At 51.9% G+C, this 57,671-nt stretch carries 45 protein-coding genes (2 of these 45 cut by a window edge); 41 read left to right on the forward strand and 4 right to left on the reverse strand.

Features of this window, described 5'->3' with window-relative positions:
• From carB to HMPREF2609_RS03400, 9 genes are all read left to right on the forward strand, one after another.
• On the forward strand, positions 1-1,671 hold the 3' portion of the coding sequence (gene carB / locus HMPREF2609_RS03360; RefSeq protein ID WP_048754027.1) for a carbamoyl-phosphate synthase large subunit. 1,674 nt of this gene lie to the left of the window's left edge; the window shows 1,671 of its 3,345 coding nt (coding positions 1,675-3,345); the start codon falls outside the window, past its left edge; it ends in the stop codon at positions 1,669-1,671.
• Positions 1,668-2,525: an orotidine-5'-phosphate decarboxylase gene (pyrF, locus tag HMPREF2609_RS03365; protein ID WP_048754028.1), complete on the forward strand. Its 858-nt coding sequence runs from the start codon at positions 1,668-1,670 to the stop codon at positions 2,523-2,525. Before carB ends, pyrF begins: the two co-directional genes overlap by 4 nt.
• Before the next feature lie 184 nt (positions 2,526-2,709).
• Positions 2,710-3,057, forward strand: coding sequence for an integration host factor, actinobacterial type (gene mihF, locus HMPREF2609_RS03370; RefSeq protein WP_037230933.1), 348 nt, complete (start codon positions 2,710-2,712; stop codon positions 3,055-3,057).
• A gap of 53 nt (positions 3,058-3,110) precedes the next feature.
• Positions 3,111-3,683, forward strand: coding sequence for a guanylate kinase (gene gmk / locus HMPREF2609_RS03375; RefSeq protein WP_070535047.1), 573 nt, complete (start codon positions 3,111-3,113; stop codon positions 3,681-3,683).
• A gap of 154 nt (positions 3,684-3,837) precedes the next feature.
• Positions 3,838-4,290, forward strand: coding sequence for a DNA-directed RNA polymerase subunit omega (rpoZ, locus tag HMPREF2609_RS03380; protein WP_048754030.1), 453 nt, complete (start codon positions 3,838-3,840; stop codon positions 4,288-4,290).
• An 18-nt stretch (positions 4,291-4,308) separates the two neighbouring features.
• The gene (locus HMPREF2609_RS03385; protein WP_070535049.1) at positions 4,309-5,637 is read left to right on the forward strand and encodes a bifunctional phosphopantothenoylcysteine decarboxylase/phosphopantothenate synthase; all 1,329 of its coding nucleotides are present in this window, start codon (positions 4,309-4,311) and stop codon (positions 5,635-5,637) included.
• Positions 5,638-5,785: 148 nt separating this feature from the next.
• Entirely contained in the window at positions 5,786-6,991 is a 1,206-nt protein-coding gene (gene metK / locus HMPREF2609_RS03390) for a methionine adenosyltransferase (protein WP_048754032.1), read from the forward strand.
• 17 nt (positions 6,992-7,008) lie between these two features.
• Entirely contained in the window at positions 7,009-9,453 is a 2,445-nt protein-coding gene (locus HMPREF2609_RS03395) for a primosomal protein N' (protein ID WP_246825555.1), read from the forward strand.
• Between the two features lie 78 nt (positions 9,454-9,531).
• Entirely contained in the window at positions 9,532-11,190 is a 1,659-nt protein-coding gene (locus HMPREF2609_RS03400) for an SIR2 family protein (RefSeq protein ID WP_048754034.1), read from the forward strand.
• A gap of 12 nt (positions 11,191-11,202) precedes the next feature.
• Here the strand turns inward: HMPREF2609_RS03400 and HMPREF2609_RS03405 are convergent, their stop codons facing one another.
• Positions 11,203-12,351 carry a glycosyltransferase family 4 protein gene (locus HMPREF2609_RS03405; protein WP_070535051.1) on the reverse strand — a complete coding sequence of 383 codons (1,149 nt, stop codon included), beginning with the start codon at positions 12,349-12,351 and terminating at the stop codon, positions 11,203-11,205.
• Between the two features lie 16 nt (positions 12,352-12,367).
• Positions 12,368-13,339, reverse strand: coding sequence for an alpha/beta fold hydrolase (locus tag HMPREF2609_RS03410; protein ID WP_070535053.1), 972 nt, complete (start codon positions 13,337-13,339; stop codon positions 12,368-12,370).
• Positions 13,340-13,702: 363 nt separating this feature from the next.
• Between HMPREF2609_RS03410 and leuS the strand changes: the two genes are divergently transcribed.
• The 9 genes from leuS (at position 13,703) to hemW (ending at position 26,053) form a co-directional block, all read left to right on the forward strand.
• Positions 13,703-16,198 (forward strand): leucine--tRNA ligase, encoded by a 2,496-nt coding sequence (leuS, locus tag HMPREF2609_RS03415; RefSeq protein WP_070535055.1) that lies wholly within the window; start codon positions 13,703-13,705, stop codon positions 16,196-16,198.
• Between the two features lie 137 nt (positions 16,199-16,335).
• On the forward strand, positions 16,336-17,283 hold the full coding sequence (locus HMPREF2609_RS03420) for a DegV family protein (RefSeq protein ID WP_070535057.1): 948 nt from the start codon (positions 16,336-16,338) through the stop codon (positions 17,281-17,283).
• A gap of 175 nt (positions 17,284-17,458) precedes the next feature.
• On the forward strand, positions 17,459-18,700 hold the full coding sequence (locus tag HMPREF2609_RS10530) for a ComEA family DNA-binding protein (protein WP_083296685.1): 1,242 nt from the start codon (positions 17,459-17,461) through the stop codon (positions 18,698-18,700).
• Between the two features lie 38 nt (positions 18,701-18,738).
• On the forward strand, positions 18,739-20,466 hold the full coding sequence (locus tag HMPREF2609_RS03430) for a ComEC/Rec2 family competence protein (protein ID WP_246825556.1): 1,728 nt from the start codon (positions 18,739-18,741) through the stop codon (positions 20,464-20,466).
• Positions 20,463-21,491, forward strand: a complete 1,029-nt coding sequence (holA, locus tag HMPREF2609_RS03435) for a DNA polymerase III subunit delta (protein WP_070535059.1) — start codon at positions 20,463-20,465, stop codon at positions 21,489-21,491. Before HMPREF2609_RS03430 ends, holA begins: the two co-directional genes overlap by 4 nt.
• A gap of 66 nt (positions 21,492-21,557) precedes the next feature.
• The gene (locus HMPREF2609_RS03440; RefSeq protein WP_037231502.1) at positions 21,558-22,154 is read left to right on the forward strand and encodes a type II toxin-antitoxin system PemK/MazF family toxin; all 597 of its coding nucleotides are present in this window, start codon (positions 21,558-21,560) and stop codon (positions 22,152-22,154) included.
• A gap of 215 nt (positions 22,155-22,369) precedes the next feature.
• Entirely contained in the window at positions 22,370-22,633 is a 264-nt protein-coding gene (rpsT, locus tag HMPREF2609_RS03445; protein ID WP_004004703.1) for a 30S ribosomal protein S20, read from the forward strand.
• 178 nt (positions 22,634-22,811) lie between these two features.
• Positions 22,812-24,671, forward strand: coding sequence for a translation elongation factor 4 (gene lepA / locus HMPREF2609_RS03450; RefSeq protein ID WP_070450296.1), 1,860 nt, complete (start codon positions 22,812-22,814; stop codon positions 24,669-24,671).
• A gap of 110 nt (positions 24,672-24,781) precedes the next feature.
• Positions 24,782-26,053 (forward strand): radical SAM family heme chaperone HemW, encoded by a 1,272-nt coding sequence (hemW, locus tag HMPREF2609_RS03455; RefSeq protein WP_070535061.1) that lies wholly within the window; start codon positions 24,782-24,784, stop codon positions 26,051-26,053.
• 313 nt (positions 26,054-26,366) lie between these two features.
• On the opposite strand, the gene HMPREF2609_RS03460 is transcribed toward hemW, so the two are convergent.
• Positions 26,367-26,774, reverse strand: coding sequence for a DUF4870 domain-containing protein (locus HMPREF2609_RS03460; RefSeq protein WP_115333646.1), 408 nt, complete (start codon positions 26,772-26,774; stop codon positions 26,367-26,369).
• Between the two features lie 226 nt (positions 26,775-27,000).
• Positions 27,001-27,852 (reverse strand): DUF3097 family protein, encoded by an 852-nt coding sequence (locus tag HMPREF2609_RS03465; RefSeq protein ID WP_246825557.1) that lies wholly within the window; start codon positions 27,850-27,852, stop codon positions 27,001-27,003.
• Positions 27,853-28,082: 230 nt separating this feature from the next.
• Here HMPREF2609_RS03465 and hrcA point away from each other — a divergent pair, with 230 nt between their 5' ends.
• The 23 genes from hrcA to HMPREF2609_RS03580 all read left to right on the forward strand — a co-directional run.
• Positions 28,083-29,183 (forward strand): heat-inducible transcriptional repressor HrcA, encoded by a 1,101-nt coding sequence (gene hrcA / locus HMPREF2609_RS03470; RefSeq protein WP_048752138.1) that lies wholly within the window; start codon positions 28,083-28,085, stop codon positions 29,181-29,183.
• 97 nt (positions 29,184-29,280) lie between these two features.
• Positions 29,281-30,417, forward strand: a complete 1,137-nt coding sequence (dnaJ, locus tag HMPREF2609_RS03475; RefSeq protein WP_004004697.1) for a molecular chaperone DnaJ — start codon at positions 29,281-29,283, stop codon at positions 30,415-30,417.
• 84 nt (positions 30,418-30,501) lie between these two features.
• Positions 30,502-31,269 carry a 16S rRNA (uracil(1498)-N(3))-methyltransferase gene (locus HMPREF2609_RS03480; RefSeq protein ID WP_070535067.1) on the forward strand — a complete coding sequence of 256 codons (768 nt, stop codon included), beginning with the start codon at positions 30,502-30,504 and terminating at the stop codon, positions 31,267-31,269.
• 46 nt (positions 31,270-31,315) lie between these two features.
• Positions 31,316-32,431 carry a PhoH family protein gene (locus HMPREF2609_RS03485; RefSeq protein WP_048754039.1) on the forward strand — a complete coding sequence of 372 codons (1,116 nt, stop codon included), beginning with the start codon at positions 31,316-31,318 and terminating at the stop codon, positions 32,429-32,431.
• A complete protein-coding gene (gene ybeY / locus HMPREF2609_RS03490; RefSeq protein WP_053089319.1) occupies positions 32,431-32,955 on the forward strand; it encodes an rRNA maturation RNase YbeY in 525 nt (174 codons plus the stop codon). The genes HMPREF2609_RS03485 and ybeY overlap by 1 nt, the downstream gene beginning before the upstream one ends.
• A gap of 8 nt (positions 32,956-32,963) precedes the next feature.
• Positions 32,964-34,316 carry a hemolysin family protein gene (locus HMPREF2609_RS03495; RefSeq protein ID WP_048754040.1) on the forward strand — a complete coding sequence of 451 codons (1,353 nt, stop codon included), beginning with the start codon at positions 32,964-32,966 and terminating at the stop codon, positions 34,314-34,316.
• A gap of 53 nt (positions 34,317-34,369) precedes the next feature.
• Positions 34,370-35,488, forward strand: coding sequence for a GTPase Era (locus HMPREF2609_RS03500; RefSeq protein ID WP_048754041.1), 1,119 nt, complete (start codon positions 34,370-34,372; stop codon positions 35,486-35,488).
• 30 nt (positions 35,489-35,518) lie between these two features.
• A complete protein-coding gene (locus tag HMPREF2609_RS03505; protein ID WP_037230916.1) occupies positions 35,519-36,949 on the forward strand; it encodes an LCP family protein in 1,431 nt (476 codons plus the stop codon).
• 344 nt (positions 36,950-37,293) lie between these two features.
• Positions 37,294-39,051 carry a 2-isopropylmalate synthase gene (leuA, locus tag HMPREF2609_RS03510; protein ID WP_013399088.1) on the forward strand — a complete coding sequence of 586 codons (1,758 nt, stop codon included), beginning with the start codon at positions 37,294-37,296 and terminating at the stop codon, positions 39,049-39,051.
• Positions 39,052-39,187: 136 nt separating this feature from the next.
• Positions 39,188-40,021, forward strand: coding sequence for an undecaprenyl-diphosphate phosphatase (locus HMPREF2609_RS03515; protein WP_172884759.1), 834 nt, complete (start codon positions 39,188-39,190; stop codon positions 40,019-40,021).
• Positions 40,022-40,116: 95 nt separating this feature from the next.
• Complete coding sequence (mshC, locus tag HMPREF2609_RS03520; RefSeq protein ID WP_004004688.1) at positions 40,117-41,433, forward strand: cysteine--1-D-myo-inosityl 2-amino-2-deoxy-alpha-D-glucopyranoside ligase; 1,317 nt, start codon at positions 40,117-40,119, stop codon at positions 41,431-41,433.
• 123 nt (positions 41,434-41,556) lie between these two features.
• Positions 41,557-42,612, forward strand: coding sequence for a tRNA (adenine-N1)-methyltransferase (locus HMPREF2609_RS03525; protein WP_004004687.1), 1,056 nt, complete (start codon positions 41,557-41,559; stop codon positions 42,610-42,612).
• Between the two features lie 273 nt (positions 42,613-42,885).
• Positions 42,886-44,544 carry a proteasome ATPase gene (gene arc / locus HMPREF2609_RS03530; protein ID WP_139044871.1) on the forward strand — a complete coding sequence of 553 codons (1,659 nt, stop codon included), beginning with the start codon at positions 42,886-42,888 and terminating at the stop codon, positions 44,542-44,544.
• Positions 44,545-44,565: 21 nt separating this feature from the next.
• Positions 44,566-46,284, forward strand: coding sequence for a depupylase/deamidase Dop (gene dop, locus HMPREF2609_RS03535; protein WP_070535069.1), 1,719 nt, complete (start codon positions 44,566-44,568; stop codon positions 46,282-46,284).
• 8 nt (positions 46,285-46,292) lie between these two features.
• Positions 46,293-46,493 carry a ubiquitin-like protein Pup gene (locus HMPREF2609_RS03540; protein WP_004004684.1) on the forward strand — a complete coding sequence of 67 codons (201 nt, stop codon included), beginning with the start codon at positions 46,293-46,295 and terminating at the stop codon, positions 46,491-46,493.
• Positions 46,494-46,541: 48 nt separating this feature from the next.
• Complete coding sequence (gene pafA, locus HMPREF2609_RS03545; RefSeq protein ID WP_048754043.1) at positions 46,542-48,002, forward strand: Pup--protein ligase; 1,461 nt, start codon at positions 46,542-46,544, stop codon at positions 48,000-48,002.
• 204 nt (positions 48,003-48,206) lie between these two features.
• Complete coding sequence (locus HMPREF2609_RS03550) at positions 48,207-49,328, forward strand: FKBP-type peptidyl-prolyl cis-trans isomerase (RefSeq protein WP_048754044.1); 1,122 nt, start codon at positions 48,207-48,209, stop codon at positions 49,326-49,328.
• Positions 49,329-49,401: 73 nt separating this feature from the next.
• Entirely contained in the window at positions 49,402-49,797 is a 396-nt protein-coding gene (locus tag HMPREF2609_RS03555) for an FKBP-type peptidyl-prolyl cis-trans isomerase (RefSeq protein WP_004004681.1), read from the forward strand.
• A 97-nt stretch (positions 49,798-49,894) separates the two neighbouring features.
• Positions 49,895-51,991, forward strand: a complete 2,097-nt coding sequence (locus tag HMPREF2609_RS03560) for a WYL domain-containing transcriptional regulator (RefSeq protein WP_070535072.1) — start codon at positions 49,895-49,897, stop codon at positions 51,989-51,991.
• Between the two features lie 423 nt (positions 51,992-52,414).
• Positions 52,415-52,651, forward strand: coding sequence for a Sec-independent protein translocase subunit TatA (gene tatA, locus HMPREF2609_RS03565; protein WP_004004679.1), 237 nt, complete (start codon positions 52,415-52,417; stop codon positions 52,649-52,651).
• Positions 52,652-52,783: 132 nt separating this feature from the next.
• Entirely contained in the window at positions 52,784-53,668 is an 885-nt protein-coding gene (locus HMPREF2609_RS03570; protein WP_037230906.1) for a twin-arginine translocase subunit TatC, read from the forward strand.
• Between the two features lie 61 nt (positions 53,669-53,729).
• Positions 53,730-56,651, forward strand: coding sequence for a DEAD/DEAH box helicase (locus tag HMPREF2609_RS03575; protein WP_070535074.1), 2,922 nt, complete (start codon positions 53,730-53,732; stop codon positions 56,649-56,651).
• Positions 56,652-56,667: 16 nt separating this feature from the next.
• Positions 56,668-57,671, forward strand: the 5' portion of a protein-coding gene (locus tag HMPREF2609_RS03580) for an amidohydrolase (RefSeq protein ID WP_070535076.1). 100 nt of this gene lie beyond the right edge of the window; the window shows 1,004 of its 1,104 coding nt (coding positions 1-1,004); the start codon lies at positions 56,668-56,670; the stop codon falls past the right edge of the window.

The raw sequence follows: 57,671 nt of genomic DNA on the forward strand, positions 1-57,671 counted from the left end.
ATCATGATTTTAGGTTCGGGGCCGAACCGCATCGGCCAGGGTATCGAGTTCGATTATTCCTGTGTACACGCTTCGCTGGTGCTGCGTTCGCTGGGGTACGAGACGGTTATGGTGAACTGTAACCCGGAGACCGTTTCGACTGACTACGATATTTCGACTCGTCTGTATTTTGAGCCGCTGACGTTGGAAGACGTGCTCGAAATTGTTGAATCAGAGCGCCGCACGGGCGGCTTGTTGGGCGTTTTCGTGCAGTTGGGCGGACAGACTCCGCTAAAGCTCGCGAAAGCCCTCAAAGATGCTGGGGTCCCGATTTTGGGCACTACTCCCGAAGCTATTGACCTTGCTGAGGATCGCGGCGAGTTTGCGCGCGTGCTGGAGGAAGGTGGTCTGATTTCGCCGAAGAATGGTACCGCATATACCTTCGAGGGTGCCAAACGCGTTGCTGATGAGATTGGGTACCCGGTGTTGGTTCGTCCCTCCTATGTGCTGGGCGGGCGCGGTATGGAGATCGTCTATGACGAAGCAAATCTTGCACGCTACCTTGAAAATGCGACCGAGGTTTCTCCCTCTCAGCCAGCACTCATCGATAAGTTCCTGGAAGACGCTATTGAGATTGATGTGGATGCGCTCTTTGACGGCACCGAGCTCTACCTGGGCGGTGTCATGGAACATATTGAGGAAGCCGGCATTCACTCAGGTGATTCCTCCTGCACCTTGCCGCCAATTACCTTGGGTCCCGATGTGATCGCCAAGGTTAAAGAAGCAACCGAGGCTATTGCGCGTGGTACCGGAGTGCGGGGCCTGATTAATATTCAATTTGCTTACGTCTCCGAGAATCTGTTCGTGATTGAGGCGAACCCACGCGCGTCTCGCACCGTACCGTTTGTCTCGAAGGCAACCGGAGTGCAGCTGGCTAAGGCGGCCGTGATGATTGGTTTGGGGAAGACCATTGCTGAACTGAAGGCAGAGGGATACTTGCCTAAGAACATGGATGGTGCATCCCTGCCGCAGAATACTGCAATTGCAGTTAAGGCAGCGGTTCTCCCGTTTAGCCGCTTCCGCACTCCTGAGGGTGTGGTGGTTGATTCCCTACTTAGTCCTGAAATGCGCTCGACCGGTGAAGTCATGGGTCTTGATACCCTCTACGACACTGCCTTTGCGAAAGCCCAGGCAGGTGCTGGGTCACCGCTACCGACCGAGGGCAAGGTCTTCGTTTCGGTGGCTAACCATGATAAGCGCAATGTGATTATCTATGCCAAGATGCTTGAACAGCTGGGCTTCGAGATTGTCTCCACCGGCGGCACTGCAGATGTGCTTCGTCGCAATGGTGTGAATTCCACGGTTGCCTCCAAGTTTGCGGAAGCAAACGGTCAGCATTCGATCGTTGATATGGTGCGCAATGGCGAAATTGATCTGATTTTGAATACACCTGCCGGTGGTGCTGCTCGTAGCGATGGCTACGAAATCCGTGCGGCCGCGGTCAGTGTTGGTTGCCCTGTGATGACCACGATTTCGGAGTTCGCGGCTGCTGTTCAAGCTATTACCGCGCTGCGCGAGCGTAGCTGGGAGATCATAAATCTGCAAGAGCATGGTGAGTTCTTGCGAACCGCCAGTACCCGCGAGCAGGGGCAGGACAAGGGCGAACAGGTGCGTGAGGGGGAACTTTCGTGATCCCCTTCGGCGATCGTCTTGCGGCTGCGATGGACGAATATGGTCCGTTGTGTGTGGGTATTGATCCGCATCCGAGCCTGCTGCAGGCTTGGGGTTTGGAAGATTCTGCCGAATCTCTGCGTACTTTTGCGATGAATGTCTACGAAGGATGCGCCCCCTACGCCGCAGCGCTCAAACCCCAGGTTGCCCTGTTTGAGCGCCACGGTTCCGCAGGTCTTGCCGTGTTGGAAGAGCTCTTTGCTCGCGCCACCGAAGACCGGGTTCTAATCGTGGCGGATGCAAAACGCGGTGATATTGGCTCGACTATGAAAGCCTATGCGGATGCCTGGCTCGGTACCTCTTCACCACTCGGTACAGATTCGGTCACGTTAAGCCCGTACTTGGGGTTCGAATCGCTTCGCCCAGCGCTGGATGCGGCAACTGCGAACCAGCGTGGAACTTTCGTGCTAGCGCTGACCTCAAACCCTGAGGGTAAGAGTGTGCAACATGTGGGCAAAGCAGAAGATACCGGCGCGGTAGCGAAGCAGGTTATTGCCGCAGCCACTGCAGAGAACACTGCGCAAACTTGGGAACGCATGGGTTCATGCGGTCTAGTTGTGGGTGCCACCGTGGGGGAGGCCCTCAAGGAATTGGCGATAGACCTGAGCACTTTCAACGGTCCCATTCTTTCGCCGGGATATGGTGCCCAGGGGGCTAGCGCTGAGGACCTATACCGAATTTTTGCAGGTGTTGAATCTCAGGTTTTGGTGAATTCCAGCCGTGGCGTGCTCTCTGCAGGTCCGCAACTGGCTGACCTGGCGCGGGCGGCGCAGAGTGCACGTGACGATTTAGTGCGTGCACGTGGTACATCGTAACGTGTTGTGATCGCGTGGTGGCGTTGGCGTACAGAGTTTATCTGCTCTGTGCGCCATTGCACTATGTTGAGCCTGAAAGGCTTTACGTTACGAACCTCGGTTCATCGTTTTACAGTGCAACATGCTAAGTTAGAAAACGTAAGAACGCTGATTTATATACATATATCGCTTGATGGGAGACCCCATGCCGATTACGCCGCTAACCGATGAGGTGCGTGCATCAGCACGTGAAAAGGCGTTGCTTGCCCGTACTCGCCGCCAGGAAGTTAAGCAGGCACTTTCTACCCGTGAGCTGTCGGTACGTCAGGTACTCGATCTGGTCGATGATGACCAAGCTCTTGCAAAGATGCCTGTTGATCAAATGCTCCGTGCCCTTCCGGGAATTGGTGCTGTGCGTGCCGAGAAAATTATGGAAGAGTTGCAAATCGCGCCGACCCGCCGTTTGGGCGGTCTTGGTGTGCATCAACGCCGTAAAATGGTGGAGTATTTTAACCGCAATGTTCGGCATACACGCCGCCGTAGTGGTCGATAGTTCTTGCCGCCGAATAAAATAGCATTATTACATCACACCGTAGGAAGAACCCGATGACTGCTCAACCTAGACTTACCGTTCTGGCTGGTCCCACTGCCGTGGGTAAGGGAACCGTCTGCCAGTATATTCGTGAGCACTATCCGAACGTCTGGTTTTCCGTTTCGGCAACTACTCGTGACCCTCGTCCCGGCGAAGAAGAGGGGGTGCACTACTATTTTGTCTCGCATGAGGAATTCGATCAGATGATCGCTGACGGACAGATGCTTGAGTATGCGGTAGTGCACGGTAAGAATAAATACGGTACTCCGCGTGCTAAGGTTCAGGAAGCTCTAAATGCTGGTCGCCCAGTAATCCTTGAGATTGATCTTCAAGGGGCTCGGCAGATTCGGGAGTCTATGCCGGAGGCACAGCTGATTTTCTTGGCACCGCCCAGCTGGGATGAGCTTGTGTCTCGACTGGTGGGGCGCGGTACTGAATCAGAGCAGGAACAGCAGCGGCGTCTTGAGACCGCCAAAATCGAGCTTGAGGCTGAAAGCGAGTTCGACGTAACCGTGATCAATGATTCGGTAGAGCGCGCGGCGCAGGAGATTGCGCACATCGTGGGTGCTGAATCTGCTGAAGCATAGGGTACGTATTTTGACGGCGTGCCGGGTATTACTGTGCTTTCTCGTTAGGTTACGTGATTTTTACCGAGTTTAGCGGTAGAATATTGCTTTAGTTTTGGCTGAGTTCGTGTACATGAATGTCAGCAGTGTACAAAGACAACATATTGGAGTTTCTGTGGTAAACGAAATCAAAGAGCACGAAGACTACAACTTCGTTGATGGCGTAGCTCCCGAGGGGATTGTGAACCCCAGCGCGGATGCGCTGATTCAGAAGGCTGAGTCTAAGTACGGGCTGGTGATTTTCGGTGCTCGTCGTGCTCGCCAGATTAACGCTTATTACGCGAATCTGCAGGAGAGCGCGGGCGACCACGTTGGTCCTCTGGTTGAGTCTGAGGCTAATGACAAGGCTCTTTCGGTTGCAATGCGTGAAATTATGGCAGATCAGATTGTTGCCGATCACGTGCCGGATGGGCACTTCAACGAAGATGGTTACCTGGTTCCTGAGGAATTCACATCCTTGGGTCTGGGCGACGCCGATTTCGGTGCTATCGAGGAGGAGTACATTCCTGCCGGTACCGAAGAGGTTATTGCTCTTGAAGAGGTTGTTATTGACGACTCCGCTGAGTAAGGAACGTTTGTAAATACCATGCGCATTATCGTTGGTATTGGAGGGGGCATTGCCGCATATAAAGCGGTAATGCTCCTTCGTCTTTTCGCAAAAGATGGGCATGAAGTTATTGCCATGCCCACCGAAGCTGCCCTGGAGTTTGTGGGTAAAGCTACCTTCGAGGCCCTGAGCGGTAACCCGGTTTCCACGAGCGTTTTTGAGCGTGTGCCTGAGGTTAACCATGTTCGCCAGGCCGAGCTTGCGGATGCGATTGTTATAGCACCGGCAACCGCCGATCTGATGTCGCGGTTGGCGGCGGGACGATGCGATGATTTGCTTTCTGCTACAGTGCTGACTACCCATGCACCGGTGATTATGGCTCCCGCTATGCACACTCAGATGTGGGAACATCCGGCAACGCAAACGAATGTGCAGGCTTTGCGCGAACTTGGGTATCACGTAATTGAACCGGCGGTTGGGCGTCTAACGGGTCCCGATTCGGGTGTGGGCCGCATGCCGGAGCCGGAAGATATTTTTGAGGCGGCACAGCGCGTAATTGCCGAGTTCTCGAAGGGGGAGCAGCATCCTTCGCAGATTCCGGGGTATACGCCCACGCGCCTGGTAAATGCTGGCTCGGCGGAAGAGCCTAGCAGCTCATTTGCATTAGGTATTGAGCCTGAGCCTGGAATTTTGGCGGGGAAACGCATCGTGATTACGGCGGGAGGCACCCGTGAGGCCTTGGATCCGGTGCGTTTTTTGGGTAACCGCTCAACAGGTAAACAGGGTGTAACTTTAGCCCAGGCTGCGCGTGATCTGGGAGCATCGGTACATCTAATTGGTGCTAATCTTGAAGTCCCCGCGCCCAAGGGCGTACAGGTAACCCGAGTGGTGAGCGCCCGTGAACTACGCGATGCCGTGCTGGAAGCTCAGAACAACGCCGATATGCTTATTATGTCTGCAGCGGTTGCAGATTTTCGGCCTGCCGAATACGCCGAGTACAAGATTAAGAAGACCGCAGATTCTTCGGACGCTCCCACGATTCAGCTGGTACGCAACCCGGATATTCTGCGTGAAGTCGTGGAGCTTCGACAGAAGACAGGTGCCGGTGCGCACTTGATTGTGGGTTTTGCCGCAGAGACTGGGTCAGCTGAGCGAACCCCGCTTGAGCTTGGGCGCGAGAAGCTGGCGCGTAAGGGCTGCGATTTTCTGGCTCTCAACACGGTGGGCGTAAATCAGGGTTTCGGAACCGATGAGAATACGATTACGTTGCTCTCTTCGTTCACAGATCAGGAACCTGTTTTTTCAGGCTCTAAACAAGTCGTTTCCGATCAGATATTGCGCACTCTTGCACAGTATGTAAAGCCCTGAAGAAAACATAAATACGCCTAAGGTGCAGCCGATTGAGTTTATGGCTGCCTCCCTCCGAACCCGTGTAACGTTCTGTCATAATTGATACACGAGTTCACATCCTTGGGTACTGTATCCCGCGTGCCCCAAACCTAGTAGAGTAGAAACCGTGAGTAATAACCATCTACGCCTTTTCACCAGCGAGTCGGTGACTGAAGGGCATCCCGATAAAATTTGTGACCAGATTTCTGATGCGATTCTTGACGGCATTATCGCGCAGGATTCCACCGCGAACGTTGCTGTCGAAACAATGGTAACAACCGGACAGGTTCATGTTGCTGGCGAGGTGACAACCTCAAGCTATGTTGAGATTCCATCGATCGTTCGTGAAACTATTCTAGGTATTGGCTACGATTCATCGACCCGCGGTTTCGATGGTGAATTCTGCGGCGTATCGGTATCGATTGGTGAGCAGTCACCCGATATTAATGCTGGTGTGTATGAGTCTTTAGAGGCTCGCAGCGGTATCGCAGTTGATGATTATGACCGCCAGGGTGCGGGCGACCAGGGCATTATGTTCGGGTACGCTTCGAACGAGACGAACGTATTGATGCCCGCACCGATTTGGCTGGCGCATCGTCTCTCGGAACGTCTGACGAATGTTCGTAAAAACGGTACGCTGGTGAACCTGCGCCCGGACGGCAAAACTCAGGTCACTTTGGGGTATGACGCCGATAATAAGCCTGTTTCGGTTGATACCGTGGTGGTTTCTAGCCAGCACACCGCCGATTACGATTTAGCGGATTTGCGTGCGGATATTATCAAACACGTGATTACTCCGGTGCTGGATGCCGCCGAGTTTGATAGCTCGAACACGAAGTTTATTGTGAACCCTGCCGGTCGTTTTGTGCAGGGCGGTCCCGTAGGCGATGCCGGTTTGACCGGTCGCAAGATTATTGTTGATACCTATGGCGGTTCGGCTCGTCACGGCGGCGGCGCGTTCTCGGGCAAGGATCCCTCGAAGGTCGATCGTTCTGCGGCATACGCTATGCGTTGGGTCGCCAAGAATATTGTGGGCGCTGGTCTTGCCGACCGTGCCGAGGTTCAGGTCGCTTACGCTATTGGGCAGGCGGCACCTGTGGGCCTGTACGTCGAGACTTTCGGAACCGAAAAGGTTGATCCTCTCAAGATTGAAAAGGCTGTGCGTGAGGTCTTTGACCTGCGCCCGTTAGCGATTATCAATGACCTTGATTTGCGCCGACCCGTCTATAAAAAGACCGCGGCTCACGGTCACTTCGGCCGCAATGAACCCGAGTTTACGTGGGAGCGCTTGGACCGTGTTGAGGCTCTGCGTTCGGCGGTTTCAGCATCCTAATGCGTGGACCTGCGGGTATGCAGCCCAGTAAAGTGGATGCTCAGAGTCCTACCGATACTTCGTCGATGAACGTATCAGAATCTGAGCCCGCTCAGCAGGAATCCCTGCAACAGCCTGATCTGTTGCAGGGATTTCCTGCTCTTCGCGATGCCCTGATTCCTCCCGAGTCTGAGCCTGTTGATGTGCATCAGCGGCTTGCTCAGAGCGGGGTGCCGTACCCGGTGGCTCGGGTTCGGTTGGATAATACGCTGCCGCATCTTGACCGTACCTTTGACTACCAGGTTCCCGCTGAGCTGAGCGAAGATGCGGTTCCCGGCGCTCGTGTGCGTGTGCGGTTCGGTTCGCAGCGGGTTACGGGTTTTATTGCGGAGCGCGCCGAAACGACCGATGTTGCTAAGGGTCTGCAGCCGCTTTTATCGGTTCTGTCTCGGATCCCTGCGGTTTCTGCCGAGATTTTTGATCTTGCAGAGGCGCTTGCCGATCGGTACGCCTCAACCGTGGCGAATGTTTTGCGGCTTGCGGTGACGCCGCGCGTGGCATCTCTTGATAAACAGTACGCGCAGTTTTTGCCTACGTTCTCTGAGCTCACGGGACTGCCGCAAGGATCTGATGAAACCGCCGATAAGGCGGAAGATAGCGTTTCTGAATCGGTCGCCGAAGATGGCTTAGATACCGACCACGAGCCGCAGGAGGAAGTTTCCGAGGAATTACCGACCAGTGGTTCGCCCTCTTTGACCGACGATATTCGTGGTTTCCTCTTGGGCGGTTTCGCGCCCTACCAGATTCACCCTCTTGCCACCCAGGTTTCGGCGGAGGACTCCCGTGCCTTTAGCGATTATGAGAATGGCGCTGAGTTTTTAGAGGATCTAGCGGCTGGGTCCCCGGCGCGTGCGGTCATGAATGTGCTGCCCGCGCATCCTGAGTTTGATTGGGCTGAGCTACTGGCTATTGCCGTGGTAACGGCGGCTGCGAATGGCCGTGGTGCCTTGGCGGTGGCTCCCGATCAGAAGACTCTCGACAGGCTTGAGTCCGCGCTGAAACGTCGGGTGCCGGCGGGTGCTTATGTTCGGTTGAGTTCGAGTGATAAACCGCATAGTCGGTATCACGCCTATCTGAAGGCGCGCCTGGGGTTGGTGCCTATTGTGATCGGCACTCGTGCAGCAGCCTACGCACCTGTTGCCAACTTGGGGCTGGTGGTGTGCTGGGATGACGGTGATCCTTCGCTCGTGGAGCGCCGTTCGCCCTATTGTCATGCGCGCGATGTGCTGTTATTGCGCGCCCAAGCAACGGATGCGGCGGTCCTGTTCGCTGGGTACGCAATGAGCAGCGAATCGGCACGATTGGTACGCACCCGGTGGGCTTCGCATGTGCGGGCACCTCGGGCGACGGTGCACGAGTTTTCGCCGCGCATTTTTTCGACGGGCAACGACTACCAGTTGGCGCGTGACCCGTTGGCGGCTGTGGCGCGTATTCCTCGGTTGGCGTTTGAGCGTGCGCGTGAGGCTCTGCAGCACGGCCCAGTGCTGGTGCAGGTTGCGCGCAGCGGCTATGTTCCGTCGTTTTCGTGCCAGCGGTGCCGCATGCCCGCGCGCTGTAATACGTGCCGGGGGCCACTCTCACTAGCGGCGGGTGCTTCGGTGCCGAGTTGTTCGTGGTGCGGGCGTTTAGCGCAGCAGTGGCGGTGCGCCGAATGTGGGTACGATCAGTGGCGTTCGGGCACCGTGGGGGCTTTGCGTACCGCGGAGGAGCTGGGGCGCGCCTTCCCGGGTGTCCCGGTAATTTCTTCAGCGGGGGACCATGTGCGCGCTTCGGTGGGTGCCGAATCTGTGCTGGTGGTGGCGACCCCGGGGGCTGAGCCGGTGGCGTTTGGCGGTTATGCGGCGGCGTTGCTTTTGGATGCCGATTCTATGCTGCGTTTTGATTCTTTGCGTGCCCCGGAGGCCGCGTTGCGGCGCTGGTTTAATGCGGCCGCGCTCGTGCGTTCTGCGGCTCAGGGCGGGATTGTAGTGACGACTGCCTCGCCATCGCAGGTGGAGCAGGCGTTGGTTCGGTGGGACCCCACATGGTTTGCCCTGTATGAGCTGGATGAGCGGTCGCAGATCGGTTTGCCCCCGGCGGTACGCACATCGGCCATTACGGGTACCGAGGACGATGTTCAGGCATTCCTGGCGAAGCTGAACCTGCCGGAAGACGTTCGGGTAACCGGACCCGTGCCGCTGGATGAAGATTACTTTACACATCAATCTGCCGGTGTCGAGAGCGGGGGAGAGGGCGATATATCTGAGCCTTCACCGTCGGCGGCTGAGGAAGCGGTGCCCGGCGACTGGCGCGCCATTCTCTTCTTCACCTACGCTCAAGCACCGCAGGTCACCCACGAGCTGCGCTCCGTGCGTGCGGCACTCTCAGCGCTAAAGCGTGTCGGAGCGGTGCAGGTCCGTTGTGATGGGCTAGATGTGGTGTAAGTATAAAAATTATTATGCTAGTATACTTTATATTTGTATACAGTGTTACAATATGTATTATGTGATCGAGAGGAAATTATGGACATAAAAGAGGAATTAAGAAAACTCCTTAAAGGGAAAAATTCTCCATTTCTATTTATAGGCTCTGGATTTTCAATGCGCTATGCAGGTACTCCAACATGGGAGGCTTTGCTAAAAGAAATAGCTAATTTATCTGGGTTAGAATATGGGTATTATGCACCTAATGGTGAAGAACTTCCCCAAGTCGCTTCAGCCTTATCTGAGCGTGTCCGTGAAGAATGGTGGAATGGTACAGCATTAGAAAAATATATAAATAATGCAGGAGGCAAAGATATTGGTCGTGGTGAGCAGAGTGCACTCAAATATATTGCATGCCAGATTATAGAAAATAGAGTAAAAAATAGCGGGTTCTGTAATAGAGATACCTTAGATCCAATTCTTCAAGAAGAACTAACTCAATTTTCTACAATAAATGTCCCAGGAATTATAACTACAAACTATGATTCACTTCTTGATACGATATTCCCCGGATACTCAGTGTATGTAGGTCAAAATGAGATGCTCATGTCTCCAATACAGGGTGTTGGTGAAATATATAAAATACATGGAAGTGTCAGTAACTATGAATCTTTAGTTCTAACAAAAGAAGATTACAAAAAATTTGATGACCGAGGTGCTTATTTAACATCTAAAATATTAACTATGTTTGTGGAAAATCCGATCATATTTATAGGATATTCAATAAGTGATCCAAATATTAAGAAAATACTTTCATCTATAATTATATGCCTCGAAGGACATCCAGATTCAGCAAAAATATATGACCTACAAAACCAACTAATATTCATTAGGTGGTCAAAATCCGGCAATGAGTCACGAGAAATTTATCGTATATCTGTAGGAAAACATGACCTTCAGATTCCATGTATAAATGTATCAAATTATATTGATTTATACTCATATTTATCTGAAACTAAACAAAAAGTTTCTGCTCCTGTCATGCGGCTATTTAAAAATCAATTATACGAGCTAGCAACAGAACATGATCCAAGCTCAAAAATTGCATCAATAGATATTGAAGAATTAGAAAAACGAATTGAGAAAAATCAAGATATAGATCTTGAATTTATCGTTGGTATCGGCGTTCGTGAGAAATATCTTGCGAACACCGGATTGCACGAGGTAAAAAGTTCTCAATTTATCCATGAATATCTCTGGGGCAGTAAAATTCAGTGGGGTGCCAAACAGAGAATTGAGTATGTATCAGACAAAAAACGACTTCGTGCGTGGATGCCAATCCATAAATACCTCGCCGAAATTACTGAGGAAGATCTAAACGATCTGCTAACTAGATCGGCAAGTAAAGATATAAAAAAGAATATTCAAGAACGGATTACCCGTGTTAAAACCAAAATATCCTCTGCTTCAACACGGAAGTTCTTTCAAGAAAAGATAAGTAAAAGTGAATTAACTTTTGAAAATATTATTAACTATAACATGCAAGATAATTCAAAAATTTCTTATGAAAGTCGCTTGAATGCTATATTTAAGCTTGAAAAGAATAATATAAATTCTGATGAATTCGAAAAATATCTTAGAGATATATGGGACGATCTGCCCAATAAACCCGCTACTTTAAAAGCAAAAGCCGTGTGCTTTCTCGACTACCTTAAATATTCAGACAGTTCAGATGCAAAATTACATCTAATAGATTAGATAACCTTAACTTTATTCTTGTAGAGAATTTATGATTCGTACCAGCTTCAACGCCGAGTCCCGCCAGGAATAGTGCGAGGCATCCTGCAGGCCTTCGAGGATCACGCGGTCACGTACTGTGTCGTTTTCGAGGGAGCGGATCGCCTCAACCCAGGCGGGCGCATCCGCCTGTGGATCCTCTGTGACAGGAGCGAAAACGGCGTGCGGGGCGATCTCGCGAAAAATATCGATATTGCTAATCACGGCGGGGCAGCCCGCCGCCTGAGCCTCCACCACAGGCAGCCCATACCCCTCAGCCCGTGAAGCCGTCACCAGTGCGTGCGCAGACTCCAGCAGCTCCGCATACTCTTCATCAGAGACCCCGTTGTGCACCACCACTTTCGAGCCTGCCGCCAGGGGAGAGAGCAGCCCCTGATCTTCAAGCTCGGCACGGCGCGCATCCGGCATCTTCGACAGCAGATGCAGCGTGTACCCCGGCAGCTCACGCATGGCGTACAGCAGAGTCTCAACATTCTTATACGGCATGAACGAGCCCATATACACTAGGTGCCTGCTTGCACCCTCAGCCCGTGACTTCGCACGGCGCAGGGCCTCATCCTCGCTCACCACAGACCCCGGCTGTGGGGCGTTCGGCACCACATGCAGCGGCTTCTCCGTCAGTCGGTGCTCACGAATCAACCGCGCCGTAGACTCCGAAACCGTCACCACGGCATCTGCCCGGTTCAGCAGTATGCGCTGCGGTGTATAGCTCTTATGGAACAGCCGCCACCCCGCACGCACCGGTGCAGGCAAAAATCCCGGAGGAGTCGGGTGCGCATAATAAATCAGGTCATGCAGGGTCAGCACCAGCTTGAACTTACGCCCTACCGAACCGATCGTCTGCATAGGGGAAAACACCACATCCGGCTTGTACTTGTTGAGCTGAAGAGCCGCAGTCGGTTCTAAGGGGCCGGTCGGCGAACAAATCTTCACGTGCGGCAAATCCGGGAGCATCTGCAGCTGGCGTTCATCACTAATCACCATCACCAACTGCAGATCGGCGACCTCGGGAGCATTGGAATCCATCAGGTCCTTCAACGCGCCCAACAGCGAAGCGGTATACCGGCTAATGCCGTCGTGAAAGCCAATACGTGTATAACGGGCGTCAACCATAAGTTTCATAGGATTCTCCTCGGGATTACACCGTAAAATCTTCGTGCGTGAACTCTGCAATCAAACCTGCCGCCGCTGTAGGCGTCTCATAATGAATCAAATGCCCAACCTCAGGAATCATCTCAAAACGTTCACCGGGGGAGTGCGGGCGCCCCTCAAGCGCGGCAAACATTGTGCGCGCCGTCTGCGGGGTACCCAAATCATCGTCTTCGGCAACAAGCATCTGCACGGGAACTTGAATCTGCGGGGCAAACTCGGCGGCGGTTGCCGAAATCGAAACCTCATACGCCTGCAAAACACCCTTACGCGATCCGAAAGACCCAAAATATGCGGCGTGCTGGTTATTGATAAAGCGGCGCATGGCGGGTTCGCGGGTGCGCATCATCAGCTCGCTCGTCACACGGGTAATCAGCTGCGAACGCAGCAATGGATAGCCAATTTTTTCGGGAAGCGCCGCGCCCACGCGATAGTAAAACGATGCCGCTCGCGAGGCAATCTTCTGTGACCCTTCGAGTGCGGGCTCGCTAATGGGGTTAATGAGCGTTAGGCGGTCAAGTCCATGTGGATATTCGGCGGCATAAGCGGCGGTTACGATAGATCCAAACGAGTGTCCTACCACGTGAATATCAGAGCCATCAGGGCATGCAGGGTTTATCTGCTCAATAAGCGCGTGCAGCCATGCGGTATAGCCCTGCAAAGAAACAGTCATGGGCAGGTCTTCTGAACGCCCAAAACCCGGTAAGTCAGGGCTGATAATACTAGCTTCGGGTAAAAGCTTCAGAAGCCTGTTCGCAATAATCTCAAGCCCGTGATGATCGCCGCGGAACCCGTGAATCAGCAGGATCTTTGGAGAGCTTTCGACAGGAAAAACGCCGGTGTTCATGCCCGCACCGTACTGCCAATACCGTGTAGTTGCCCCAAGAAGCTCTATTTCAAATCTGGTGCCCGGGATGAGTGCCCCCGGCACACCTTCAAGAACGGTACTGGGTGATGTCACGGCGGGTGCCTTTCGTGTGTTGCGGGCTCGGTCGCTGTAAATCCCTGCGGGAGATTCACGGAGGGCGTGCGTAAACCGGCTTACGCACACAATGATTTCTCTCAGTGTACGTGGAATTTCTGTGTAGGTGCTGGAGATTTAGATGAAAAGTCAAACAATATTCAGAGTTTTTCGTCGTATACGGCTAAAAATGGTTTATACGCGCGGGGGTAATCGGGCGGAAACGAAGGCGAAGCGGGCGCGGACGGTGGGCATCCACGATATGAAACGGGAACTCGTGAGTTTATGAATACATCAAGAAACCTTTGTGGGTACACGCTAGAATAGGTTGGTTAGCGAAAATCAAACGTCAAAGGAATCGTAGTGTCTGCTGAGGTAGAGACCGAACGCACCGAGAATGCGTATGACTTCCGTGCACAGGAAGCGAAATGGCGCCCCTACTGGGAAGAAACGGGTGTCTTCAAGCCAACCGGCAACGCCGCGAAAGGTCGCCGCTATGTGCTAGACATGTTTCCGTACCCCTCAGGCGACCTGCATATGGGCCACGCAGAAGCGTTTGCTATTGGAGACATGAATGCCCGCTACTACAAGCAGCGCGGCTACGATGTTCTGCACCCCATCGGTTGGGATTCTTTCGGTTTGCCCGCAGAAAACGCTGCTATCAAGAACGGTACCCACCCAAAAGAGTGGACCTACAAGAATATTGACACGCAGGCAGAATCTTTCAAACGCTACGCTATCGCAGTGGACTGGGATCGACGCCTGCACACCTCAGACCCCGAATACTATAAGTGGACCCAGTGGCTTTTCGAGCAGTTCTATAAGAAGGGCTTGGCCTACCGCAAAGACTCGATGGTGAACTGGTGCCCCAAAGATCAGACCGTGCTCGCGAACGAGCAGGTGGTTAACGGTGCCTGTGAACGATGCGGCACCACGGTTACTAAGAAGTCGCTAAATCAGTGGTACTTCAAGATTACTGACTACGCCCAGCAGCTTCTTGACGATATGGAGCAGCTTGAGGGCAAATGGCCCGAACGTGTTCTGCTGATGCAGCGGAACTGGATTGGACGTTCCGAAGGTGCTGAGGTTCGTTTCAAGATTGAGGCTACCGAGGCGCAGCCTGCCGAATCCTTCACGGTCTTCACCACCCGCCCAGATACCCTCTACGGTTCAACCTTTATTGTTGTTGCCGCTGACTCGACCTTTGCCGAGAAGATTGTGGCACCCGAACAGGCACAGGCGCTAGAGGACTACCGCGAGCAGATTAAGGCGCTCAGCGATATTGACCGCCAGTCTTCCGAGCGTGAAAAGACCGGTATGTTTACTGGGCGCTACGCAATCAACCCGCTGAACGGCGCAAAGCTGCCGGTCTGGGCTTCCGATTATGTGCTTGCCGATTATGGTACCGGCGCTATTATGGCGGTGCCCGCGCACGATCAGCGCGACCTTGACTTCGCCAAGAAATTCGACCTGCCGATCGTGACGGTGCTCGATGTTGAGGGCGAGGAAGACCCAGCCGAGTCGGGTATCGCCACTGCGGGCGATGGGGTGCTCATTAACTCCGGTGAGCTAACCGGACTTCCTAAGGCAGAGGCTATTGCGAAGGCTACCGAGCTGGTTGAGGCTGCCGGCACCGGCGAAGGTAAGGTTATTTACCGCCTGCGCGACTGGTTGCTCTCGCGCCAGCGTTTCTGGGGCACGCCTATTCCCGTGATTCACTGTGAGGACTGTGGCGAGGTACTGGTTCCTGAAGAACAGCTGCCGGTTCTGCTCCCAGATAATCTGCGCGGTGAACAGTTAGCTCCCAAGGGACAATCACCCCTTGCTGCCGCCGATGATTGGGCTATAGTTCCCTGCCCACAGTGCGGTAAGAGCGCCCGCCGCGATTCCGACACGATGGATACCTTCGTGGATTCCTCCTGGTACTTCCTGCGCTATGCTTCGCCCCGCTACGCCGAAGGCCCCTTCGACCCGCAGGCGATCAGGGAATGGGGCGCGGTCGATATGTACGTGGGCGGTGTGGAACACGCAATTCTGCACCTGCTGTACGCGCGTTTCTTCACCAAGGTTATTCGCGATCTGGGGTTGATTGAGCATAGTGAACCGTTCAAGGCTCTCATGAATCAGGGTCAGGTTCTCAACGGCGGTAAGGCCATGTCGAAATCGCTGGGCAATGGTGTAAACCTGGGTGAGCAGCTTGATAAATTCGGTGTGGATGCAGTGCGCACTACCATGATCTTCGCTTCGCCGCCCGAAGATGATGTGGACTGGGCGGATGTTTCGCCCGCCGGTTCGCAGAAGTTCTTGGCGCGCGCATGGCGTATTGCTCAAAACGTTACCTCCGAACCTGGTGTGGATGCGGCATCCGGCGATGCGAACCTGCACAAGCTGGTGGCGCGTACCATACACGATGTGAAGCAGCTTCTTGACGCGGGCAAGTTCAACGTGGTGGTCGCCAAGACTATGGAGCTGGTGAACGCTACCCGTAAGGCTATCGATTCGGGCCCTGGGGGAGCAGACCCCGCGGTGCGCGAAGCCGCCGAAACTATTGCGATCTTATTGTCACTCTACGCGCCGTACACCGCCGAGGACATGTGGCACGCGCTGGGATACGATAACCCGGTGCTGACCGCAGGTTTCCCGCAGGTAGATGAATCCCTGCTCGTGGATGATACCGTCACCGCAATCGTACAGATCAAGGGCAAAGTTAAGGCGCGCCTTGAGGTATCAAAAGATATTTCTGAAGCTGAGCTTGAAAAACAAGCCCTGGAGGACGAGACTATCGCGAAGCTGGTGGAAGGCTCCGAAATCCGTAAGGTGATTGTGCGAGCCCCCAAACTGGTGAATATCGTCATCTAGAGTTTTCAGAACGTTGATGCGGTGCCGCCGGAAGAAAACTTTTCGGGTTTTTCTTCCGGCGGCACCATTCTTTTTAGCTATGATGAGAAAGTCGGTTATTGCAAATTGCCGTATTTTTAAGATTCAGGAGGTACCTTATGGGACGCATCGCTGTCGTGACAGACTCAGCCGCTGCTATTGCTCCTGAAATTCTTAAGGAGCGGCAAGAACGCGGTGGCTTTGCTGTGGTACCCATGCCGGTATCCGTTCAAGAGACGCCCGCACGCGCAGGCATCAGGGGCACACGAACCGAGACGAATACCCGCGATTTAACCGGTCTTAGCCTCGAGGAAATTGACGAAGCCATTTTAATGGCGCATGTCCTCGGAAATACGGTCAATACCTCCGGCCCTGCCCCCGGTGTCTTTGCCGATACCTACGATGCCCTCGTTGATGAAGGGTACGAGCATATTCTGTCGATACACCTCTCGGGAGAGCTCTCTGGAACCGTTGAGTCAGCGCGAGTGGGTGCGCAGCTTTCTAAAGCGCGAGTGACCGTACTTGATTCCCGTACCGTCGCCGGAGCCTATGGGCATGCGGCATTGCACGCCCATGATATAGCCGATATTTGCGATAGTCCTGAGGAACTTGCCGAAGTAGTTACCGGTATATGCGCCGAGACCGACATTTATTTCTACATTCCTACTCTCGATGCGCTTCGCCGCGGGGGTCGTGTCTCGCCCGCGTTGGCGATGGTCGGGCAGATGTTCCAGATCAAGCCTATCGGCACGGTCGCGGATGGAAAACTGACCTATGTTGAGCGCCCCCGTACCGCAACGCGCGCGAAAGAACGCCTCACGCAGATTATTCGTGACGTTTGTACTAAGCACCAATCGGTAAAAAAGCATCCTGCAGCTACGGCTGCGCAGCACAGCGTACGACCAACCGGTCACGTGGTAGCGCTTCACCATATGGGGAACCTTGCGGAGGCTAAAGCCTTGCAAGATTCGTTGGGCGCCTTCGCTTCGGACACGGTTCTCAGCTCTCTCCCGCCCGTATTAGCAGCGCATTCCGGACTGGGAGCACTTGCCGCTGTCATCTATTAGCCATACGATGTGAGAATGTCATTTTTCTTTGTGTAGCCGCTAAAATTACCCGATTCACCCGCAAAAATTGGCGCAATCCCTGTGGATAGCCGGTTTTTGTGTCCCACTCGGATAGTTATCCACAGAATATAGGAATCGCTCGGCAGACGAGCAAGCACACGGCTAGGCTTGCACTATGACCCGCGATAACGCCCACCAAGCATTTCATCCACTAAGCTCTTCTATGCAGACGCTAACCGAAAGAGCCGAGACGTCGTTACAAGCACAGGAAGCTCAGACAGAGAAGCAAAGCCCGTATGAGATCTGGGATGACGAGCCCACAGAACGCCTTATGCCGCATGATGATTTTGCGGAAGGGTCTGCTTCTTCTGCCTCGGTGGGGAAAAGCCCTCGAAGACTCTACTCAGATTCTTACGAACAAACCGTGTATGAGCAGCATGAGTCGGCATCTGAACAGCTCTTAAGACGAGTTAGACAACGCGCCACTCATAGCACCGAACCAGACGATTTGGCGGAAAGCTACTACGAGGGCACGCAGCAGCAGATCTCCACGGTAAAACCTGCGCACAACCCTGCCAATGAACAGCGCGGTGAGCGCACTACTCACGTTATTGCACAGCGTGAGAATATGCCCGAAGAGCTCATTCAGGATGAATGGGACGAATGGGAAACACCAGCGAAAACCCGTGCTTTCCGGTGGAAGATTCCGCCCTATGCCGTCTTCGTTTTAGCCTTGGGCGTTCTAGGAATTATTCTCTGGGGGTTGCTAGGATTTACACCCACTCCGCAAGCAAACGAAGAGTCTACCAGTAGCGCCCAGGTGGCGGCACCAGGGGTTAGCTCATCCGTACTTCCGAGTGCCGCCCCCTCAGATTCATCTGCGCAGAATAAGGGTCCGAATAAGAATGGCACCATTCGAGTGCATATAGCTGGAGCAGTCAAAACTCCTGGCGTGCAAACGCTCCCTGCTGATGCCCGCGCCATTGATGCCCTTGAAGCCGCAGGAGGTGCAACCCCGGATGCCGACCTCAACCGGGTGAACCTCGCGGGCAGCCTTAGCGACGGCACACAGCTTTACATCCCCAAGACAGGGGAGACCGCTGCACCGGCACTTGCCGCACCAGCCGGAGGAAACAGTGCTTCACCCAACGGTTCTCCGGGAACCGCGCAAAATCCTGCGGCACCGCAATCTTCCGCGGGCACTGGGCAGCAGAGCGCACCGGGTTCTCCTATCAACCTGAATACTGCGACTGCCGAGCAGCTGCAGACTTTGCCGCGCATTGGTCCTTCTCTGGCCGCCCGCATTATTTCTTGGCGTGATGCTCACGGAGGCTTCAAAAGTGTTGATGAACTGGATGCGGTACCCGGCATCGGTCCCTCTCTCATGAGTTCGCTACGCCCGCTCGTCACAGTCTAAATCCGTTAGCGTCAAACATATAGGTAATGAGCCGCATCATGAGTTTTCTGCACATTCCGCCTAAGCTCAAACCATATCTCACTCGAAATTTCGCCCATACCGAGTGGATGCGCTATCGCCGCGACCATAACCGCGAATGGTTTCGCGCTGTCAGTGCCATTATTCACCTTGATATACGGCTTATAGTCTCGGCGGTCGTACTCTGGATTTTCACGCTGGCCGCCATGTATCACGGTACTTTTCAGCCCTATAAATACTACGTTTTAGTGACTATTAGCCTGCTCGGAGTAATCACCATAACGCTCAATACCTTCTATGGACGCAAAATCGCCCATATTCTTTGTCCTATCCTCGGGCAGTTCATGTTCATTATGCTCTTGGTGACTCTGCAAGCTGTCCTGCTCATACTGACCGGAACGGATTCCAGCCGCACGACCCTAAGAGATGCCGAAGGAGCCTCGTTACGTATAACCGGAGTCATCAGGGAAATACGCCCTCTTGACTCGCATACGAATATGATCATTCTCAGCACCGACACAGCTCAATACCGTAATCTTCGAGCACCAATTCATGAAGATATTCGTATTTACAACAACACACAAAAACAGCAGCTTAACCCCGGAACCCGGGTTAACGCGCTCGGAACCCTTGAAAATAAAGGCACCACCGCATTCCTCAAAGGCGCAAGCATATTCCCTCAACCGAACCAAAATCTTGAGCACACACGCGCCCTAAACACCAGGATGCGCGATTACGCCCGCCGACACCTCGATGCCGAAACCACGGCGTTACTTCTAGGTACCGCCTATGGCGATGACTCCGCGATGCCCAACACCAGTAAGGAAAACTATAAGCTTAGCGGGCTCAGTCACCTTACCGCAGTCTCTGGAGCAAATATCGCCATCATTTTCATGGCTGGATACCGTTTTGGAATTCTCGTGCGCGTTCCACGCCGCCTCATGATCGGAATGGGTATTACCGCCGTCGTTCTCTACTCCACGATTCTCACCTTTGAGGGATCCGTAATCCGCTCTATTCTCATGGGGTCACTAGGAGCTTTGGCGATGCTCCGCGGCACAGGGAGAAATACTCTTAGCGCGCTCGCCACCACTATCGTGCTCTGCCTCATCGCTGCGCCGAAACTCGCCGGTGACCTCGGCTTCGTGCTCTCCACCGTGGCTACGGCATCGCTGATAGCGCTCGGACCCTCACTCACGCGCCTCTTGATGCGCATTCTACCGCACACCCTCGCCGAACTTATAGCAGCTTCCGCCAGCGCCTCGCTCTGGTGTACCCCTGTGATTTTAGGTATCAGCGGCAAAATACCGCTCTATACCATTCCCGCAAATATGCTTGCCGCTCCACTAACCGCGATCACCTTGTTTGCTGGTCTTGCCGCGTTCCTGAGCTACAGCATCAACTTCACGGCCATCACGGATATTGCTCTTATTCTCGGTAGAATACCGGCACAGGGCATCGAATACATAGCGAAATATTTTGCACAAGCACCCGCAAATCCACTCGATGTAGATGTTACTCTGGCATCTGTAGCTTTTGCTGGAGTTACTGTCTTTGCGGGTAGCCTGCTGATATGGCTCTGGGATTACCGTATTTACAAGCGCGAGCTTCACCTCGATTATGTACGTATACCTGGTACTCAGCATGCAACCAGCACGCGCCGTCAATCACCAACGCACCAAATAGGTCAAAGACACTTCGGTATGATAGAAACAGCAACACACCGAACGAGCAATGAGGTACCGTGACTCCCAGGGGAAGCTCATCACGCGGCAACTACCGCGGCCAACGCGCTAATAAAACGCTTGATAACGCATGGCGCACCGTAGATCCCGCACCGGTCATCATGCTCCACGGTTCCGAAGAGTATTTCGCTTCACGAGCACGTGAACGTCTGCGCACCGCTTTTTATAGCACCTATCCAAATGCAGACCTAGTCACCATCAACGCTTCCACCTACACTGCGGGGGAACTCACTCTCCTCGCGAGCCCGTCGCTCTTCGGGACTGCCAAAATAATAGATGCTGACAACGTCGCCACCATGAGTGAAGATTTCCTTAACGATGTTCTCAGCTACATTGCTGCCCCAGAATCCGACATTATGCTCATCATGCAGCATTCTGGCGGCAACCGCGGCAAAAAACTCATTGATGCCATACGTAAAAACCACGTTCTTATTCCCTGTAAACCGCTCAAAGCCGAGCGCGAAAAAACGGAATTTGTCACCAGTGAATTCCGAGCGGCTAAACGCACTATCGATCCCGGCGCCCTACGCCTACTTGTAGCCGCCACCAATGACACCGCTGAACTCGCTTCCGCCTGTGCTCAACTTCAAGCAGATGTTGCGGGAAATATTACCGAAGAGATCGTGAACCGTTACTATGGCGGGCGAACCGAAGTTACCGCTTTTCGGGTGGGAGACGCCGCTGTTACGGGAAACGCAGCAGAAGCGCTTAGGCTTTTGCGACATGCTTTAGCAACGGGAACAGAGCCTATCCCTCTGTTGGGGGCACTTGCCATGCGTATTCGCAATATTGCCCGCGTGCATCATGTGCGTGCTAGTGCCCAAGAACTTGCCCGTGAGGTAGGTATGGCTCCATGGCAGGTTGAACAGGCACAACGTGACGGAAGGCGTTTCACCGGTGAACAGATCGCCCGTATCGTGCAGCTACTTGCTGATGCCGACGCACAGCTCAAGGGGGAGGGTCTAGACCCGGTATATGCGGTTGAACGCGCGGTACTTGCCATTGCGTTGCCTCATAACCGCTCATAAATGCATTTTTATTTTGCTCATATATGAGCTAGGGAAAGATTTACGTCATAAGGCATAATGGACTCCATGCTACAAACACTGAAAAAAGCATTCTTCGCCGTTTTGCCTTCGCTTCGGAAAGCAGCAGAAGATGCTCTGCGTGATAACGCACAACAGTCGCAAGCACAGACCAACCACGATTCTGAACAACCTCAGACATCAAATGCGCCGAAACCAGGCCCCGGTGCTTCTAAGTCTGCGCCCTCTCAACAGCAGAGTTCGCAGGGACAGGGCTCAGACTATCCAGGAGACTATCGCGGGTCTATTGACTTTGAGTATTCTCCCTCATTGGACGGCGATCCAGATCCTGGTGAGATCGTGTGGACTTGGGTTCCTTACGAAGAAGACCATACTCAGGGTAAAGACCGCCCGGTCATCCTTGTAGGACGTGACGGGGAATACCTGCTTGCCTTCATGATGACCAGCAAAGACCACAACAACCGCGATCATGCAGATTCTAATTATCTAGATATTGGTTCAGGCTCTTGGGATTCCCAGGGTCGGGCCTCCGAGGTCAAACTCAATCGCGTCTTACGGGTGCGTCCTGAGAACATGCGCCGTGAAGGGGCAATTATGCCTCAAGAGACTTTCCGCCTTATCGAACAAGCCTACAACCGCCGTTAGTCCGAGATTGTACCTATCTCAAAAGCGCGAAAATCATATATCATCCTTGAAATAAAAGGTATTCTTACAGGCACTTATCTGCTATGATTTGTGGTTGAGTGTCTGGTGGTCATCAGGCACTGCTGGCCGGTTGCCATAGGCATCCCCACGCCGCTCAGTCGATGATCGGTCAGCATAGCCCTCACCGACCAATAAGACAAACAGAAAGTTTAATCGTGGCTAATATCAAGTCCCAGAAAAAGCGCATCCTCACCAACGAGAAGGCTCGTCTGCGTAACAACGCTATTAAATCTGAGCTGAAGACCGCAACCCGCCGGGTTAAGGAAGCTGTTGAGGCACAGAACAAGGAAGCTGCCGAAGAGGCACTGCGTTTTGTGAGCCGCAAGCTGGATAAGGCTGTTTCTAAGGGTGTTCTGCACAAGAAGAACGCTGCTAACAAGAAGTCCGGTCTAGCGCATCTGGTTAACAAACTTTCCTAATGTCAGCCTCTGTATGAGGCGCATTGCGAAGTGATAAGGTTTCCCCGTCGGTTCTCTCCCGGCGGGGAATTCTTTGTGCCCGCCAGCCGTGCCGGTTCGCGCTTCCAGCGTGCATTATGGGAAAATAAAAGATAACTGTGCCAGCTGCCTGATGAACCTCCATGAAAGGAATATGCGAGTGGCTCCTCTGTCGAAAAATCCGCCAATACCGGCGGCTACCGACCCCGCGATTATTCGCAACTTCTGCATTATTGCACATATCGATCACGGAAAATCCACGCTCGCTGACCGTATGCTTCAGGCAACTGGCGTTGTCGCGCCGCGCGATATGAAGGCACAATACCTTGACCGCATGGATATTGAGCGTGAACGAGGCATCACCATTAAATCCCAGGCAGTACGTATGCCATGGGAGATCGACGGTACTTCCTATGCACTCAATATGATTGATACTCCGGGACACGTTGACTTCACCTATGAAGTCTCTCGCTCACTTGCCGCATGCGAAGGCGCTCTGCTTCTTGTTGATGCAGCACAGGGGATTGAAGCCCAAACTCTCGCCAACCTTTACTTAGCGATGGAGAACGATCTTACGATTATTCCCGTCCTGAATAAGATCGACTTGCCCGCCGCTATGCCCGATAAATATGCTGAGGAGCTGGCAAACCTTATTGGTTGCGAACCTGAGGAGGTTCTGCGAGTTTCGGGTAAAACCGGTGAGGGTGTAGAAGCTCTACTGGATCGTATTGTCGAAGGTATACCCGCGCCCGTTGGCCAAGCGAATGCGCCTGCCCGCGCCATGATTTTTGACTCGGTGTACGATTCCTACCGCGGAGTGGTCACCTATGTGCGTGTCGTAGATGGAAAACTTGAACCGCGCCAGAAAATCAAGATGATGTCTACCGGAGCAGAACACGATCTGCTTGAGATTGGGGTAATTTCACCCGACCCCATTCCCTCCAAAGGGCTGAGCGTAGGTGAAGTGGGCTATTTGATCACTGGCGTGAAGGACGTTCGGCAGTCCCGCGTGGGCGATACCGTAACCTCTGCCGTCAAGCCTGCCGCAGAATCCCTAGGCGGCTATGAAGACCCGAAACCTATGGTGTTCTCTGGGCTATTTCCTATTGATGGTTCAGATTATCCGGCGTTGCGAGATGCCCTAGACAAGCTCAAGCTCAACGATGCTGCGCTTGTCTACGAACCCGAAACTTCTGCAGCACTCGGGTTTGGTTTCCGGTGTGGCTTCTTAGGCCTGCTGCACCTTGAAATCGTGCGCGAACGCTTGGAACGCGAGTTCAATCTCGACCTTATTTCGACCGCCCCCAACGTTATCTACGATGTTGTGGACGAATCGGGTAATGCAAAGCGCGTGACTAATCCAAGCGAGTTCCCCGAGGGTAAAGTCGCAACCATTCGTGAACCGATGGTGGCATGTACGATTATTGCCCCCAGCGACTATATTGGGGCGATCATGGAGTTGTGCCAGTCGCGCCGCGGGCAAATGGGCGGCATGGACTACCTATCTGAGGATCGCGTTGAGATGCGGTACCGCCTGCCGCTGGCCGAGATTGTCTTTGATTTCTTCGATCAGCTCAAGTCCCGTACTCGTGGGTATGCATCCTTGGACTGGAAGTTCGATGGTGAGGAAGAGGCTGACCTGGTGAAGGTCGATATCCTGCTTCAGGGTGAGAAAGTGGATGCTTTCTCGGCTATTACCCATCGCGACAAGGCCTATTCGTACGGTTTGATGATGACGAGTAAACTCCGTGAGCTAATACCTCGTCAGCAATTTGAGGTTCCTATTCAGGCTGCTATTGGTTCTCGCATCATTGCCCGCGAGAATATCCGCGCTATGCGCAAGGACGTGCTGTCAAAATGCTACGGTGGCGATATTTCGCGTAAGCGCAAGCTGCTGGAAAAGCAGAAGGAAGGCAAGAAGCGCATGAAGATGGTCGGCCGCGTCGAGGTACCGCAAGAGGCATTCATCGCCGCCCTATCTTCGGGCGAAGAGAAAGAGAAGAAAGACAAAAAGAAGTAAATCTTTACCGTCTTTCTTGCGGGTAGAGACCTGACTCCAAGAAAAGAGCGTCTCTACCCATCATTTTTACGCACATGCACTCGGCTAGATTCTCATGAAGGAGGCATTGTATGGCACCCGCGCAACCGGTTGGCGCGCCCGCGCCGCGTGATGGACGCATCCCAGCCTCGTGTGCGCACGGGTGCCAAAACCGTGATTTTAGCCTCTACGTACATATTCCATTCTGCTCGGTGCGATGTGGGTATTGTGATTTCAACACTTATGCCACCGAAGATTTTGGTGACGGGATAGGGCTGGGTACGTATGCGGACGATGCTACAGCTGAGATTTTCTTTGCCGCTCGCACTCTTGAAGCATCCGGGGTGGTAAAGCGGCCGTTGCATACGGTATTCTTCGGCGGGGGTACGCCCACGAAACTCCCTGCGTATGATTTGGTGCGCATCCTGAAAACTGCAATTGATATTTTCGGTATCGAAGATGGTGCTGAGGTCACCACCGAGGCTAATCCTGACTCTGTCACCTATGAGGATCTGCAGACGTTAAAAGACGGCGGATTTACGCGTGTTTCTTTTGGTATGCAATCTGTTGTGCCCGAGGTTTTGAAAGTTCTTAACCGTACCCATACACCCGAAAATGTTCCTAAAGTTGTGGCGTGGGCGCGAGATATTGGTCTTCAAGTATCGATAGATTTAATTTATGGCTCTCCGTCAGAAACGCTGGAGCAGTGGGAGCAAAGTGTGCAAGCGGCGATTTCTTATCAGCCAGACCACATTTCTGCATATTCTTTGATTGTTGAAGACGGTACTAAACTTGCCGCACAAATTCGGCGCGGTGAATATACAATGCCTGATGATGACCTCATGGCAGATATGTATTTGCGTGCAGAAGATCTTCTCATGCAAGCCGGATATCGGTGGTATGAGGTCTCGAATTATTCTCGGTCTGAGCATACTCGAAGTGACCATAATATGGCGTATTGGCGTAATCAAGACTGGTGGGGAATAGGACCGGGAGCACATTCACATATAAACGGTACCCGGTGGTGGAATATTAAACATCCCGTTCCCTATGCGCATCGCGTTCGAGCTGGGCAGTCGCCGGCCGCAGCGCGAGAGATTTTAGACTCAGATTCTCGTTCTTTTGAGACGATTATGCTGTTGATTCGAGTACGTGAGGGGCTGCCTATGCACGAGCTTCTAGCCGTGCATCCTGCCGCTGACCTGGGGTCTTCTTTACGGTGGTTGCTCTCGCAAGGTCTCATTGAATCCGATGTTTTTACGGATACCGGTATGCCCAATCCTGATGCTTCGGTAAAACTCACGTTGCAGGGTCGACTTTTAGGTGATGCTGTTACTCGAGAATTACTTCCAGATATAAAATAAATGTCTCGTAAAATATGCGAGAATACTTACCCCAAAAATATAATTGCCTTAACTTTCAGGATAAAATAATTGAATTACTAGACATTAGGTTGAAACTAAGGTAGAGTCTATATTGGCAGGACGGTATATGTTACAGCGTGTTGTCGTCTTTGCTGAAGTTGAGTGAATACGGTTGAAGGTCCCTTGTGTATCAGGGGCCTTCAATCGTTAACAGGTGTTTTATGTGGTATGTAATATGCGCGTAAAAATAAAGGGCCACATATTCCATATCGAAATAGTGACCCGGGGTGCCTTATACGATGTATAAGTCTGTTTATACGCGGCGCTCGGCTGCCTGTTGTTGCTGTTGCCCTTCCATTTCTTCTCGGTGCTGCTTCTTCTTTTCTTTGAAGTCTTCAGCAGGCTTGAGGAAAAGGTCAAGGATACGCAGGTTGAGCTTGTACCTATGAGGTTCTCCTTGAGCGGCGTAGATGCCCGCAATTACGGAACTGATCGCCATATAAAGCCACAGAATAGCAGTAAAGAACATCATGAGGCTTGCCATGCCGGGCACAAAGCTCAAAATGAGAAGAACAAGAATTATGATTGAAGGCAGAAGCGTAAAGTTCATGGCTTCACGTGACTCTTGCTCAGTGAAGGGAGCGCGGTCACGATACAAATAGTAGATAGCAGCGGCAGGCAAAAACCCGATGATGCCGCTAAAGTGAGCAAAAGTCGCCATGCTCCGGTCCTGCGACACAGGCAAAGGTGTAATGTTTCGTTTATGCCCCTCCGGGCGAGTATCTTGAACCACAGAAATCCTGATTATTACTCGTCTATTTTGCTCTGCCGTACACATGCCTCAGTTGGTGCACCTGTACAACCTAAAATCCTTATTTATTGTAACGTGTTTTACCGAACGCCTCGCCAGAGGCGCGGCATAGACAACCTGAGCTACTCACATTACCTTATTCAGTCAGAAAATCAATGAGCGACTCAACAGGTCCTAGCAGCGTAGGATCAAGATCGGAATAAGAGTCAACTCGGGAAAGAATACGTTTCCAGGCGTTTGCCACGTCTTCCTGGTTTTGATGTGGCTGTCCCAACCGACGTAGAATTCCTTTCTTCCAGTCCTCACCTCGAGGCACCTGCGGCCATGCTGGAATTCCGAGAACCTGCGGCTTGACGGCCTGCCAAATATCAATGAAAGGGTGCCCCACAATCTTAATATTTCCAGCAGCGCCGGGAACAGCTAAAGCCTCCGCCACAACACGTTCTTCCTTGGTGCCTTTCAGAAGATGATCCACAAGAATTCCAAGTCGTCGCTCTGGACCGGGGGAGAACTCTTTAACGGCAGTTGCTAAATCATCAACACCATGAAGGGGCTCGACCACAATACCTTCAACCCGCAGATCATGGCCCCACACTTTCTCGACGAGTTCCGCATCATGAAGCCCCTCAACCCAGATTCTAGATGCGCGCGCCACCCGTGCTGGAGCGTTTTCAACTGCTACCGAACCAGAACGAGAAATTTTGCGCCCTGAGGTCTTTCGTGGTGTTGGGGCAACAATCTCAACCGGTTCGCCCTCAAGAAAGTACCCGATTCCTAAAGGAAAATTTTTGACCCGTCCGTGAGCGTCTTCAAGCCCGAAAAATATTTCTCCACCGATACGTTCGGCACGCACTACTTCGCCAACCCACCCGTTAAGATCCTCAAGGACCATCCCGCGTTTTAGCTCGACCCGACGAGGAGGAGCATGCCTGTTATTTATTGAGGCACGTGATAGATCTTGTGCACCCCAAGCGTATCGTTCACTCATATCTTGCATCCTTCGTACAACGGCACCACGGATATTGCCTGGTTTCCGCAGGTTAGCTTTTGGCAGAACCCATCCAATTCTAAAGTATTGATAACTCGCTTCTGGCGAAAGACTAGTACCGCTAGGGGTTACCCGGCTATGATAAAAGTAGTTTTTAGCACTCTCTCAATAAGAGTGCCAGATTATGCTTTTCCAGATTATTAACCACCGATAGGGTCGCAAGGAGTACCATGTCACACGAACGCCGTATGCGCATATTGCAGGCAATCGTTGAAGACTACGTGCGCACAGGCGAACCCATAGGTTCAAAGACGCTGGCACAGCGCCACCATCTTCAAGTATCCAGTGCCACGATACGCAATGATATGGCAGCTTTAGAAGAACAGGGACTTTTGAGCGCACCGCACGCCAGCGCTGGGCGTATTCCTACAGAACAGGGATACAGGTTCTTCGTCGATGCTCTAGCCGCGCCGCGTGCTCTCTCTGCAACCCAAGTTTCGGCGTTACGGCAAATTCTTGAAAGCGCACACAGCGTAGAAGACATGATTGAAGCCGCCACCCGAACACTTGCCCATCTCACGCATCAGGTGGCGCTTATCCAGTACCCAACACGTAACGCTGGAACTCTCTTGCATCTTGAGTTCGTACCCCTAGATTCACGCACGCTCTTAGCATTGCTTATCAGTGATCTTGGCACAATCCACCGGGTCACTGTGATACTGCCAGAGACTACAGCCTTATCGCATGATGAAACTGTGTCAGCTCTTGCAGCGATTAAAGAGAACCTGCTCAAAATGCTTCAGGGTTTACCTTTCGAAAACATAAGTGCATTGCTGCCAGAAGCGCATCATCCAGCGTTGCGAGGCCGTTCTCCGGAGCTCACCGAAGCTATCGTGGATCATCTGCGAGCACAGCCTTATTTTGAACGAGATATTCGCTTCGCGATCTCTGGCACCTCAAACCTAGCACGAAGTCACGACGACTTCTCGGCGAGCATAGCTCCCATTTTGGATGCGCTCGAAGAACAAGTTACGCTGCTTCGCGTGCTGTCTCACGCATCGGTTCAAGAAGCCGGGTACAGTGTAAGGATCGGTCACGAGAATACGGAGCAAGCGCTTCAAGGAGCTTCTATTGTCACTGGTGAATACGATTCACCCGTTGTAGTTTCATACGGCAAACAACATTTACCAGATAATGAAGGCGCCTTGGGGAAGCATACGGCAAAACTTGGCGTGGTGGGTCCAGTCCGCATGGATTACCGTGGTAACATTGCGGCGGTGAACGCGGTAGCTCGCTATCTAGGTCATGTCTTAGGCACACGAGCATCATGACATCGTGCGAGTAATTCCTCAGAACCCCGTAAACTTACCGATTTTATATTGACACCATATCCGGAGCACTCCGGTACGAAAAGGATAGAAGAAACACGTGAGCGATCACTACTCAACTCTTGGAGTCTCGAAGGATGCAAGCCCCGAAGAGATCAAAAAAGCGTACCGTAAAAAGGCGCGTCAACTGCACCCCGACGTTAACCCATCCGAAGAGGCAGCTGAGGAATTCAAACGTGTAACCCTCGCCTACGAAGTACTCTCAGATAACGAGAAACGCCGTAATTACGACGCTACCGGCGATGAACAGGGTCGTGCAGGATTCCCTGGAGGCGCAGGAGGGTTCGGCGGCTTTGGCTCAGGAAGTTTCGGGTTCCAAGACCTTTTCGATATGTTTACCGGAGGCGGTGGACAAAGCGGTCCCGCATCCCGCGTACGCCAGGGACAAGACGCACTTATCAACGTCTCGATATCCCTTAAAGACGCAGTTTTTGGCGTCGAAAAGACTGTAGAGCTTAACACGGCCGTCACTTGTAAATCCTGTGAAGGTGAAGGAACCGCTCCCGGAACCCACCCCGAAACCTGTGAGACCTGTCATGGCCAGGGATTCATGCAGCGCCGTGTTCAATCCATCCTAGGAACCGTCATGCAGCAGGTAGAGTGCCCCAGCTGTCAGGGATATGGCACCGTCATCAAACACCGCTGCCCAGAATGCCACGGACAGGGCCGTGTGGGCGAAAAACTCCCGCTGACCTTCACCGTTCCCGCCGGTGTTAATGACGGAGCCCGCATACGTCTGCGAGGTAAAGGCGAAGCTGGACTCAATGGTGGTCCCAATGGCGATCTTTATATTGATCTCAACGTTAAGCGCGATAAATACTTTGTTCGCGATGGTGATAATCTCACCACAACGGTGAATATTCCTATGGTCGCAGCCGTTTTAGGAACCACCGTACCCTTAGAAACCTTCGATGGGGTTCAAGAGATCACCATCCCTGAAGGCGCACAAAGCGGCGACATCGTAACTTTGAACGGCTTAGGTGTTACCCGCCTTCACTCCGATAAACGCGGAGACCTACAGGTACGTATTCAGGTCACAACACCGACCAATGTAAACTCCGAACAACGTGAGTTGCTCCAAAAATTCGCTGAACTTCGTGGAGAAGACTTGCACGAAGGCACCCACGTCAAACAAAAACATGGTCTTTTTTCGCGACTCAAAGACCAATTTAAATAGACAACATTCTTTGTATCCGAAGTGTTCTGAAAATCCTAGTACGGTAAGATGAAACACTTCGGATACAGCTTTATCAAGGATCTTATGAGCGCCCCCATTTTCTACATTACCGCCAAAGAGCTAGCCAGCTGCACGGCAGGGAGTACATTTACTCTAACTGGTCCGGAAGCGCATCACGCCAAGGTGAAACGCTTAGCTATAGGGGAGAACCTTGACCTTGCAGACGGCCAAGGGCATCGTATCCATGGTATTGTTTCAGCGATTTCCTCTAAAGGACTTGAAGTTACAGTCCAAAACCTAGATAAGGATGATAACAGCCTCTCAGTTTCCCTTGTGCAGGCACTCGCCAAAGATAACCGAGACATATTGGCAATTGAGACCGGCACCGAACTTGGAATTCGGAGCGTTATCCCGTGGAGTGCCGATCGCTCTATCGTGCGGTGGAAAGGGGAACGCGCTACTAAAGCTCACCAAAAGTGGCAAAATACTGTCTCTGCCGCCGCTAAGCAATCGCGTCGAGCGCTCATTCCTACCGTGGAAGAGCTGTATTCTTCGCAGGAACTCGCAGAACACATACGCGAGCTCACGGATCAGGGAGCGTATGTCTATATTCTGCATGAACAGGCCACTGAACCCTTAAGCGAATATCTGCGAAAGATTGGGTACAGCCCTGATAATCCCACCAGAATTTATATTCTTGTAGGACCTGAAGGAGGCATCACCGAACGGGAAATCGAACTTTTCACGCGGGCGGGTGCGTACAAGGCACTGTTAGGAACTGAAATTCTGCGAGCCTCCACTGCTGGTGCCGCAGCACTGTGCACTATCAACATAGTGTTGGGACGCTGGTAAGTAACGTTACACTTATTTAAGAACCAACAAGCCAAGGAGCTTACTTTTGACGACTACCTCACGACCCCTCTCAACGGCACGTACCGTATCTTTCAAAAGCGCCGCAGAGATGATAGCGGTTCTTGGCCCTCAAGACGCGCATCTCACTATTGTTGAGGACTATTTCGACAATATTTCAATTCGTCCCAAGGATCTTGATCTTCTTATTTCCGGTCCGTCCGTATCTGTTACCACGGTTGCGAAGCTTCTCAATGAACTCCGTGTATTCGCTAGTCACGGTACACAGATTACAGTACAAGTTATCCATCGTCTGATGGGTATGCTCGGTGATGAACTTTCAAATCCGGCGCATACGCTCTCAGCGAGTATTCTTTCAACACGCGGTACGACGATTCGCCCGAAGACGGTAAACCAGAAAAAATATGTGGATGCTATTGACGCAAATACTGTTGTCTTCGGCATTGGTCCCGCTGGTACCGGTAAAACATATTTGGCTATGGCAAAAGCAGTGCAAGCCCTACAAAGCCGCGAGGTTAACCGAATTGTCTTAACTCGCCCCGCAGTAGAAGCAGGCGAGCGTCTAGGCTTTTTACCGGGAACTCTCAACGATAAGATTGACCCTTATTTGCGTCCTCTCTATGATGCTCTACACGACATGCTTGAACCGGCGGCTATCCCTAAGCTTATGGAGGCAGGAACAATTGAGGTTGCACCCCTCGCATATATGCGCGGGCGTACATTGAATGACGCTTTCGTCATCCTTGATGAAGCACAGAACACGACGGCTGAACAGATGAAGATGTTCCTGACTCGTTTAGGTTTTGGCTCCAAGATGGTAATCACCGGCGATATTACACAGGTTGATTTGCCGGGTGGTCAAGCTTCGGGGCTTAAACAGGTGCGTAATATTTTGACCGGGGTTGATGACATTGTTTTTAGCACCCTGGATTCATCTGATGTTGTGCGCCATAGTCTAGTGTCTAACATTGTCTCCGCGTACGATCAGTGGGGCGAAGATCAAAAGGCTATGGAACGTAAACGTAATCGTAAAGTTAAGCGCGCCACGATTGAAGCTGCGGCTGAGAAACTTTTGGATCGAGCCGGAATTAACGGTGGTGAGTCTGGGGAGAACCAGTCACAGCAGAAGGGTGGACAACGCTAGTGGCTGTACTTGATTTTCATGTTGAGGACATTATTAATGAGAAGCCTGGTAACGTCACGGCTCAGCTTGTTCATGATGCTTTTGCGTCAGTAGATACCGAAGTTCTCAGCAAGCTGGTGGATTACATCTTCGCGAAGCTTTTCATAAGCAAAGATACTTATCTCTCTATCGCCGTTGTTGGGGAGAAGCAGATGGAGAAGATTCATCTGGAATGGATGGACTTACCTGGGGCAACCGATGTCATGAGCTTTCCAATGGATGAGCTTGTTCCCGGCACTGAAGATGAGCTTGCCCAGGGTATGCTGGGCGATATTGTGCTCTGCCCGCCGGTTGCGGCTCGTCAGGGTGCTGACGCCGGGCATTCCACGCTTGATGAGCTATGTCTGCTGACAACGCATGGGATTCTCCATTGTTTGGGGTATGATCATGGGACTGCACAGGAAGAAGCTGAAATGTTTGGGCTTCAACGCTCTTTACTTGAAGGCTTCTTGGGACGCGCTGCCCCCGTCGAGACCCGACATTAGGGGTATTTATGGCTGGGCTATTACTCTTTATCCTTGCTCTAATCGCAACGGTTTTAGCGTTTACAATCACTGTTGCGGAAACCGCCTTTGTCTATTTACCACGCACTGAGGCAGAGGAAGTCGCACAAGAACACCCACATAGTGTTTTTGCACGGGTTTTGACCGAAGCAAGTACCGGAAATGACGAGCGGTATACGCATCCCTTGCGGTTGGCGCGGGTTCTTACGACCGGGGTGGCTACTCTTGCCTTTATGGTCGCTATCCTTAACATAGTCGAGCATCACTGGCTGGCTGGGCTTATTACTCTGGCATGTGTCGCGTTAGTGGGATATCCGCTGCTTACGGTGTTGGCCCGGGCTTTAGGCCGTAACCGCGCGGTCGTGATGTTAAAAGGTCTTGCTGCTCCTGTACATTTCACCGCGATTACTCTCGGGTGGTTGTCGTCTTTTCTTGATGCACTTGTACATAAGGCAGCACCACAGCGTGTTTTAGATGGTCCTGCCGGTGTTTTTGCCGAAGATGAGCTTCGCGAGTTCCTGGATCGTGCCTCTGATGCTGAGACTATTGAAGATGATGAGGCACAGATTGTTCAGTCGGTTTTCGAGCTTGATGATACGCGCATCCGCTCTATTATGGTGCCGCGCACAGATATGTTGACTGTTGAGGCTAATGAGAGTATCGAGAACGCGCTTAGCCTTTTTCTGCGTTCGGGATATTCGCGTATGCCGGTGATTGGGGAATCAAACGACGATGTGCTTGGCATCCTATATCTCAAGGACTGCATGCAGGCTCATCTTGCCCATAGCCGCGGTGATGCGCCAGATCCTAGCATTATCTCTCTTATGCGTGAGGCACGTTTTGAGCCTGAATCGAAGAAAGTTATGGATCTTTTGCGACAAATGCAACGGGAATCAACGCACGTTGCCGTCGTGGTTGATGAGTATGGCGGTACCGCCGGTATGGTCACGCTTGAGGATCTTATCGAAGAGCTCGTTGGCGATATTTCGGACGAATATGACAACGAGAAACCTGAGTATTCCCTTCAGGAAGATGGAAGCTTCAAAGTGTCGGCGCGTCTAAGCGTTGAAGATCTTGGAGAAATTTTTGGGATTGACCTTGACGATGAAGATGTAGATACCGTAGGCGGTTTGTTAGCGAAGCACCTAGGAAAAGTACCTATCGTGGGGTCTGAAGTCACGGTTGAGGGTATTACCATTCGTGCCATTGGTAGCAGCGGGCGGCGCCATCAAGTCGATATGTTGCGAGTGTACCGTCAAGAACCGCAGCCTCACTTAGGCGAAGAATCAAACTCACCGCAAGGCGCAGGTTTCAATACGCCGCTAGATTCATCTTCTTCTTAGCAAACATTTAACTAATTTTTATACGCTTAGCATTTCATCAGAAACGAGGAATCATGGATATCGAACGTGGCGGCTCTGCTCAGCATGCTTTCCCTGAGCATTATCGTGCAGGGTTTGTATCTTTAGTAGGGCGTCCCAACGCTGGAAAATCGACCCTTACGAATGCTTTGGTAGGGCAGAAGGTGGCGATTACATCAAGTCGCCCCCAAACAACACGCCACACGATTCGCGGTATTGTGCATCGAGACGATTATCAGCTGATCCTTGTTGATACTCCAGGTATTCACCGCCCTCGTACCCTTTTGGGGGAGCGACTTAATGATCTTGTTGCGGGCACTCTTTCTCAAGTGGATGTCCTGGGGTTTTGCATCCCAGCAAACGAGAAAATTGGTCCCGGTGACCGTTATATTGCTTCTCAGTTGGTGGCTTCAAGTAATAAACCTGTCGTGGCAATAGTCACAAAGTCTGATACTGTCGGTAGCGACCAGCTCTCCGAACAGCTTATAGCGGTGCAGGCTCTTGGTGAAGAGGTAATGAGCGCAGAACGCGCTGATCGAGCCCGCCGAGCTGTGTATCGTGAGAATCGTGTATCGCGTAGCAAAAAAGACAATAAAAATATACCTTTTGCCAAAGGTTCAGGTCCCGCAGCTCAACGACGAACTGGCAAAAATTATGAGCCCACAGTCCATGATGGTCAGGGTGGTTGGGCTGATATTATCCCGGTTTCAGCGGTACAGCACTTTCAAGTCGATGCCGTTGCTGACGTTTTGGCAAGTTACATGCCGGTTTCACCTCCGCTCTATCCTGAGGGTGAACTTACAGACGAACCTGAAGCTACCATGATCGCAGAATTTGTGCGTGAGGCCGCTTTAGAAGGCGCGCGTGAAGAACTGCCTCATTCTATTGCCGTCACTGTTGAGGAAATGAACTTTCGAGAAGGCCGTTCAAAAGATAACCCCTTGCTGGATGTACATGTTAACCTGTTTGTGGAACGCGAATCGCAAAAGTACATTATTATCGGCAAGGGTGGTTCTCATCTTCGGAAGATTGGTACACAAGCGCGTGAGCAGATTGAGGCTATGCTAGGCACTCGTGCATACCTCAATATTCATGTCAAGGTAGCTAAAGAGTGGCAATCTGATCCCCGAGCGCTGAATCGTTTAGGTTTTTAAGCGGTCCTGATACATAGAAAGAGAGTTGGTATGCCTCAGGCACCTTCTATGAAGAGTAGTGGTCGCCATATGCGCCACGGCATCATGAAGTCGGCGCGTAACAAGTGGATTGCGCTCTTGAGCGTCTGCATGTTGGTTGTCCTCATGGGCTTCGGCGGAGCTATTCTGCTACGTCTGCGCGCAAACTTGCATACTGAGCCGCTAAATATTAGTGACTTTACGGGTGCAGTTGAGAATGGTGCACTCGACATTCTGATTATCGGATCGGATACCCGTAAAGGTAATAATGGCGCCTACGGGAACGATGATGACCGCAACTCAGAAGCTCGTTCCGATGTGATGATGCTCCTGCAGATCAGCGCAGATCGTAAGAACGTAAATGTGCTGTCCTTTCCTCGTGACTTGGTGGTTTCGATCCCAAAATGCACCGACCCTAAGACCAATAAAGCCTATGAAGCTGAGGACGATATACAAATCAACGAATCATTGGCACGCGGCGGTCCCGGATGTACGGCAGCTACTATCAGCAAACTCACGGGCGTACACATTGACCACTTCATGCTGGTAGATTTCAATGCTGTTAAAGAACTCTCTCGCGTAGTAGGCGGCGTTGAAGTTTGTGTAGATAACCCCGTCAATGACGAGTACAGCGGATTGAATCTACCCGCTGGCAACTCGAAGGTCGAGGGAGAGCAGGCGCTTGCATTCCTGCGTTCACGCCACGGCTTTGGTGATGGCTCTGATATTGGTCGTATTCAAGCTCAACAGGGATTCTTGTCAGCTCTGCTTCGTAAGGTCAAGGCAGAGGGAACACTCGATAATCCAAATAAACTTTTGAATATTGCGGAGGCTATCACCCAGAACGTCACGGTTGATGATGATCTGGGCAATCCCAACGAGATTGCCGGTATTGGTGCGACTATTGGCGGCATCGACCTGTCTGAGGTGGTTTTTGCAACTATCCCAACCGAGCCGTGGAACCAAGATCCCAACCGCCTGCAGCTTACCTCTGAGGCACAGTCGGTGTTCCAGCGCCTTCGTGATGATAAGTCGTTGAAGGTTGAAGAAGCGAAGCAAGGCGATAGTGCACCTGCACAGCTTGATAAGTCGATACCTATCACCGTGTATAACGCTACGGGCATTGACGGTCGTGCTGCAGCCCTTGCTCGTATCATCGGTAATCTTGGATACACAAGTGTAACCCCGGCAAGTACTGCCGAATCTGTTTCTACCACCACAATTTCTTATGGCGAGGGTTACGAAGCTGAGGCGCGCGAAATTGCTGCAAAGATGAATATCACGCGGGTAGAGCCGAACGCTCAGGTTACCGGCGTAACGCTTACCATCGGCACCGATTTCCCCAGTGGCGATGCGATGGAGAAACAAGATTCGCAGATCGCGGGTGGAGCTGCCGGTCAGACTGCTGATCAGGCCACCTGCCAGCATGCATTTGCTTACTAATGTAGTAAGGCTTTGACGCCTACTTTACGGGAGGTGCCGCCTAAGGTTTTAAACCTTAGGCGGCACCTCCCGCTTCTGCTTCAGCAGGTACGTCTTGGAAAATTTCTATTCCATATGATGGACGAGAGGAGTGTTGGGAAATAGCTCCTCTTCTGTCTCGTGGTAGCGTTGAGATATGAAGACTCTCGGCGACTGTGCAGTTTCGCATCTGCTTCTCCTTATTCGCCGGAACGGGGCTTAGTTATTTCCACACCCGTTCCGGGTATTTTGTGCGGCGCATTTTCGCGATTTATCACACCCGTTTATGAGCCTAATTTCAAGGCACGATTCTCAAGGAATTTAGTATGCAAAACTTCCAGCAGCCTTCGTCCATGCCAGTACATAAGTATCGTCCTTTTCACGAGCAGATTAAAGTTGATCTGCCGGATCGTACTTGGCCTTCACATGTAGCTACTCAAGCGCCACGTTGGTGTGCAGTTGATTTGCGTGACGGCAACCAAGCATTGGTTGATCCCATGGACACAAAACGCAAACTGGCGATGTTCGATTTACTCGTTCGTATGGGGTACAAAGAAATTGAGGTTGGTTTTCCCTCAGCGTCACAAACTGATTTTGATTTTGTGCGCACTCTGGTAGAAGACGGACATATTCCGGAAGATGTCACCATTCAGGTTTTGGTACAGGCGCGAGAGCATCTGATTGCTCGTACCTTTGAAGCCATCGAAGGCGCTCCTCAAGCCATTGTTCATTTTTATAATTCAACTTCTGTGCTGCAGCGCCGCGTAGTATTCCGTCAAGATGAAGACGGTATCTTGGATATTGCTCTGCAGGGTGCACGCCTGTGTAAGAAATACGAAGAGCAAATGATTACGGATACCAAGGTTCTGTATGAGTACTCGCCGGAATCTTTTACGGGGACCGAGCTTGAGTATGCGGCGCGCGTATGTAATGCCGTTGCAGATGAGCTTGAGGTCGGCGTCAATGGTCGCGAGCTCATCGTAAACCTGCCTGCTACCGTTGAGATGGCAACGCCTAATGTTTACGCAGACTCTGTGGAATGGATGAACCGTCATCTCAATCACCGTGACCACATCGTTTTGTCCCTACACCCCCATAACGACCGTGGTACGGGTGTTGCCGCCGCCGAATTAGGATATTTGGCGGGTGCTGACCGCATTGAGGGGTGTCTTTTCGGCAATGGGGAGCGCACCGGTAACGTCGATCTGGTTACTCTGGGCTTGAATCTCTATACCCAGGGGATCGATCCTCAGATTGATTTCTCTAATATTGATGAAATCCGCAAAACCGTTGAATATTGTAACCAGATGCCGGTTCATGAGCGTTCCCCCTATGGCGGCGATCTGGTGTTTACCGCTTTCTCTGGCTCGCATCAAGACGCTATCAAGAAGGGTTTTGAAGCTCTTGAAACTAGTGCGGCCGAGCAGGGTAAGACTGTGGACGAGGTTTTCTGGGAAGTTCCGTACCTTCCTATCGATCCACGAGATTTGGGACGCACCTATGAAGCCATTATCCGCGTGAATTCGCAGTCTGGTAAGGGCGGTGTTGCATATCTGCTGAAGAAGGATTACGGTCTGGATTTACCCAAGCGTGCCCAGGTTGAGTTCTCACAGATTGTGCAGGCTCGCACTGATGCCGACGGCGGCGAGATGACCTCACAAAATCTGTGGAATATTTTCACGGATGAATACTTGCCTGCTCCTGATGATCAGCCTCGTTGGGGTAAGTATCGTATTGAGTCGATCAATATTGAGTCTGCTGACACGGGCTCGACATCCCTTCGCGTAGGGCTGAATATTGACGGTCATCTCTTTACCCGTACCGGTACAGGAACTGGTCCCGTGGATGCGCTTCAGAGTATTCTTCGTGACGAAGGCGTAGATCTGCGTGTGCTCGATTATTCCGAACACACCATGTCCTCCAGTTCAACCGCAAACGCTGCCTGCTATATTGAGGTTGCTATTGATGCGCGTGTGCTTTGGGGCATCGGGGTGGATGACTCGACCACTCGTGCAGCGCTGAAGGCTATGGTTTCAGCTGTGAACCGTGCGTTGCGTGATGAAGCACATTCATCATCCATATAAAGGTAAATCCTGCCTGTAAACACGGGGTTCTAGCGGTACATGTGCTGCTAGAACCCTGCTGTTTATTAGGGAACGCGTGAGGACGACGGTTCACAAACCCAGACATGCGTTATCAGGTACGGTATTCTTGATTATCGTGGAGTATATTCAAGCAATTATTCTAGGTTTCGTACAGGGCCTTACCGAGTTCCTTCCGATCTCGTCGTCTGCCCATTTGCGCATTGTCGGTCAACTGTTGCCCGAAAATGTTGATCCTGGTGCCGCTTTTACCGCTATTACCCAGTTGGGGACTGAGACGGCGGTCCTAGTCTTTTTCTGGCGTGATATTGTGCGTATTATTCGTGCCTGGTTCGGTTCGCTCACCGGTAAAGTCAAGCGAGATGACCCTGATGCACGTATGGGATGGCTCATTATTATTGGTTCAATCCCCATTGGTGTTCTGGGTTTCCTCTTGGAAGACTACATCGACACCTCGTTCAGGTCTTTGTGGATTGTCGGGGCGCTTCTGATCGTTTTTGCTGTCTTCCTTGCGGTGGCCGATCGTTTCGGTAAGGAACAACGAGAGCTTAAAGACCTCAATATGAATCATGGTCTAGTCTATGGTTTGGCACAATCCTTAGCTCTTATCCCAGGTGTTTCTCGCTCGGGCGGCACCATTATGGCTGGCTTGTTCATGGGATACACTCGTGAGGCTGCAGCCCGCTACTCATTCCTGCTGGCGATGCCTGCTGTGTATATGTCTGGGCTTTATAAGGCCAGTAAAGTGGTTATCGGTCAAGAACACCTAGAGTATTACGGTTTGCTCTCCACGCTCATCGCAACCGTGATTGCTTTTGTCGTTGGTTATTTGATCATCGGTTGGTTCCTCAAGTATGTATCGACTCGGTCATACAGTATTTTCGTGTGGTACCGCATTATTCTGGGCACGCTAATTTTCGTAGGCCTGGGTACAGGCTTTATTACGTCGTAATACGCTTTGAGCGTTCACCATGTCATACCCGTCCGCTAGGTCGAGCTGGGCGGGTATGCTTGTAGGTAGATTTTTGGTCGTTGAAAGGAAGCCCTATGCGAGCTTGGGATACGCCCACAGTTCCGTCTCTGCCGGGGTCGGCGCCACTACCGCAGATCTTTGATACTTCGACGGGCACCGTGGTTCAGCTTCAAGAGCCCCAACACGCAGGGTTATATGTCTGCGGGATAACCCCGTACGATGCAACGCATATGGGCCATGCTTCAACCTATGTTGCTTTTGATGTGCTCAATCGTGCCTGGCGTGATGCCGGGGTAAATGTCACTTATGTACAAAATGTGACTGATGTGGACGACCCACTATTAGAGCGTGCCACTGCTACTGGCGTTGATTGGCAAGAACTTGCCGAAGAGCAGACTGAACTTTTCAGGACCGATATGGAGGCGCTTCATGTGCTTCCGCCTGAGCATTATGTGGGCGTCGTTGAATCCATTCAATGGCTTTTCCCGGTGATTGAGGATCTTGTTGAACGTTCCCTGGCGTATCGTGTGGCGGGGTATGTCGATGAAAAGGGTGTGCAGCACCCCGACGGTGATATCTATCTTGATCTAAAGGCGGTACAGGCGCTTCCACAGAATGAGGACGGATATTCCTGGACTCCTGGCGAAGTCAGCCACATGAGCCGCGATGAGATGCTCGATATTTTCTCTGAACGTGGGGGAGACCCTGAGCGTTCGGGCAAGCGTGACCCGTTAGACCCGCTTTTGTGGCGTATTAAGCGTGAAGGTGAGCCTTCGTGGGATGCAGGCTCTCTAGGGGAGGGACGTCCCGGCTGGCATATTGAATGCACGATGATTGCTCGTAAATTTATAGATGGTCCGCTGACGGTTCAAGCAGGTGGTTCCGATCTAAAATTCCCGCACCATGATTTGGGCGCTGGACATTCATGGGCCGTCTCGAACCGCCCACATGCTTTGCACTATGCGCACACTGGGATGGTGGGACTTGATGGTCATAAGATGAGTAAATCCCGCGGTAACCTTGTGCTGGTTTCTAAACTTCGTGCAGCGGGTGTTGACCCCAATACGATCCGACTCACTATTATGGATCACCACTACCGTGAAGATTGGTTCTGGACTGATGAGGATCTTAAGAAGGCTCAGGCTCGCCTAGATCTTTACCGTCAGGCGGTTGAAAGCGCTAACGGTACTGATTCATCTGCGGCTGAACAGGCGCTAGAGAAGGTACGGGAGTATCTGGCGGACGATCTGAAAACATCAGGTGCGCTCATGGCACTTGACGCTTGGGCTATTTCGGCTCTTGAGCAGGTGCGCGATGGTAACGCTGAGCCTTGTGGCGGCGGAGAACTTATTCGAGATACGCTCTCAGCACGCCTAGGAGTTGTGCTCTAAAACAGGTTCTACTATGAACGACTGGTTCCCGTACTAAGCTTTAAGTCTTGATATGGGAACCTTTGTTTATCCATAGAACCGGTAGAATAGAAATAAACTACGTGACAAGGAGACACACAGCATATGACCACTCCCACCGGTGCCATTAACCGCCGTGGTTCATTCCGCCCCGGCGAGCGCGTGCAACTAACCGACGAGCGTGGTCGCATCACCACCATCACCCTGCAGCAAGGCGGGGAGTATCATTCACATCGAGGGTTCCTCAAACACGATGAACTCATCGGTGCGCCTGAAGGAACTGTTATTGAGAACACTCACGGTTTTCTTTATCAGGCGCTGCGCCCTCTGTACAAAGATTTTGTGTTGTCTATGCCGCGTGGTGCTGCCGTGGTATACCCCAAAGATGCCGCTCAGATTATCGTGAAGGCCGATATTTTTCCGGGGGCTCGTGTTGTCGAAGCCGGTGTTGGTTCCGGTGCTCTTTCTATCGCTTTGTTGCGAGCTGTAGGCGATGATGGCTGTGTGCATTCTTTTGAACGTCGCGAAGAATTCGCTGAGGTCGCGCGTGCAAATATTGAGACTATGTTCGGGGGAACGCATCCAGCGTGGAAGCTGAGCATTGGTGATCTCCAAGAGAGACTTCCCGAAGTTGAGCAGCCCGGCAGTGTCGATCGTGTGGTACTTGATATGCTTGCGCCTTGGGAATGTTTGGATGCTGTTGCGCAGGCTCTTGCACCGGGCGGGGTGTTAATTTGTTATGTGGCAACGGTAACCCAAATGTCTCGTCTGGTGGAAGGGCTGCGTGCGGATGGTCGTTTTACAGAGCCTGAGTGCGATGAAACTATGGTACGTGGCTGGCATGTTGAGGGGTTAGCGGTTCGTCCAGATCACCGGATGGTTGCGCATACAGCTTTTCTGATCGTAGCCCGGCGCCTTGCAGATGGTGCAGTTCGTCTTTCTCCGAAGCGTCGGGCTTCTAAAAACGACTTCACCGATGATGATATGAATGCCTGGATTCCGATGAATGTGGGGGAGCGAGAGGTTACTGATAAGAAGGTGCGCCGTGCTCTACGGGACGCTAAAAATCTTGCGGAGCATGCAGTGCATGCCCATCGGGTGGCTGTAGCTGAATCTCAGGAAGAAACTTCTATGCCCAATGGTTTAGATAAACCCGAGTAGGCTTGACCAGTATTCCTGGCCCGCAGCGGTGGGCAAAAACACCGTCCATGACAAGTTTGCTGATGAGAGGAAAAGGATTTGACGCCTGAACATATAAATCCGTCTCGGGAATCGTCTTCAGATCCCAAGTCGTCGGCTCGTCAGCCAAGCCCCGCGCCGCATTATTCTGCAACGCAGAGTCAGGTGCCAATACCTTCCTCGCGCGCGGTAAGCCCCCAAGAGTATGAGGCTTTACTGAGGCGTGTAAGCGCCGCTGAGTCTACCCGCACTAATATGAACCGACAGTTACGAGCCGCTTCTGAGAAAAATCGTAAATTGGTTGAGGCACTTACTCACTTCAAATATGAGATTGAGCGGCTACGGGCTTCACTAGCACAAGAGATCATGCCCCCGCTGAACTCGGGAATTATTCTCGCAGTCAGTACGGGACAGCGTATGACCTACGCGCAGGCTGCTGACGATAAGAGTCCCGCTGAAACCGAGGACTACCTTGATGTCCAAATCGGAGGACGTTTTATGCGTATTCCGCTCTCCCCGCTTTTGGACCGTAAAAACTTGGCACCGGGTATGACGGTGCTCCTCAATGAACAGTCTGAAGCTGTTCTATCCCTTGGATATGAATCCTATGGGGACGTTGTGACGATTCGTGAGGTTCTGAGTCCCCAGAAAGTACTCATCGATACTGCGTCTGGTGCTCAGCAAGTTGCCCGTGTCTCTGGGGAGCTTGATGTCGATTCCCTGCGCACAGGTGATGCAGTTACCCTAGATAGCCGCATCCGGATGGTTACCGGGATAGTTCCGGCAAGCCGCTCTCAAGAACTCGTCCTCGAAGAAATTCCGGATATTTCTTACGAAGATATTGGTGGCCTCGGAGCGCAAATTGAGCAGATCCGCGATGCCGTTGAGCTGCCTTACCTGCACCCAGAAATTTTCGAGCGTTACCATTTGGCGCCACCCAAAGGTATATTGCTCTACGGACCACCCGGAAACGGTAAGACCATGATCGCCAAAGCTGTGGCGAACTCACTAGCGGCGCGCGCTGCCGCGTTAAACCCAGGTACAAATACTCGCGGTTATTTCCTTAATATCAAAGGCCCCGAGCTGCTCGATAAATTTGTGGGGGAGACCGAACGGCAGATCCGTGATATTTTCGTGGCAGCACGGGAAAAAGCCCAAGCTGGTCACCCAGTCGTTGTGTTCTTCGACGAAATGGAGTCACTATTCCGTACCCGCGGCACGGGGCGTTCTTCAGATATAGAAACCACCATCGTTCCGCAGCTTCTTGCTGAAATCGATGGCGTTGAATCCTTACAGAATGTTATCGTTATCGGTGCCACAAACCGTGAAGATCTCATTGACGCCGCAGTTATGCGCCCAGGCCGTCTTGACCTGAAAATCCGTATTAACCGCCCAGATGCCTCTGACGCTACCGAGATTTTCGGGCTATATCTCACGGACGATCTGCCTCTAGATCCCCACGAAGTAGCCAAGCACGGTTCAGCAGATGCGACGCTAGCAGCCATGATCTCTGCCGCCGTCGCGCAGCTTTACGCTCGTACTTCCGCTAACGCCTATGTAGCAGCAACTTTGGACCAGGGTATTAACACGGCAGATAATCCCCGCCTGCACGAAGAGACCCTATATCGCGGTGACTTTGTCTCTGGCGCCGTTATCCGCAACATTGTGGATCGCGCTAAAAAGTACGCCATCAAGGAACACCTCAGCTACACAAGCTCACCTCCCACCGGTATTGCCCATGAACCCCAACCAGAAGGTATTACCACACGACACCTTCTCGAAGCGGTACGCGCAGAATTTGAAGATCAAGTTGAGCTGCCGCCCCTACCTGATGTTGAAGATGCACTCACCGTACGCGGAATACGAGGCAGGATTCTTTCCATCACGCCGCCACATACCGCCACTACACCTTAATCGTTCCAAGAAAGTAACCTCATGTTCCAGCCCGTCTACGGTATTCACCGCATCATGGGAGCAGAAACCGAATACGGTGTCATATCCCCGGATGCCCCTGACACAAACCCCACGATACTCTCCGCTATCGTGGTCAATACGTACGAAAAACTGGAAGCGAAGCGCACAGAATCTCTACGCCGGACCATCGAGAATAACGCGCAAGAAGCACAGCGCACGCGCTGGTCTACAGAATCTGAGTCTCCGCTCACTGACGTCTTCGGACACACCGTCAAAGAACAAGAGGCACACTCCTCACAACTCACACACACCCGTCGAGAACTCACAAGCGAAGACATAGCGCTTGAAGCCCTACGGGAAGCAGGAATTGACGGTTCCCAAGAACTTATTCACGGACGAGGAGGCTATCCGGAACGCCTCGACTGGGACCGAGTCACCATGAACGCCATGCTCGCCAACGGCGCCCGACTCTACGTCGACCACGCCCACCCCGAATACTCATCCCCCGAAGTACTCACTCCGCTCCAAGCAGTGCTCTACGACGCTACAGGTGACAAAATAGCCTACGATTCCATCACAGAAGTAGCGCAGCACAGCAACGACAACCTACCCGCCATCAAGCTCTACAAAAACAACACCGATTCCAAGGGACAATCCTACGGTGCACACGAAAACTACCTCATCAGCCGCGATATCCCTTTCGAAGACGTTGCCAGCACGCTCCTAACCTTCTTTGCAACACGCATCATCTATACCGGAGCAGGCCGAGTAGGCATAGGCGTTAACGGCGAAATTCCAGGATTCCAAATCAGCTCCCGAGCCGACTTCTTTGAACGCCCTATCGGACTCGAAACAACTATTCGACGGCCCATCGTTAACACCCGCGATGAACCCCACGCCAACTCCGAACGCTACCGTCGCCTGCACGTCATCCCTGCAGACGCCAACCTTTCCCACTATTCAAACCTCCTTAAATTCGGCACAGCCACTCTAGTACTAAACCTCATAGAATCCGGACGCACCCCAAACCTACACCTCGCCGACCCAGTAACAGCGTTACACACCACCAGCCACGACCTATCACTCAGTGCTCAGCTCCCGCTCACAGAAGATTCTGACAGCACCACCAAATTCGCCACAGCTCTAGAAATTCAACGCGCATACCTCAACGCCTGCAAAATCCACGAACAAGAGAACCCCACCGGAGTCGATAACGACACCCAACAAATACTCGCCCTCTGGGAAGAAACACTCGATGCTCTAGAAACAAATCCTCTCGCACTTGCAGATCGTCTCGACTGGGTCGCTAAATATGCGCTCGTCAGCAGCTATGTGGCCAAAGGTGTTCCCTATACCGATGCAAAGCTCAAAGCCCTTGACATACACTATGCAGATATAGATCCTACACGGGGTCTTTACCACCGCCTCGTAGCGCGTGGTCGGATGTGCACCCTCTTCACACCTCAAGACATTGAAGACGCCGCCCACACCCCACCATCAGACACCCGTGCTTATCTCCGAGGAACCCTGATGAGCCGATGGCCCGATGAAATCATTGGTATCAACTGGGATACCGTATCTTGCCGAGGGCGTTACTCCCACGAACTTACCCGACTCGTCATGCCTGAGCCCACACGCTACACTCAATCTGAAGTAGACCCGCTCTTACCACGAGTTACCCACTCCGACGAACTGCTTCAACTCCTCCAACAGAACACGACACCCCATAAAGACCTTTAGGAGAAAACATGTCACGTGAACGCATCCACGCTTCAGAGCTCCAGTACCACGAAGAACTCACTGAACAGGAGGAATCCCTCACCCAACAAGACACGACCGTTGTACATGACATAAGCGAAGTCGACGATATCCTCGACGAAATCGACGGGCTGCTCGCCGAAAACGCCGAAGAATTCGTCACCGGATTCGTCCAAAAGGGCGGTCAGTAACTCAAAGACTTGCTCAAAGCACTTTCGTCCCCTTACTAGAAACACACCATGGAACAACGCATATTTGGCATAGAAAGCGAATTCGGACTTAGCTACGTACCCCAGGGGCTAGGACGGCTCAGCGTCGAAGAAACAGCTGCAGCGCTCTTCAAGCCCGTCCTTGATGAATGGCGCTCTACTAACGTTTTCCTGCCCAACGGTGGACGGCTCTACCTCGATGTAGGTTCACACCCTGAATATGCCACCGCCGAATGCGCCACCATCGACGAACTCCTCGCCCAAGAACGCGCGGGCGAGCTCCTCTTCGCTCAACTAGCGCAACAAGCCCAAGAGCAATTGAGCACACACCACGATCGTCCTCTCAACGGCACGATCTACCTTTTCAAAAACAATGTAGACTCCGCCGGCAATTCATACGGCAGCCACGAAAACTACCTCATTAGCCGCAAACTCGAATTTCCTACCCTCGTTAAACAACTCGTACCATTCCTCGTCACCCGCCAAATCCTTGTAGGCGCAGGGAAAACCCACCCCAACGGAGGGCCCCTACAAGGTTCAACAGATCCACAAGCCACTACAGGCATACCTTCATACTCGTTCTCACAGCGAGCAGACCATATCTGGGAAGCAGCAAGCACCTCAACCTCCCGCACCCGACCCCTCATTAACACCCGCGATGAACCCCACGCCGATGCCTCACGATACCGCCGTATGCATGTCATCAACGGCGACTCCAATATGGCGGAACCCACGGTACTGCTCAAAATAATCAGCACCGACCTTGTGCTACGCATGCTCGAAGACCGATTTCCTGTTACCAGCTTAGAACTCGCATCGGTTCCGCAAGCTCTACGCACCATCAGCCACGACCTCACCGGAACCGCAGCTTTTGAAACCACAGACGGACAACGCTACACAGCTCTAAGCGTTCAAAAGCACTACCTCGACGCCGCCCGCCAATACATCACGCAATACGGGGCCCACCACCATCGCGTCGATTACGCACTAGACCTCTGGCAGCGCACCCTCGACGCCATCGAAACTGGTGACTACAGCAGTATTGACACCGAAATCGACTGGGCTATCAAAAAGAAACTCCTAGACGCATACATCGCCCGTAGCAACGCGGCTGGAACTCCGACAGACTATGCAAGCGCTCGCATCCAACAGCTTGATCTTGCTTACCATGATATTGACCCCCACCGCGGGGTTTACCATGCTCTAGTCCGGCGTGGAGCCATCACAACTATCCTCCCGCCTGATGCCGCACAGCGCGCGATGCAGGAGCCTCCGGCAACCCGCGCACGCCTACGTTCACAGTTTGTAGAGGCGGCTAAAAATGCGGGGGAACAGTCTACCGTAGATTGGGTACACCTTAAACTCAACGCATACCCACAGCACACCCTAGTATTTAAAGATCCTTTTCAGACGGAGAGCTCCGAACTCACAAAGGTTCTTGAGATGCTTCGCCATAAGAACCCGCCTCAGTCCGTTCCGCCTTTGGTGTAATGTTCCACAATATGGTTCTACAACTAGCTTTTTATTCTAGGGTTTGATACTTTACGTATGTTTTATGTTCTTATTGATTTGCTCTACACCGTTGTATTTGTCGGGTTTTCGCCCGTTTAATATTGAGTTATAGAGCATCACATAATTTCGGCGTATCTTAAACGTTCAACTCCGAAATAAAGAAAACCTAGGGAAGGAACCTTTGTGTCGAAAAAAGCCTTGGCTGCTTCAGTACTCACTCTTTCGATGTTGCTAAGCGCTTGCGGCGCTGGTGACTCGGGTCAAAACGAATCTTCGCCGTCCGCTTCTACTAGTGAAAACACTGTGAGTAGCTCAGAAGCACTTGACAAAGTACAGGTAGATCTTAAGGGCGGAACTCAGGTTCCCGCTGTATCTTTTTCTACACCTTTTTCTACAGATCGGGAAGTTGCCAGGGTACTGGATGAAGGTACAGGTGACTCCCTTCAGGATAGCGATACTGTTCTCGTCAATGCTTCAATTTTTAATGGTGAAAATGGTTCGTTGGTAGGCAGTTCTTATAACGAAAATGAGCAATCTATACCCATTCAAGTTGGTCGATTAAAAACGATACAACCCACTATTTACGAAGTTATGAAGAAGATGAAGGTTGGTGGTTCTTTTGTATATAGTACGAACGTGTCCCACGAGCAGCAGCAACAGCAGTCTGCTTCCTCAGTACGACCAACTGTCGAAGCTGGTGCACCAACCAATCTTGAGGTTTATACCGTAGCTCGGAAGCTTCCCACAGAAAAGGATCTTCCTAAATATGCTCAGGGTACTGAGCAAACTCCCAATCCGAAGCTTCCTGCCTTCTCTCTGAATGAGACTACGGGTAAGGCAGAGCTGAAGTTCGCAGATGATAGGGGAGAGGCTCCGCATGAGCTTGTTGCTCAAGATTTGATTACTGGTACCGGTGCCGAAGTCAATGAGAACGATGCAGTGTATGTGCGTTATATTGGCGCTCAGTGGTCTGATGGTAAGGTCTTTGATGGGAACTACGATAAACAGGTCGCAAATTTCCAGCTTAACGGAGTTATTAAGGGTTGGAAACAGGGCTTAAAGGGTAAGAAAGTAGGTTCTCGAGTTGAGCTTGTTGTTCCTGCTGAACTTGCTTATGGGGAAGAGGGACAGAATGGTGGACCCAAGGGAACCCTAGTATTTGTTGTCGATATCTTAGCGACTGTTCCCATGAGCCCAGCCCACGCTTCAGCGCAGCCTTCTCAGCAGACCAAGGAGTCTTCTTCAGCTTCCCCCACAGCTATCCCCTCTAGCTTGGCGCCTACGGCTGATCCCACCAAACAGTAAATTCTATTCGAGCTCTGCCGATAAGCGCTGTACCCGTCTTCGGTAGGGCACTTGAGAGAAAAGGAAACATATTATGTCTTTTGGCCAGCGTAAGCTTGATCGAGAAAAGCCGGAAATTGATTTTCCCGAGGGTGATGCCCCGACCGAACTTGTTATCCAAGATCTTATCGAAGGTAAGGGGGCTGAGGTTGTTCCCGGTTCTCGTGTCTTGGCGCACTATGTAGGTGTTGCTTTTTCCACTGGTGAGGAATTCGATGCTTCATGGAACCGCGGCGAGCCGCTTCCGTTCCAGGTTGGCGTGGGGCAGGTTATCCGCGGTTGGGATGAAGGGCTGTTAGGCATGAAGGTTGGCGGTCGGCGTCGCCTCGAAATTCCTGCAAGCATGGCCTACGGTGACCGCGGCGCAGGATCGGTCATTAAACCTGGTGAGTCCCTGATCTTTGTGGTGGATTTGGTAGACGTTCGCTAGAAAATCTCAAACTTCGGGGCTGCTGTCGTAATTTACGAGTACGAATACAGCAGCCCTGAGGTGTTTAAGGTTTTATATATCCCCGTATGATGGATGTATGGCAACAAAAGCGCGAGATTTTTCGTCTAGTTCATCGTTGATCAGGATTTACCATCGGCTATGTAACAGTTCATGGCGCGGTATTTCTCGTGCAGAGTTCTTAGAAGTATACGGTTTAGACGAATACACTATCTTTGGCTCGGGGAATAAGCGAAAAGCTGAGACCGTCGCTAAAAAGTTTGAACGTGCAAAAGATTGTCTGCGTGATGCTGGTATCACGTTTAAACATATTGAACGTGATGGCAAAAGCTACTATGTGTACACTCCGGTCCCTAATCCGCTTCTTGATTGGGAACTTACGCTAGAGGACGCACAATTTCTCATGGGTCTGTGCCGTGCCTGGGAAGGTACCGAGCTTGAGAGCTCTGCACATCGTATGATGCGTAAGATCATTCTTAGCGTTCCCACGCTATCAGCTTCTACACGTTTAGAGGAGCTAGAGGAACCGCTCCAGCGTATACGTCTAAGTGATGATTCCCATCTAGAAGAGATTTTTAGTGCCTTTAGCGACCATAAAACCATTGACATGGACTATGGGGACCTCAATAATCGCCATAGCGAGAATCTGTCCGTGTGGGGGATAGGGTACCGTTACGGCAATTGGTATTTTGCGGCGCACTATCCCTCTCGAGAGGGTTCTGAGGCTCCGGAGGAAGAACCGAATCATGCGTATATCCACCGCTTTGAGCGCATTCAGAGTATGCGCATCAACGGTAGTCAACAGCAGCAAGAGAATTTTGTTCGGCCTGGTGAAACGTTTGATTTTCAAACCATGCTTTCTGAAAACCTTCAGGGCTATGCCCGTACCGTACCCGCCTTATCTTTAGATTCACATGAGCAGCTGCTTCTTGACTCATATGGTATTCGAGAAACTGCGGTGAAAGCCACCGCACGCGGATTGAAAATACTGGTCCCAAAATCGTCCGCAGATTTTTCGGGTAAAGACCTTCAACGGGCTCAAGATGCATATCGAGCTCAACACAACCTGGTGGAACGTTTGCTTTCTACCCATCAGCACAGGGCTGATTTGCCCGAAGCATGGCGTAAGAATTCTCGCCGCAAACGTGACGATGATACAGACCGTTTTATCGACATGCTCTTGGTACTACATCGTCTAAGCCAAGACGATGCGGCTTGGTCCGAAGGGGGCGTTCCTTTTAAACCAGCGACTTCACTTCTACAAGTGGATAACGGCAAGTCTAAAAGCAACCTTGTCAGTGATTTCACCGATGTATGCGAGGACTATGGAGCTGCAGAGTTGGATCTTGCGACTCCTATAGTCTTCACACCCCGTCAGGATCATGAACTATACGCCGAGCTAACCTATTCATGTGACGATCTGATTTATCAGGGCGTTCCTCTGTCAGCTTTAGAGCGTGCCATGCTCTTCTTTTCGATGTCAGCTGCTGAGGTTCTCTACCCAGACGATGCATGCGTTTCCAGAATTCGTGAGCTGCTGCTGGTGAGCTACCCAAAGGATGCTGAGCGCTTGCGCGGAAGCCTAATTTTTACTCCTGAACACCATCTTATTCCTTTAATACATCGGGCAGTCTCTCAGAAACGAACCCTTATTTTTGACTATTCAGGGGTGCAGCGCACCGTTGATATTTGCTCACTGATCTTTGAAAATAATCGTTTTTATCTGCATGGGCTGTGGCGTGAAGCTGCCGATTCTAATGCCTGGCGAAATTTTGCTCTTGACCGCATTAGAAATGCGCGGCTTGGCGGTAAAAGCCATCAGGCCGTCGCCGCTAAGATTCCCAACACCCCGCATCTTTGGTCTCGGCAGCAACAAACAAATACAGAACATCCTTATGTTCGAGTCAAAATCCACGTTGAAAGTCTCAGAACAGAGCGGCGAGAGAGTACTATCCGTGCTTTGAAACGGCGGAGCACTCACGTTTCACGATCCCAGCCTTCTAAACCTGAAACGCCCTTGATTTACCATGAGCTGCACTACTATCCTGGTGAAAGCGAGGCAGGTCTTGAGCAAATATTGCATTTCGTTGTAGCGTATGGAGGTGCTCTAGAGATTCTTGAGCCAGAACCTGTACGGTCTCTACTTAAAGATCGTCTGATGTCGCTTCTAGCATAGATATCTGCGAAAGACACGCCCAGACATCTATAAGTAGAATAACAACCTTGTATAATAATTCCTATGCCGTGGTGGTTTTGGGTATTACTATGGGGCACCTTAACGATAGGTTCTCTAGCGTTTTTAGCGTGGTTCGTATATCGTGCACTCACACGGGGCTTCATGTTACTCGATCTTGTAGCAACATGGATGGAATCCATCGAAACTCGTTTCGATGAAGCGCAAGCGAATACCCGCCGAAAATTGCCTGCCGAGCAAAGCCTAGGGATTTTTACCCCAGTAACCACGGCGTACAATGAATACGAACATGGAAAACAGACACGCAGGTCTGAGCGAATCAAGCGACGGGTCTCCCGACGAGATCGACTCGGCCAACCTCAAAATATCGGAGACCTGCTCTAAGCACAGAAAGGTTCATACCTTATGGGTCAGTTGTTCAGTCACCCGGCAACTATTATCGTAGTCATCCTCCTCATCGTTCTGCTCTTTGGTGCTCCCAAGCTCCCAGGTATGGCACGTAGTCTTGGTCAGTCGATGCGTATCTTCAAGTCCGAAGTCGAGGGTATGAAGAGCGATAGTAAGAAGGAAGACGATAAGGACGATGTTGTCACCGCTGAGGTTGTTGACAACAAAGCTAAGTCCGAAAAGTCTGAAAACTAATTTTCAGTACAACAACACAACCCGTGCGACCACCTCTCTGGTGGCACGGGTTGTCCAGTAGTTTATCTACCCATATCGATAATTTTTGAATAACAGGTATGAGGCGGAGCTTAGAATAAAACGAGGAAAACGATGGCAAAACCGGATCAGGATGTACGCAACCGCAAACTAAATCCTGAAGCCCGTATGGAGCTGAAGGAACATCTGCGTGAGTTTCGTGACCGCTTCATCAAAGCGGCTATTGCAACTGCTATCGCCGCCGTACTTTCCGTTATTTTCTTGTACCAGCCCTTTATTGATGCAATCTCTGAGCCTCTCAAGCAAATCAACGCAGCAGATAACCGCTTTGCAACCTTAAACTACGGCTCAATTTCTTCGCCCTTTGACCAGCTCATTCGTGTGGGTACGTACATCGGTCTTGGACTCGCTGCACCCGTTTGGCTCTATCAAGGGCTGCGCTTCTTACTTCCCGCGCTGCACACCAAAGAGAAAAAATACCTCTATGGTTTCCTCAGCGGCTCAATCTTTGCCTTTGCCTGCGGTGTCTTCATCTCTTGGTACAGTCTACCCGGCGTTGTTCGTGCACTCACAATGTTCACCCCACCCGGCGGCTCGAACGTCATTGATGCACCAACCTATATTTCCTTCATCGTTAAGTTTATTTTCTTCTTCTCGCTAGCATTTATTATCCCCGTCATCCTCGTGGGGTTGAACATGCTGGGGGTTATCCGGGGTAAAACTATCCTCAAATCTTGGCGGTGGATCGTGGTTCTAGTAGCGCTCATCGCAGCCATGACAGCTCCCGGTACGGATATCATGATGATGTTCTACCTGATGATTCCGCTCCTAACTTTCTTCTTCCTCGCCATAGCAATATGCTTGCTCAACGATAAACGGCGTGACCGCCGCGAAGCTAAACTAGCAAAGGGTCTTACAGAGACCGAGCTCAATACGGCCACCAGCGCTGAAGACCTTGAAAAGCTAGGACAGCTTGAAGAGGAGCCCTCCCAAAAGTAAAACTCCAGAATCCTCCGTCTTGAGTAGACGGAGGATTTTTAGGCGCAGGTACACTAGAATTATGGCTGAAAATCCCCAAGAAACCACTCACGGCTCGAACGACCGCCCGAGCTGCTTTGCGCACTATCAGGCCGCGCAAGAACGTAACGCTCACGCAAAAACAGCGCTTGGTAAGTTCGAAAAGAATCTCGGGTTTCCTCTTGACAGTTTCCAACGTCAGGCATGCCAATCCGTCGAAGCTGGACATTCAGTCCTTGTCGCTGCGCCTACTGGTTCTGGTAAAACAGTTGTCGGAGAATTCGGCATCTACCTTGCCCTCCAAACAGGAACAAAAGCGTTCTATACAACCCCTATCAAAGCACTCAGCAACCAGAAATACCATGACTTTGTGCGTAAATACGGCGAAGAAAACGTAGGTCTGCTCACTGGTGACACCAGCATCAATACCGAAGCCCCCATCGTCGTCATGACTACCGAAGTCCTTCGCAACATGCTCTACGCCGAATCTACGACCCTCATCGGTCTGGGATACGTCATCATGGACGAAGTACACTATCTCGCCGACCGGTTCCGTGGAGCAGTCTGGGAAGAAGCTATTATTCACCTTCCCGAACATGTCACTGTCATCTCACTCTCTGCGACTGTATCCAACGTCGAAGAATTCGGAGCATGGCTAGATACCGTACGGGGTGATACTGATGTTATCCTCTCTGAGCACCGCCCCGTCCCGCTCTGGCAGCACCTCATGGTAGGAAACCGTGTCATCGACCTCTTCGTACCCGATGAAACTTCTCAGAAAGAGGCTTCACCTACAAAACGTCGTAAAAACCACACAAAATCACCCCAAAACGCTCCCGCGGGGCTACGCATTAACCCGCTCCTCAAACAACTGCGGCCAGGCTTTCGCCGGCACACCCCTCGGCACAATGCACCCAAACGCGAGCGCTTCCGACGCGGCAGCAACCGGCATGACAAACACACACATGCACTCGAACGATCCCGTCATAAAACCTTCACCCAAGACACCGACGTTCTGCGTCCGCACCGCATATCTCGCCCTGAAATGGCCCGTATCCTAGACAAGCAAGGGCTATTGCCTGCCATATGCTTCATCTTTTCACGGGCAGCATGTGACGACGCCGTTACCCAATGCGTCAACGCGAATATCGTCCTCACCACCGAGGAACAGCAGCAAACCATCCGTGCCTATATTGCAGAAACCACTGCACACCTTGATAACCGAGACCTTCATGCCCTTGGATATTACGAATGGCGAGACGGACTCATCCGCGGGGTGGCAGCCCACCATGCGGGTCTGCTGCCGCTCTTCAAAGAAGTTGTTGAGACACTTTTTGCGCAGGGTCTTATCAAACTAGTCTTTGCCACCGAAACCCTCGCGCTCGGCATCAACATGCCAGCCCGCACCGTCATCCTCGAAAAACTCACCAAGTTCAACGGTGAAACCCACGTCGATATCACCCCCGGAGAATACACCCAACTCACCGGGCGGGCAGGGCGCCGCGGAATCGATCTTGAAGGACATGCCGTAGTCCTCTGGCGTCCAGGTCTTGTACCAGAACAGGTTGCCACCCTCGCATCCACTCGAACATACCCCCTTAACTCATCATTCCGCCCCACCTACAACATGGCCGCGAACCTCATCGCAGCCTACGGTGCTGACCGAACCCGCAAAATCCTCGAATCATCCTTTGCCCAATTCCAAGCAGATAAATCAGTCGTAGGAACAGCTGCACGAGTACGTAAAAACGAAAACGCGCTCGAAGGGTACCGAGACTCCATGCAGTGCCACCTTGGAGACTTCACAGAATATATGCGCCTGCGGCAAAAGATCAAAGATCTAGAGAAAAAAACTCGCAAAGCCAGCCAACAACATGCACGCACCCAAACCCACCAAAGCATCCAAGAGCTTATGCCCGGAGACATCATTCACATACCTTACGGACGCTCCCGCGGCTACGCCGTCGTCATCACCCGTGCCGAATCCAACGCCGACCCACGCATTAGCATCCTCACCGAAGACAATCAGCAGCGCACCGCAAGCGCACGTGATTTCACGGGGCTCATTGAACCCGTCTCCTACATTAAGATCCCCAAGAAAATAACCCTTAAAACACCCAAAGAACGCCGCGACACCACCTCACGGATGCGTCAAGCGCTCATCGATGAACGACCACCCCGCAAACTCGGTAATACCCCCATCGCCACACGTCATAACGATGCCCAAGAAAAACTCGACACACTACGCACCCAACTACGTAACCACCCCTGCCACGGGTGCTCTGACCGGGAAACCCATGCACGCTGGGCAGAACGATGGCGCAAACTCAACGCAGAAACAGAAGGACTACGCCGCCAAATTACCCGACGCACCAACACTATTGCTCAGGTATTCAACCGCATCGCAAAGCTCCTCACTGAATACGGCTACGTTACTGCTGACTCCCATAACGGGCTCAAGCTAACGACGAAGGGGGAAGCCCTGCGCAAACTCTACGGAGAAAAAGACCTTCTCACCTCTATTTGTCTCGAAAAAGGCTTCCTCACTGATCTGGATCCTGCGGCTATAGCAGCAACCATAGCCGCGCTCACATACCAGGGCAAAAAGGAAACCATCGAAATTCTCCCACGCTACCCGCACCCTTCATTACAAGTGTCTATCGCGACCATCAACCGCGAACTAGACCGTCTCAACGTTCACGAAGAACGTCACGAACTAGATCAAACCCCACCCTGCGACCTAGGCCTCGTCACCCCTATCTACCGCTGGGCTCGCGGTATGCACCTCGCAAAAGTACTCGAAGATACCGACCTCGCCGCCGGCGACTTCGTACGCTGGGCAAAACAAGTCATCGATGCCCTCGACCAGATCACCCATATACCCACCATAAGCCCAAACCTACGAGCAAGCTGCGAAAAAGCCATAGCCCTCATCCGCCGCGGAGTCATCGCACTAGACTCCTAAAACCGCTGGAAAGAACATGAGCATCTATATCTATACCAACGGGAGCATCTACAGCCCCGCCGACCCCTACGCCACAGCGCTCCTCACCGAAAACGGTACCGTAACCTGGATAGGCTCAGATGCGGGAGCTCGCTCCATCACGGACGAACGCATGCGAGCTATCGATCTAAACGGCAAACTCATCACGCCCACCTTCGCACGTGCCTTCGCACCCATAAACAACCACAGCGAAAAAACACTCTACGAGTACTTCCTCAGAACACATACCCAGGGATACCATACCCACACACTCGCAGGAACAATACGAGACATCCCGACCCTACGCGCATCACTCGACACGTTTTATACAACACACGCAACAGCCCCAGACGTACGATTCTTCATAATCCCAGAGCCACAAGCGACCTCCGCATCGTACGCTGAGCTCGTCACCACAGCCCAAGACCTGCTCAATAAATCATCTATAGCACTCACTGGATTTCACGCCACAAATCTAGACCACCTACCTACTTTGGCCTCCGAAGCAGCAGAACGCGGTCTTGTGCTCTCTATCAACACCCAAGATAGTTTCACTAATGCCTTTAGCTATGCGCTAGCCGTTAGAGAACAGCATCCTTGGCTTAACATCCGGCTTGATATGGTTCATGGAGTCATTGATGATCAACGTCTTCAGGATCTCGCAGATGCACGGATCAACTTAGGTATCCAAGCAACCTTTGATACTGAGACTGCAAAGTTAGCCCACCGGGCGAATGCAGCTGGTACCGCGTTCGCGCTAGGGTCAGACTCATCTCTTGTTGAAGTGCCTCTTGGATGGGAGCTCATCTCAGCCCTTATAAAACCGGCAGATGGTATTTCAGCACGCAGTGGTTTCGCAGCACTTACGCGAGGAGTCTACCGGCTAGCCCACGACGAGAACCCCTTTGCGGGCCAAATACTCCCTAATACACCAGCGAATATAGCGCTCTGGAACGTCACTGAGCTTATGGTCCAAGCCCCGGATTCTCGCATAGCCTCGTG

It is taken from the genome of Rothia sp. HMSC058E10 (assembly GCF_001809415.1).
Lineage (GTDB): Bacteria > Actinomycetota > Actinomycetes > Actinomycetales > Micrococcaceae > Rothia > Rothia dentocariosa.

Bases quoted from the DNA above. Each gene is read 5' to 3' on its own strand.
- pafA (WP_048754043.1), top strand. From the start codon at position 46,542: ATGGAACAACGCATATTTGGCATAGAAAGCGAATTCGGACTTAGCTAC.
- HMPREF2609_RS03480 (WP_070535067.1), top strand. From the start codon at position 30,502: ATGAGCGCCCCCATTTTCTACATTACCGCCAAAGAGCTAGCCAGCTGC.
- HMPREF2609_RS03500 (WP_048754041.1), top strand. From the start codon at position 34,370: ATGGATATCGAACGTGGCGGCTCTGCTCAGCATGCTTTCCCTGAGCAT.
- tatA (WP_004004679.1), top strand. From the start codon at position 52,415: ATGGGTCAGTTGTTCAGTCACCCGGCAACTATTATCGTAGTCATCCTC.
- hrcA (WP_048752138.1), top strand. From the start codon at position 28,083: ATGTCACACGAACGCCGTATGCGCATATTGCAGGCAATCGTTGAAGAC.
- HMPREF2609_RS03385 (WP_070535049.1), top strand. From the start codon at position 4,309: ATGCGCATTATCGTTGGTATTGGAGGGGGCATTGCCGCATATAAAGCG.
- HMPREF2609_RS03420 (WP_070535057.1), top strand. From the start codon at position 16,336: ATGGGACGCATCGCTGTCGTGACAGACTCAGCCGCTGCTATTGCTCCT.
- HMPREF2609_RS03540 (WP_004004684.1), top strand. From the start codon at position 46,293: ATGTCACGTGAACGCATCCACGCTTCAGAGCTCCAGTACCACGAAGAA.
- HMPREF2609_RS03465 (WP_246825557.1), bottom strand. From the start codon at position 27,852: ATGAGTGAACGATACGCTTGGGGTGCACAAGATCTATCACGTGCCTCA.
- mshC (WP_004004688.1), top strand. From the start codon at position 40,117: ATGCGAGCTTGGGATACGCCCACAGTTCCGTCTCTGCCGGGGTCGGCG.
- gmk (WP_070535047.1), top strand. From the start codon at position 3,111: ATGACTGCTCAACCTAGACTTACCGTTCTGGCTGGTCCCACTGCCGTG.
- HMPREF2609_RS03505 (WP_037230916.1), top strand. From the start codon at position 35,519: ATGCCTCAGGCACCTTCTATGAAGAGTAGTGGTCGCCATATGCGCCAC.
- HMPREF2609_RS03575 (WP_070535074.1), top strand. From the start codon at position 53,730: ATGGCTGAAAATCCCCAAGAAACCACTCACGGCTCGAACGACCGCCCG.
- dop (WP_070535069.1), top strand. From the start codon at position 44,566: ATGTTCCAGCCCGTCTACGGTATTCACCGCATCATGGGAGCAGAAACC.
- HMPREF2609_RS03395 (WP_246825555.1), top strand. From the start codon at position 7,009: ATGCAGCCCAGTAAAGTGGATGCTCAGAGTCCTACCGATACTTCGTCG.
- leuA (WP_013399088.1), top strand. From the start codon at position 37,294: ATGCAAAACTTCCAGCAGCCTTCGTCCATGCCAGTACATAAGTATCGT.
- mihF (WP_037230933.1), top strand. From the start codon at position 2,710: ATGCCGATTACGCCGCTAACCGATGAGGTGCGTGCATCAGCACGTGAA.
- HMPREF2609_RS03460 (WP_115333646.1), bottom strand. From the start codon at position 26,774: ATGGCGACTTTTGCTCACTTTAGCGGCATCATCGGGTTTTTGCCTGCC.
- HMPREF2609_RS03495 (WP_048754040.1), top strand. From the start codon at position 32,964: ATGGCTGGGCTATTACTCTTTATCCTTGCTCTAATCGCAACGGTTTTA.
- HMPREF2609_RS03555 (WP_004004681.1), top strand. From the start codon at position 49,402: ATGTCTTTTGGCCAGCGTAAGCTTGATCGAGAAAAGCCGGAAATTGAT.
- HMPREF2609_RS03405 (WP_070535051.1), bottom strand. From the start codon at position 12,351: ATGAAACTTATGGTTGACGCCCGTTATACACGTATTGGCTTTCACGAC.
- HMPREF2609_RS03525 (WP_004004687.1), top strand. From the start codon at position 41,557: ATGACCACTCCCACCGGTGCCATTAACCGCCGTGGTTCATTCCGCCCC.
- HMPREF2609_RS10530 (WP_083296685.1), top strand. From the start codon at position 17,459: ATGACCCGCGATAACGCCCACCAAGCATTTCATCCACTAAGCTCTTCT.
- hemW (WP_070535061.1), top strand. From the start codon at position 24,782: ATGGCACCCGCGCAACCGGTTGGCGCGCCCGCGCCGCGTGATGGACGC.
- HMPREF2609_RS03560 (WP_070535072.1), top strand. From the start codon at position 49,895: ATGGCAACAAAAGCGCGAGATTTTTCGTCTAGTTCATCGTTGATCAGG.
- HMPREF2609_RS03440 (WP_037231502.1), top strand. From the start codon at position 21,558: ATGCTACAAACACTGAAAAAAGCATTCTTCGCCGTTTTGCCTTCGCTT.
- HMPREF2609_RS03430 (WP_246825556.1), top strand. From the start codon at position 18,739: ATGAGTTTTCTGCACATTCCGCCTAAGCTCAAACCATATCTCACTCGA.
- arc (WP_139044871.1), top strand. From the start codon at position 42,886: ATGAACCGACAGTTACGAGCCGCTTCTGAGAAAAATCGTAAATTGGTT.
- HMPREF2609_RS03570 (WP_037230906.1), top strand. From the start codon at position 52,784: ATGGCAAAACCGGATCAGGATGTACGCAACCGCAAACTAAATCCTGAA.
- HMPREF2609_RS03400 (WP_048754034.1), top strand. From the start codon at position 9,532: ATGGACATAAAAGAGGAATTAAGAAAACTCCTTAAAGGGAAAAATTCT.